At 70.4% G+C, this 57,671-nt stretch carries 49 protein-coding genes and 3 tRNA genes (1 of these 52 running past the window's edge); 41 read left to right on the top strand and 11 right to left on the bottom strand.

Annotation, left to right across the window (positions count from 1 at the left end; all coding sequences use genetic code 11):
- Positions 1-1,472, bottom strand: the 5' portion of a protein-coding gene (gene pepN / locus ACYVD5_RS15805; protein WP_461001802.1) for an aminopeptidase N. Its footprint begins 1,078 nt before the window's first position; the window shows 1,472 of its 2,550 coding nt (coding positions 1-1,472); its start codon is at positions 1,470-1,472; its stop codon lies off the left edge, out of view.
- A gap of 238 nt (positions 1,473-1,710) precedes the next feature.
- On the opposite strand from pepN, the gene ACYVD5_RS15800 reads away from it, so the two are divergent.
- The 5 genes from ACYVD5_RS15800 (at position 1,711) to ACYVD5_RS15780 (ending at position 4,967) form a co-directional block, all read left to right on the top strand.
- On the top strand, positions 1,711-2,340 hold the full coding sequence (locus tag ACYVD5_RS15800; protein ID WP_461001801.1) for a mycothiol-dependent nitroreductase Rv2466c family protein: 630 nt from the start codon (positions 1,711-1,713) through the stop codon (positions 2,338-2,340).
- Positions 2,341-2,457: 117 nt separating this feature from the next.
- Positions 2,458-2,616: a hypothetical protein gene (locus ACYVD5_RS15795; RefSeq protein ID WP_461001800.1), complete on the top strand. Its 159-nt coding sequence runs from the start codon at positions 2,458-2,460 to the stop codon at positions 2,614-2,616.
- Positions 2,617-2,682: 66 nt separating this feature from the next.
- Complete coding sequence (locus ACYVD5_RS15790; protein WP_461001799.1) at positions 2,683-4,104, top strand: aldehyde dehydrogenase family protein; 1,422 nt, start codon at positions 2,683-2,685, stop codon at positions 4,102-4,104.
- 122 nt (positions 4,105-4,226) lie between these two features.
- Complete coding sequence (locus ACYVD5_RS15785) at positions 4,227-4,388, top strand: hypothetical protein (RefSeq protein ID WP_461001798.1); 162 nt, start codon at positions 4,227-4,229, stop codon at positions 4,386-4,388.
- A gap of 102 nt (positions 4,389-4,490) precedes the next feature.
- Positions 4,491-4,967: a ribose-5-phosphate isomerase gene (locus ACYVD5_RS15780; protein WP_461001797.1), complete on the top strand. Its 477-nt coding sequence runs from the start codon at positions 4,491-4,493 to the stop codon at positions 4,965-4,967.
- A gap of 80 nt (positions 4,968-5,047) precedes the next feature.
- Here the strand turns inward: ACYVD5_RS15780 and ACYVD5_RS15775 are convergent, their stop codons facing one another.
- Positions 5,048-6,322 (bottom strand): GNAT family N-acetyltransferase, encoded by a 1,275-nt coding sequence (locus ACYVD5_RS15775; RefSeq protein ID WP_461001796.1) that lies wholly within the window; start codon positions 6,320-6,322, stop codon positions 5,048-5,050.
- Positions 6,323-6,701: 379 nt separating this feature from the next.
- On the opposite strand from ACYVD5_RS15775, the gene ACYVD5_RS15770 reads away from it, so the two are divergent.
- The 3 genes from ACYVD5_RS15770 to ACYVD5_RS15760 all read left to right on the top strand — a co-directional run bounded on the left by ACYVD5_RS15770 (position 6,702) and on the right by ACYVD5_RS15760 (position 9,740).
- Positions 6,702-7,805, top strand: coding sequence for a PP2C family protein-serine/threonine phosphatase (locus ACYVD5_RS15770; RefSeq protein WP_461001795.1), 1,104 nt, complete (start codon positions 6,702-6,704; stop codon positions 7,803-7,805).
- Between the two features lie 161 nt (positions 7,806-7,966).
- Complete coding sequence (gene mgtE / locus ACYVD5_RS15765) at positions 7,967-9,310, top strand: magnesium transporter (RefSeq protein ID WP_461001794.1); 1,344 nt, start codon at positions 7,967-7,969, stop codon at positions 9,308-9,310.
- Positions 9,311-9,476: 166 nt separating this feature from the next.
- Entirely contained in the window at positions 9,477-9,740 is a 264-nt protein-coding gene (locus ACYVD5_RS15760) for an antitoxin (RefSeq protein ID WP_461001793.1), read from the top strand.
- Positions 9,741-9,848: 108 nt separating this feature from the next.
- Here the strand turns inward: ACYVD5_RS15760 and ACYVD5_RS15755 are convergent, their stop codons facing one another.
- Positions 9,849-10,652, bottom strand: a complete 804-nt coding sequence (locus tag ACYVD5_RS15755) for an ABC transporter ATP-binding protein (protein ID WP_461001792.1) — start codon at positions 10,650-10,652, stop codon at positions 9,849-9,851.
- Between the two features lie 520 nt (positions 10,653-11,172).
- Between ACYVD5_RS15755 and ACYVD5_RS15750 the strand changes: the two genes are divergently transcribed.
- Positions 11,173-11,511, top strand: a complete 339-nt coding sequence (locus tag ACYVD5_RS15750) for a hypothetical protein (RefSeq protein WP_461001791.1) — start codon at positions 11,173-11,175, stop codon at positions 11,509-11,511.
- Between the two features lie 206 nt (positions 11,512-11,717).
- On the opposite strand, the gene ACYVD5_RS15745 is transcribed toward ACYVD5_RS15750, so the two are convergent.
- From ACYVD5_RS15745 to ACYVD5_RS15730, 4 genes are all read right to left on the bottom strand, one after another.
- Positions 11,718-13,358, bottom strand: a complete 1,641-nt coding sequence (locus ACYVD5_RS15745; RefSeq protein ID WP_461001790.1) for an MDR family MFS transporter — start codon at positions 13,356-13,358, stop codon at positions 11,718-11,720.
- A 169-nt stretch (positions 13,359-13,527) separates the two neighbouring features.
- A complete protein-coding gene (locus tag ACYVD5_RS15740; protein WP_461001789.1) occupies positions 13,528-14,247 on the bottom strand; it encodes a TetR/AcrR family transcriptional regulator in 720 nt (239 codons plus the stop codon).
- Positions 14,248-14,471: 224 nt separating this feature from the next.
- Positions 14,472-16,367 (bottom strand): ABC transporter ATP-binding protein, encoded by a 1,896-nt coding sequence (locus ACYVD5_RS15735; protein WP_461001838.1) that lies wholly within the window; start codon positions 16,365-16,367, stop codon positions 14,472-14,474.
- Positions 16,368-16,631: 264 nt separating this feature from the next.
- A complete protein-coding gene (locus ACYVD5_RS15730) occupies positions 16,632-17,135 on the bottom strand; it encodes an adenylyltransferase/cytidyltransferase family protein (RefSeq protein ID WP_461001788.1) in 504 nt (167 codons plus the stop codon).
- A 266-nt stretch (positions 17,136-17,401) separates the two neighbouring features.
- On the opposite strand from ACYVD5_RS15730, the gene ACYVD5_RS15725 reads away from it, so the two are divergent.
- The gene (locus ACYVD5_RS15725) at positions 17,402-17,860 is read left to right on the top strand and encodes a DNA-binding protein (protein ID WP_461001787.1); all 459 of its coding nucleotides are present in this window, start codon (positions 17,402-17,404) and stop codon (positions 17,858-17,860) included.
- A 226-nt stretch (positions 17,861-18,086) separates the two neighbouring features.
- Here the strand turns inward: ACYVD5_RS15725 and ACYVD5_RS15720 are convergent.
- Positions 18,087-18,157: transfer RNA gene (locus tag ACYVD5_RS15720), tRNA-Gly, on the bottom strand.
- A 119-nt stretch (positions 18,158-18,276) separates the two neighbouring features.
- Between ACYVD5_RS15720 and ACYVD5_RS15715 the strand changes: the two genes are divergently transcribed.
- The 5 genes from ACYVD5_RS15715 (at position 18,277) to clpX (ending at position 23,135) form a co-directional block, all read left to right on the top strand.
- Positions 18,277-18,351, top strand: a tRNA-Pro gene (locus ACYVD5_RS15715).
- A 225-nt stretch (positions 18,352-18,576) separates the two neighbouring features.
- Positions 18,577-20,061: a trigger factor gene (gene tig, locus ACYVD5_RS15710; RefSeq protein ID WP_461001786.1), complete on the top strand. Its 1,485-nt coding sequence runs from the start codon at positions 18,577-18,579 to the stop codon at positions 20,059-20,061.
- Positions 20,062-20,269: 208 nt separating this feature from the next.
- Positions 20,270-20,899 (top strand): ATP-dependent Clp protease proteolytic subunit, encoded by a 630-nt coding sequence (locus ACYVD5_RS15705; protein WP_461001785.1) that lies wholly within the window; start codon positions 20,270-20,272, stop codon positions 20,897-20,899.
- Positions 20,900-20,946: 47 nt separating this feature from the next.
- Positions 20,947-21,606, top strand: coding sequence for an ATP-dependent Clp protease proteolytic subunit (locus tag ACYVD5_RS15700; protein WP_461001837.1), 660 nt, complete (start codon positions 20,947-20,949; stop codon positions 21,604-21,606).
- A gap of 248 nt (positions 21,607-21,854) precedes the next feature.
- Positions 21,855-23,135, top strand: coding sequence for an ATP-dependent Clp protease ATP-binding subunit ClpX (clpX, locus tag ACYVD5_RS15695; RefSeq protein ID WP_461001784.1), 1,281 nt, complete (start codon positions 21,855-21,857; stop codon positions 23,133-23,135).
- 55 nt (positions 23,136-23,190) lie between these two features.
- Here clpX and ACYVD5_RS15690 read toward each other — a convergent pair whose 3' ends face one another.
- The gene (locus tag ACYVD5_RS15690; RefSeq protein WP_461001783.1) at positions 23,191-23,928 is read right to left on the bottom strand and encodes a DUF305 domain-containing protein; all 738 of its coding nucleotides are present in this window, start codon (positions 23,926-23,928) and stop codon (positions 23,191-23,193) included.
- A 326-nt stretch (positions 23,929-24,254) separates the two neighbouring features.
- Here ACYVD5_RS15690 and ACYVD5_RS15685 point away from each other — a divergent pair, with 326 nt between their 5' ends.
- From ACYVD5_RS15685 to ACYVD5_RS15595, 19 genes are all read left to right on the top strand, one after another.
- A complete protein-coding gene (locus ACYVD5_RS15685; RefSeq protein WP_461001782.1) occupies positions 24,255-25,697 on the top strand; it encodes an LVIVD repeat-containing protein in 1,443 nt (480 codons plus the stop codon).
- Positions 25,698-25,837: 140 nt separating this feature from the next.
- The gene (locus ACYVD5_RS15680) at positions 25,838-27,181 is read left to right on the top strand and encodes a bifunctional folylpolyglutamate synthase/dihydrofolate synthase (RefSeq protein WP_461001781.1); all 1,344 of its coding nucleotides are present in this window, start codon (positions 25,838-25,840) and stop codon (positions 27,179-27,181) included.
- Positions 27,182-27,183: 2 nt separating this feature from the next.
- Positions 27,184-27,522 (top strand): DUF4233 domain-containing protein, encoded by a 339-nt coding sequence (locus tag ACYVD5_RS15675; protein WP_461001836.1) that lies wholly within the window; start codon positions 27,184-27,186, stop codon positions 27,520-27,522.
- A gap of 306 nt (positions 27,523-27,828) precedes the next feature.
- On the top strand, positions 27,829-28,239 hold the full coding sequence (gene ndk / locus ACYVD5_RS15670) for a nucleoside-diphosphate kinase (RefSeq protein ID WP_461001780.1): 411 nt from the start codon (positions 27,829-27,831) through the stop codon (positions 28,237-28,239).
- Positions 28,240-28,439: 200 nt separating this feature from the next.
- Positions 28,440-29,474, top strand: a complete 1,035-nt coding sequence (locus ACYVD5_RS15665) for a rod shape-determining protein (RefSeq protein ID WP_461001779.1) — start codon at positions 28,440-28,442, stop codon at positions 29,472-29,474.
- Between the two features lies 1 nt (position 29,475).
- Complete coding sequence (mreC, locus tag ACYVD5_RS15660) at positions 29,476-30,477, top strand: rod shape-determining protein MreC (RefSeq protein WP_461001778.1); 1,002 nt, start codon at positions 29,476-29,478, stop codon at positions 30,475-30,477.
- On the top strand, positions 30,474-31,010 hold the full coding sequence (mreD, locus tag ACYVD5_RS15655; protein ID WP_461001777.1) for a rod shape-determining protein MreD: 537 nt from the start codon (positions 30,474-30,476) through the stop codon (positions 31,008-31,010). Before mreC ends, mreD begins: the two co-directional genes overlap by 4 nt.
- A gap of 107 nt (positions 31,011-31,117) precedes the next feature.
- A complete protein-coding gene (mrdA, locus tag ACYVD5_RS15650; protein ID WP_461001776.1) occupies positions 31,118-33,211 on the top strand; it encodes a penicillin-binding protein 2 in 2,094 nt (697 codons plus the stop codon).
- Positions 33,212-33,232: 21 nt separating this feature from the next.
- Positions 33,233-34,402, top strand: a complete 1,170-nt coding sequence (rodA, locus tag ACYVD5_RS15645) for a rod shape-determining protein RodA (protein ID WP_461001775.1) — start codon at positions 33,233-33,235, stop codon at positions 34,400-34,402.
- A 98-nt stretch (positions 34,403-34,500) separates the two neighbouring features.
- A complete protein-coding gene (locus tag ACYVD5_RS15640) occupies positions 34,501-36,435 on the top strand; it encodes a TIGR03960 family B12-binding radical SAM protein (RefSeq protein ID WP_461001774.1) in 1,935 nt (644 codons plus the stop codon).
- A gap of 595 nt (positions 36,436-37,030) precedes the next feature.
- Positions 37,031-37,768, top strand: coding sequence for a TIGR03936 family radical SAM-associated protein (locus ACYVD5_RS15635; RefSeq protein WP_461001773.1), 738 nt, complete (start codon positions 37,031-37,033; stop codon positions 37,766-37,768).
- 154 nt (positions 37,769-37,922) lie between these two features.
- Complete coding sequence (locus ACYVD5_RS15630) at positions 37,923-40,910, top strand: Rne/Rng family ribonuclease (protein ID WP_461001772.1); 2,988 nt, start codon at positions 37,923-37,925, stop codon at positions 40,908-40,910.
- Between the two features lie 300 nt (positions 40,911-41,210).
- Positions 41,211-41,531, top strand: a complete 321-nt coding sequence (gene rplU, locus ACYVD5_RS15625; RefSeq protein WP_461001771.1) for a 50S ribosomal protein L21 — start codon at positions 41,211-41,213, stop codon at positions 41,529-41,531.
- 14 nt (positions 41,532-41,545) lie between these two features.
- Complete coding sequence (gene rpmA, locus ACYVD5_RS15620; RefSeq protein ID WP_461001770.1) at positions 41,546-41,812, top strand: 50S ribosomal protein L27; 267 nt, start codon at positions 41,546-41,548, stop codon at positions 41,810-41,812.
- Between the two features lie 194 nt (positions 41,813-42,006).
- Positions 42,007-43,371, top strand: coding sequence for a GTPase ObgE (obgE, locus tag ACYVD5_RS15615; protein ID WP_461001769.1), 1,365 nt, complete (start codon positions 42,007-42,009; stop codon positions 43,369-43,371).
- A 103-nt stretch (positions 43,372-43,474) separates the two neighbouring features.
- Positions 43,475-44,677, top strand: a complete 1,203-nt coding sequence (gene proB / locus ACYVD5_RS15610; protein ID WP_461001768.1) for a glutamate 5-kinase — start codon at positions 43,475-43,477, stop codon at positions 44,675-44,677.
- 145 nt (positions 44,678-44,822) lie between these two features.
- Entirely contained in the window at positions 44,823-45,089 is a 267-nt protein-coding gene (locus ACYVD5_RS15605; RefSeq protein WP_461001767.1) for a hypothetical protein, read from the top strand.
- 445 nt (positions 45,090-45,534) lie between these two features.
- Positions 45,535-46,791, top strand: coding sequence for a glutamate-5-semialdehyde dehydrogenase (locus tag ACYVD5_RS15600; RefSeq protein ID WP_461001766.1), 1,257 nt, complete (start codon positions 45,535-45,537; stop codon positions 46,789-46,791).
- 178 nt (positions 46,792-46,969) lie between these two features.
- Positions 46,970-47,797, top strand: coding sequence for an SAM-dependent methyltransferase (locus tag ACYVD5_RS15595; protein WP_461001765.1), 828 nt, complete (start codon positions 46,970-46,972; stop codon positions 47,795-47,797).
- 93 nt (positions 47,798-47,890) lie between these two features.
- On the opposite strand, the gene ACYVD5_RS15590 is transcribed toward ACYVD5_RS15595, so the two are convergent.
- Positions 47,891-48,952, bottom strand: a complete 1,062-nt coding sequence (locus tag ACYVD5_RS15590; protein WP_461001764.1) for a M48 family metallopeptidase — start codon at positions 48,950-48,952, stop codon at positions 47,891-47,893.
- Positions 48,953-49,248: 296 nt separating this feature from the next.
- On the opposite strand from ACYVD5_RS15590, the gene nadD reads away from it, so the two are divergent.
- The 4 genes from nadD (at position 49,249) to ACYVD5_RS15570 (ending at position 51,176) form a co-directional block, all read left to right on the top strand.
- Positions 49,249-49,830, top strand: coding sequence for a nicotinate-nucleotide adenylyltransferase (gene nadD / locus ACYVD5_RS15585; RefSeq protein ID WP_461001835.1), 582 nt, complete (start codon positions 49,249-49,251; stop codon positions 49,828-49,830).
- Positions 49,831-49,856: 26 nt separating this feature from the next.
- Positions 49,857-50,264 (top strand): ribosome silencing factor, encoded by a 408-nt coding sequence (gene rsfS / locus ACYVD5_RS15580; RefSeq protein ID WP_461001763.1) that lies wholly within the window; start codon positions 49,857-49,859, stop codon positions 50,262-50,264.
- A gap of 63 nt (positions 50,265-50,327) precedes the next feature.
- Positions 50,328-50,954 carry a histidine phosphatase family protein gene (locus ACYVD5_RS15575; RefSeq protein WP_461001762.1) on the top strand — a complete coding sequence of 209 codons (627 nt, stop codon included), beginning with the start codon at positions 50,328-50,330 and terminating at the stop codon, positions 50,952-50,954.
- Positions 50,955-51,103: 149 nt separating this feature from the next.
- A tRNA-Ala gene (locus ACYVD5_RS15570) sits at positions 51,104-51,176 on the top strand.
- Between the two features lie 306 nt (positions 51,177-51,482).
- On the opposite strand, the gene ACYVD5_RS15565 is transcribed toward ACYVD5_RS15570, so the two are convergent.
- Complete coding sequence (locus ACYVD5_RS15565) at positions 51,483-52,505, bottom strand: NAD(P)H-dependent flavin oxidoreductase (protein WP_461001761.1); 1,023 nt, start codon at positions 52,503-52,505, stop codon at positions 51,483-51,485.
- Positions 52,506-52,944: 439 nt separating this feature from the next.
- On the opposite strand from ACYVD5_RS15565, the gene ACYVD5_RS15560 reads away from it, so the two are divergent.
- From ACYVD5_RS15560 to ACYVD5_RS15550, 3 genes are all read left to right on the top strand, one after another.
- Positions 52,945-53,802 (top strand): LysR family transcriptional regulator, encoded by an 858-nt coding sequence (locus ACYVD5_RS15560; protein WP_461001760.1) that lies wholly within the window; start codon positions 52,945-52,947, stop codon positions 53,800-53,802.
- A 406-nt stretch (positions 53,803-54,208) separates the two neighbouring features.
- Positions 54,209-55,786 (top strand): FAD-dependent monooxygenase, encoded by a 1,578-nt coding sequence (locus ACYVD5_RS15555; RefSeq protein WP_461001759.1) that lies wholly within the window; start codon positions 54,209-54,211, stop codon positions 55,784-55,786.
- Between the two features lie 194 nt (positions 55,787-55,980).
- Complete coding sequence (locus ACYVD5_RS15550) at positions 55,981-57,474, top strand: MFS transporter (RefSeq protein ID WP_461001758.1); 1,494 nt, start codon at positions 55,981-55,983, stop codon at positions 57,472-57,474.
- Positions 57,475-57,671 lie beyond the last annotated feature (197 nt).

Genomic DNA, 57,671 nt, shown 5'->3' with positions numbered 1-57,671 from the left:
TACAGGCCCACCGCCAGCCGGTGCGAGCGCAGCGTGGGGTGTTCGGCGGTCGCCTCCTGCAGCACCGAGAAGGAGGTGAAGGCGCCGTCGGCGCCGACCTCGAACTCCGGGCGCATGGTGTTGACCCCGGCGGTCTCCAGCCACTCCCGCGACCAGCTCGCCAGGTCGCGCCCAGAAGCGTGCTCCAGATGGCGCAGCAGGTCCGACAGCTTGGTGTTGCCCCAGGCGTGTTCGTCGAAGTAGGCGCGCACCCCCGCGAAGAAGGCGTCCTCACCCACGTAGGCGACGAGCTGCTTGAGGACCGAGGCGCCCTTGGCGTAGGTGATGCCGTCGAAGTTGACCTCGACCGCCTGCATGTCGGGGATGTCGGCGGCGATGGGGTGGGTGGAGGGCAGCTGGTCCTGGCGCAGCGCCCAGGCCTTCTCGACGTTGGCGAAGGTGGTCCAGGCCTCGCTCCACTTGGTGGCGTTGACCTGGCAGTAGACGCTGGCGAAGGTCGCGAAGGACTCGTTCAGCCACAGGTCGTCCCACCAGCGCATGGTCACCAGGTCGCCGAACCACATGTGCGCCATCTCGTGCAGGATGGTCTCGGCGCGGCGCTCGTAGCGGGCGTCGGTGACCCGGGAGCGGAAGACGTAGTCCTCCAGGAAGGTCACCGCGCCGGCGTTCTCCATGGCGCCGGCGTTGAACTCCGGGACGAACAACTGGTCGTACTTGCCGAACGGGTAGCGCCGCCCGAAAAGCCGGTGGTAGAAGTCGAACCCCTGTTTGGTGACGTCCAGGATCGCGTCGGCGTCGAGGTACTCCGCCAGCGACGCCCGGCAGTACACACCCAGCGGGATCCCGTCGTGCTCGTCGCGCACCACGTGGTACGGGCCGGCGATCAGCGCCGTGATGTAGGTCGAGACCGGGTCGGTGGCCGGGAAGTGCCACCGCGACTTGGGGCCCGCCGGGTCTTCCACCGCTTGGCCCGCGACGTCGGGGGCGCTGTTGGAGACCGCCTCGAAGTCGGCGGGTGCGAAGACGGTCAGCTCGAAGGACGCCTTGAGGTCGGGCTGGTCGAAGCAGGCGTACATCCGCTGCGCGTCGGAGGTCTCGAACTGGCTGTAGAGGTAGGTGCGGCCGTCGACCGGGTCGACGAAACGGTGCAGGCCCTCGCCGGTGCGCATGTAGGCCGCTTCGGCCAGCACCCGCAGCTCGTTCTCGGCCTGCAGCCCCCGCAGCGCGATCCGGCCGCCGTCGAACACCTGGGCCGGATCGAGCGCCTCGCCGTTGAGCACGACCGAGGTGACGCTCGGTGCGGTCAGGTCGATGAAGGTTTCGGCCCCCGGTTCGGCGCAGTCGAATCTGACCACCGTGTTGGACCGGAAGGTCTGGTCGCTCTCGGTGAGATCGAGTTCCACGGTGTAGGAGCCCACGCTGAGAATGCGAGCCCGCTCCCGTGCCTCGTCACGTGTCAGATTGCCCGCCACGTCCGCTCCCTCCAGGCCGCCGGTGTCCGCCGGCCTAAGTCGCTGTTTCCCCCGCTGCAGCCCTGCCGGAATCGAGGGGTGCAATGCATGCCGTGTCCGATCCTGCCACGGTCGGCGGAGGAATGCTGAACCCGTTGCCGAGGTTGCAGCGTGTGTGCCGAGCGAGTGCGGTGCGGCCTTCGGGGCGGCGGCGCACTGGAACGGTTCCGGAGCACGATGACGTTGCAAGGAGAATTCCATGGTTGCCGGTAATGACCAGGCCGAAACCGTCCCCGTCGATTTCTGGTTCGACCCGGTGTGCCCGTGGGCGTGGATGACGTCGCGGTGGTTGCTCGAGGTCGAGCAGGTGCGGCCGGTACGCGCGCGCTGGCACGTGATGAGCCTGAGCGTGCTCAACGAGGGCCGCGACGTGTCCGACGACTACCGGTCGATCCTCGAAACCGGCTGGGGGCCGGTGCGCGTGGCGATCGCCGCCGAACAGCGGTTCGGCAGCGAGGTACTGGGCCCGCTCTACACCGCGCTGGGTACCCGCCTGCACAACCGCAAGGAACCGCGCAGCGAGCAGACCTACCGCGCGGCGCTGGCAGAGGCCGGCCTGCCCGAGGACCTGGTTGCAGCCGCCCGCTCCACCGACTACGACGACGAACTCCGCCGATCCCACCACGACGGCATGGACCGTGTCGGCTACGAGGTCGGCACCCCGGTGATCTCCGTCGAGGGCGTGTCCTTCTTCGGCCCGGTGGTCAGCCCCGCACCCAAGGGCGGGGCCGCCGGAAAGCTGTGGGACGGGGTCCTGGCGGTCGCCGGAACCGACGGATTCTTCGAGCTCAAGCGCAGCCGCACCCGCAACCCCGTTTTCGACCAGTAAGGTGCCTACCCCGCCCCCTTCGCCGCGGTGGAGCGGGCGAGCCTGCGGCCGAAGGCGGAACCCCGGCGCGTCCGGCGCCGTTGACCCTGTGCAGCAACGGACAGAGAGGTCTGCACGATGAGCGCACCCGAGGACGACCGCCTGGTGGAGATGTTCGACGACGGGCTGGAGATCCTGCCCGACACCACCGGCGACGAACGCGGCCCCGGCTGGGGCGATTCCGACCGCGACGACGACACCGACCGGCTGCTGGAGGAACGCCCGCCGCACTGGTGAATCCGCCGATACCCGATCGGTGCCGGGCACGGCATAACCGAACACCGTTCTGGGAACGTGGGTTCCATGCGTTCCCTCTACCTCAACGGCGCCTGGGCACCCTCCGCCTCCGGCGCGGCCATCGACGTCATCAATCCGGCGACCGAGGAGGTCCTCGACACGGTTCCGGCGGGTGACCCCGCCGACGTCGACCGCGCCGTCGCCGCGGCCCGCGGCGCCTTGCCCGCGTGGTCGGCGCTGCACCACACCGAGCGGTGCGCGCACCTGGCCGCGGCCCTGGAACTGCTGCAGCAGCGGGCCGGCGACATCGCCGGCGCCATTGCCGCCGACATCGGCGCCCCGCTGAAGTTCGCGCAGAAGGTGCAGACTGGCTTTCCGCTGCTGATGTTCCAGACGTTCCTGCAGCTGATGGAGGCCCACGGCGAGCGGCTGTTCACCGGCGAAGAGGTGGGCGAGTCGCTCGTCGTGCGCGAACCCTGCGGCGTCGTGGGCGCCATCACGCCGTGGAACTACCCGCTGCACCAGATCGTGCTCAAGGCGGTGCCCGCCCTCGCTGCGGGCAACACGTTCGTGCTCAAACCCAGCGAGGTCGCACCGCAGGCCGCCTACGCACTCACCGCAGCCCTGCACGACTCCGGGCTGCCCGCCGGCGTGTTCAACCTCGTTTCGGGCACCGGCCCGGTGGTGGGTGCGGGCATCGCGGCCCACCCGGACGTCGACATGGTCTCGTTCACCGGTTCGGGGCGGGCCGGCAAGCAGGTCGGCGCGGCAGCCGCTGCCACCGTCAAGAAGGTCGCCCTGGAACTGGGCGGCAAGTCGGCCAGCGTCATACTGCGCGACGCCGACCTCGCCTCGGCCGTCAACAACGGGGTGGCCGACGTCATGCGCAACACCGGGCAGAGCTGCGACGCGCTCAGCCGGCTGCTCGTGCCGCGCGAGCACTACGGCGAAGCGGTGCGCACGGCCGCCGCGGCGGCCCTGAAGTACGCGCCGGGCGACCCCTTCGACGAGGGGGTGCGGATGGGGCCGGTGGTCTCCGCCGCCCAGCGCGAACGGGTGCGCGGCCACATCGGCGCCGGTATCGAGGAAGGCGCCCGCCTGGTCACCGGCGGTGCGGCGCCACCTGAGGACCGCGAGCGCGGCTACTTTGTGCGGCCCACCGTCTTCGCCGACGTGACAAGCGCCATGCGTATCGCCCAGGAGGAGATCTTCGGACCCGTCGTGGTGCTCATCGCCTACGACACCGAGGAGGAGGCCGTGCGCATCGCCAACGACACCGAATACGGGCTTTCGGGGGCGGTGTGGTCGGCCGACCGCGACCGCGCCCTGGCGGTGGCCCGGCGGCTGCGCACCGGCCAGGTCAAGATCAACGGCGCCGGAGTCGAGCCCCGGCTGCCCTTCGGCGGTTACAAGCAGTCGGGCGTGGGCCGCGAGTGGGGCCTGCACGGTATCGAGGAGTTCTGCGAGGTCAAAGGGATCCAGCGGTAGGCGCGGCCGGTGCGGTCCCGGTGCGGGCCGGTCGCGGCAATATGGCAGGATCGAAAGACCGCGCGGAGTGTGCGCTTGACACCTTCGTGCCCCCGTGTCCGGTCTCCATTACGAGGTGTGAGTTGAGCAAGCTGACGGAGTCGAAGGCCGGCCCGCTGGGCAAGGACATCAAAGCCATTGTCATGGCCAACGTCATCGCCGTGGCCTCGCTGGTCGTCTTCGGCGCCATGGGGTTGGCCATCGCCTCGGTCGCCACCGGCGAGTCGCTGTTCCAGGCGCTGTGACCCGCGCTGCGGCGCTGAGGCGCTGCAGCGCTTCCGGTATCCGTACGCCCGCAACCGGTGTCCGCCACCGGGGCGGGCGCTTCTCATGGGAAACTTGTGGACGTGCGTGTATACCTTGGCAGTGACCATGCCGGATTCGAACTGAAGGAGCACCTCGTCGCCTGGCTCAAGGAGCAGGGCCACGAGGTCGCCGACGCCGGGCCGGCCGGATACGACCCCGTTGACGACTACCCCCCGTTCGTACTGCGCGCCGCCGAGGGGGTGGCCCGCGATCCCGGATCCCTCGGTGTGGTCATCGGCGGTTCCGGAAACGGCGAGCAGATCGCGGCCAACAAGGTCGCCGGCGTGCGGGCGGCACTGGCCTGGAGCGAGGAGACCGCGCGCCTGGCCCGCCTGCACAACGACGCCAACGTGGTTGCGATCGGGGCCCGGATGCACACCGCCGAAGAGGCCGTGCACCTCGTGGACGTCTTCCTGGCCACGGCCTACAGCGGCGAGGACCGCCACACGCGGCGGATCGACATGCTCACCGCCTACGAGCGCTCAGCCGAACTGCCGCCGCTGCCCGGCAGCGGCTGACCAGCGGGCGGGCGCGCCGATGCGCCGGCGCGGCTCCGCCGAGCGCGCCGGCGCAGGCCGGGGCGGAAGTCGTTGGCCGACTAGAAGATGTTGCTGCAGTGCGGCTGATCGGATCGGTGCAGCGCAGCGTCGAGCCGCTGCACCGATCCGGGCGTGGTCTCGCTGATCAGCCCGGCCGCCAGGTAGCCGCCCAGCGCCGTGCCGCCGAGGTAGGCGGCGCCCAGGTGGGAGACGTCCAGGACCAGGTCGGGGGCATCGCCGGTGGACGTGCAGCGGGCCGCCGCGGTGTCGGCGCTGAGCCGCCAGCGGCCGGCGTTCCACGGGCAGTAGCGGTCGCTTACCTCCAGCACGAGGTCGACCGGTGCCGCAAAGCTGCGTTTCTCCATCGCAGAGGGCAGGTCGACCAGCCGCACCCACAGGTTGTCGATCAGCCGTCGGCGGGCGCGGTAGGGATCGGCCAGCAGGTGGAACAGCGGGTCGTCGGTCGGTGCCATGTCGTGGTGCACCGACGCCACCAGGTCGCGGGTGAGCAGGTGCTCCCACACCAGGGTGAACGCCGCGGGGGCGGTGGCGAAGACCTCCTTGACCTCCAGGCGGCCTTCGGCGGCGCCGTATTCGTCCCACTCCTGCTTGGTGCGGTACAGCGCATAGCCCAGCGGCCCCGCGTCGTCCTCGGCGACCACGCACTTGAGCGCGCTGAAGCCGCCGCGGTTCTCGGCCGGGTCGCGCAGCATCTTGTTCCACCAGCCGGAGCTGCGCTGGAACTCGCCGACGCGCTGCACCGCAGCGGCCTGGTGCACGACCGCGATCTCCTTGCGGGAGTCCTCGGCGCCGGAGACCAGGCGCAGGCGCAGCGCGGGATCGCGGGGCGCGTCGGCCCGCAGATCGGCCTCGCGGGTGCGCAGGGTGAACTCGGCCGCCTGCGCAGCAGGCCCGTAGCCGAAGCGGCTGTAAATGCCGCCCTCCGAAGCGAACAGCGCGGCGATGTCCTCTCCCCGCTCGCGGATGTCGGCGAGCTGGCGGCGCATGAGCGCGCTGAGCACGCCGCGGCGCCGGTGGGTCGGCCATACGCCGACACCCGAGACGCCGGCGACCGGGCGCGGCCCGCCGGGCAGGGCCATGGTGAACGAGTGGATGTTGGCGGTGCCGACCGGCTGGGCACCGTCGAACACCGCCAGGGTGCGGTCGAGTTCGATGACCTTGCGCAGCCGCTCAAGGCTGGAGGCCGGCATCAGCAGCGCTTCCTCCACCGTCCGCGCGATCGCTGGAAGCTCGGACTCCTCGGGTACCCGCGCGTGCCAATCAGCGCCGGGTCCCGGTTCCGCCGTGGCGGCGGCATCACGGGAGAAGGACATGCTCCCGTCCCTATCACCGCACCGGCACAGGGCGCGAACGGTTTTCCGGCGCGGATACGCCCGCGGAAACGCCCATACAGCCCGGTCCGCGGGCACCCTGCTCCGGGCCAGGGCACCGGCCAACGCCGGCCCGCACCGGCGCCACCGGTCGGGCCGCCGCGCCCGCTTGCGTCCGCGGATCAGGGGGCGAATCCACAGCCGCCCGGCTCGGGACTGACGCGCGGGCCTTTCTCCGGCCATACTGAACCATGGGGATTTGTATACAGGATTCGGCGCCTACGCTGGGGGGATATCGGTTGGTCCCATACCGCCGGCCGCGGCGCGGGGGCCGCCGGGGCGGAGTGCCGGTGATCGTCGTGCGCGCTACAGTGCGGGCACAATGAAGGCCAAGCCGATCGCCCGTCTCTTCCGCTATGCGCGTTCCCTCTGGCAGCGTGCGGCGGCGCTGCTCCGGCGCAAGGTGCTCTTCCGCTATCGGCTGGTGCTGATCACACTCGTACTGCTCGCAGTGGGCATCGGTGTGGGCGCCGTATGGGGCCCGCCCGGATGGTTCCCGCCCAGCGCCGTGATCGTCACGGTCGTGGCGGGTGGTCTGCTGCTCAAACGCAAGAGCCTGGCGTTCCTGCTGGCCGTCGACGCCGCCGTGCTGCTGTTCACCGCCTTCACCCTGGAATTCGCCCAGGTCGGGCCGGGACTGCTGGTCACCATCGGCGCCACCGCCGTGGTCGCCTACCTGCTGTCGGGCGTGCGCGAGCGCCTGGGCATGCAAGGGCTCAGCGGCGAGCGCATGCTGCTGGAACTGCGCGACCGCCTGCGCTCGCAGGGCGAACTCCCCGAACTTCCGCAAGGCTGGGGCGGCACTGCAGTGCTGCGCCAGGCGGGCGGCTCCTCCTTCGGCGGCGACTTCGTCGTGTCCATGCGCCAGGGCGACCACCTGGAGGTCGCGGTGGTCGACGTGTCCGGCAAGGGCGTCGACGCCGGCACTCGCGCGCTGCTGTTGTCGGGCGCGTTCAGCGGGCTGATCACCGCCGTGCCCAGCGGCGAGTTCCTGGCCCACTGCAACGACCACCTGATCCGCACGGCGCTGGGCGAGGGCTTCGTTACGGCGGTGCACCTGAGCCTGGACCTGAGCAGCGGCGACTACCTCCTGGCGTCGGCGGGCCACCCGCCGGCGGCGCAGTACGAATACGGCGCCGGAAAGTGGTACACCACCGACGCCAAGGGCATCGTGCTGGGCGTGATGCCCCGCATCCAGTACACGCCGGTCAAGGGGCGGCTGCGCCGCGGCGACGCCATCATGCTCTACACCGACGGCCTGATCGAAACCCCCGGCGAAGACCTCGACACCGGTGTCGACCGCCTCCTCGACGCGGCCGATACCGCCGCGCTGCAGGGGTTCGGCGCGGGCGCCGAGTCCATCGTCGACTCGCTCAGCAAGGGCAAGAACGACGACACCGCGCTCGTGGTCATCTGGCGCGACTGACCCGGCCCCGCTCGGCGTCAGCGGGGCCGCGCCTGTGGCGGTAGGGTCGTCATGTTCCCCGGGCAGCCGAGTGGCGCCTCGTTGCCTCCCTAGCTAGGTCCCTGGCCAGAGGCCCCCGCGCCCCATGCGGAATTCTCGCGATCGACGAGGGGGTGCTCAGCATGGCCGAAGACGAGCCCGGCGAAGAGCTGACCGAGCTGGTCGAAACCAACGACCTCACCGGTATCCGGCTCTGGTTGGCCGAACACCAGCCCTTCGAGATCGCCGACGAGCTCGAACGCATGGCCAGCCACGTCGCCCTGGTTCCCTTCCGGCTGCTGGACAAGGACCGCGAGCTGGAGGTCTTCGAGGAACTCGACCCGGTGCACCAACAGGAGATCCTGCTGGGCCTGCGCGACGCGGCCTTCCACGAGCTGCTGGAGTCGATGGACCCCGACGACCGGGTGCGGCTCATCGGCGAGGCCCCGGCCAAGGTCGCCACCCGCGCACTGGCCGGGCTCAGCCCCGCCCAGCGCAAGATGACCGCGGCGCTGCTGGGCTACCCCGAAGGCTCGGTCGGGCGGTTCATGACCCCCGAGACCGTCATCCTGCACCGCGACCTCACTGTCGGCCGCGCGTTGGAGGTGGTGCGGGCCAAGGGCGCCGACGCCGAAACCGTCTACACGCTGCCGGTTGTCGACGACGGGCGGCGGCTGGCCGGCACGGTGCAGCTCAGCGACCTGGTCATCAACGACGACGAAAGCCTGGTCAAGGACATCGTCGACGTGCTTGTGCCGCGGGTGTCCGCCACCGAGCCCGCCGAGGAGGCGGCGCGGCTGATGCAGCAGGCCAATCTGGTCGCGCTGCCGGCGGTGGACTCCGAGGAGCGGTTCGTGGGTCTGCTGACCTTCGACGATGCGCTGGAACTGATCGAAGCCGCCGACTCCGAGGACATCGCCCGCCAGTCCGGTGCGAGCCCGGTGGCCGGCCACTATGTCGCCGCGGGTGTGGTGCGCCTGGCGCGGGCACGTTCGGTATGGCTGCTGCTGCTCATCGTGGCGGCCACGCTGACCGTCAACGTGATGCAGGGTTTCCAGGCCACCCTGGAGCAGGTGACCGCGCTCGCGCTGTTCGTGCCCATGCTCACCGGTACCGGCGGCAACGTCGGCTCCCAGTCGGCCACCGCGATCGTGCGTGCCCTGGCGGTCGGCGAGGTCCGGCTGCGCGACCTGCCCAAGGTGGCCTGGAAGGAGTCGCGGGTCGGCCTGCTGCTGGGGCTGATGCTGGCGTGTATCGCCATGCTCATCGGCACGGCGCTGGTGGGCGTGCAGGTCGCCTCGGTGGTCGCGGCATCGGTGATCGCCATCTGCACCTGGGCCGCGGTGATCGGCAGCACCATGCCGCTGCTGGCGCGGCGGGTGGGGGTCGATCCGGCGGTGGTCTCGGCTCCGCTGGTGTCGACCCTTGTCGACGCGACCGGGCTGTTGATCTATTTCACCATCGCGCGGCTGGTCCTGGGCGTGTGAGGCACTGCGCTGCTGCATCGGGCACGTGCGGCCGGGCCCAAGCGCGCCGGCGGCCGTCGCAGCCTGCAGGGCCGCGCCTACGGAAGGTATAACCCCGCGCCGAGCGGGTATCGCCGTCGATGACAGCGGAACCGCCGCAACTCGTCCCGAACAGGGGGTGGACGACATGTCGGGGGGCAGTGCCTTCGACAAGATCAAGCAGGCGGCCAGTCAGAACAGCGAGAAAGTCAGCCAGAGCGTTGACAGGCTCAAGAACATGGCCAAGGAGAAGACCGGCGGCAAGTACGACGAGAAGATCGACAAAGCCGGCGACTCCGCCACCGACTACCTGACCGGCCAGGGCGGCGAAAACCAGGACCAGGGCGGTCAGCGCGGCCAGAGCGACCAAGGCGGCGAGAGCGGCCGGTCCGGGGGATCCCGGCAGCAGTAGTTCCGGCCCGGCCGCAGTAAGGCGGCTCGGCAACGGCGGTCGCGGACCGGTGGCACGGTCGGCGACCGCCGCGTTGCGTTCGCCCGGCCGGCGCCGTAGCGGCGCGGTTCAGCCGGGCTGCGAGTCGGCGCGTGCGCTCCAGCGGCCGCCGCGGCGCTCGATGGCAATGGGGTGGTCGAAGCAGGTGGTGACCAGCTTGGTCGTCAGGACCGAATCGGCCTCGCCCGCCGCCACGACCTGTCCGGAGCGCAGCAGCAGCGCGTCGGTGGTCGAGGCCGGCAGCTCCTCCAGATGGTGGGTCACCAGCATGGTGGCCAGTTCCGGATGCGCGCGGCGCAGGTCGTCGATGGCGGCGAGCAGCTGCTCGCGGGCCGCGACATCGAGCCCGCTGGTGGGTTCGTCGAGCAGCAGCAGCGGGGGAGTGGGCATCAGCGCGCGGGCGATCAGGAAGCGGCCCCGCTCGCCCTGGGACAGCGTGGGCCATTCGGCGTCGCGCAACGCGCCGACCCCCATCATGTCGATGAGCCGGTCGGCGCGGGCCTCCTCGGCGGCCGAGGGCCGCCAGCGCGGCGGAAGCTCGATGGTGCCGGTGGCGCCGGTGAGCACGATCGCGCGCCCGGGCAGCGCCGAACGCAGGTCGTGGCGCGGATTGACGTGCCCGATGTGCCGACGCAGCTCGCGCAGGTCGGTGCGGCCGATCGTGCGGCCCAGCACCTCGACCGTGCCGCTCGTGGGGTGCTGCTCGGCGCTGAGCAGGCTGAGCAGCGTGCTTTTGCCCGCACCGTTGGGGCCGAGCAGGGCCCAGTGCCGACCGGGGCGCACATCGATGCTGACCTGGTCGAGGAGTCGCTTGCCGGAGCGGACGACGGAGACGCCGTCGGCGTGTACTACGGGGGTGGTCTGCGAGGTCACCGGTCCAGGGTAGCTGCGCGCGGTACGGCGCCCGCGGGGGTGGCCCCCGGAGATGCCCGTCCTAATTGCCGGTTTGCTGGCTGAATATCCTGGTCTGGTGGCGTGGCCGTGCCTCGGAAGACCGAAGGGCGGCCGGCCCCGCCCGGCCCCGCCCGGCTCCGCCCGTGCGCCGACCGTGCGCCGACCGTTGTCCGCCCTGTCTGCGCTGTCTGCCCCGAGGAGGCGCGAAACCGGTGACACCCACAGGCCGCCCCTGCCAACTGGTGGTGTGCCGCGGCTGCTGCTGCGGTACCGCCAAAAAGCGGCCGGGTGTCGACCATGACGACCAGTTGGCGCGGCTGCGCCAACTGCGCGACGGCGAAGGGCGCGAGGTCCCCGTCCGCACCAGCACCTGCCTGGGGCCCTGTTTTCAAGCCAATGTCGTCGTGGTCCAGCCGTCGGCCGCAGGCCGCCATGCCGGCGGCCGGCCGGTCTGGCTCGGCGACTTTACCGAGGAGCGGCTGATCGGCGACCTCGACGGGTGGCTCCGCGCCGGCGGCCCCGGTGCGCGCCGCTGCCCGGACCGCTCGCCGACCTGGTCACGTCCAAGGACGCCAAGAAGCCGAAGAAGGGCAAGAAGGGCAAAAAGCTCAAGAAGTCCGAGCGGAAGAAGAAGGGCGCGGGCGGCGGACCGGCGGAGAGTGCGGACCCCGATCGGCAAGAGCACGGGCAGGACCAAGAGCAGCGGGACGGCGCGCGAGTCGAGGAGAGTCCCGGGGAGCTCGGTGCGCAGGCACACAATGGCGCGAAGCACCATAAGAAGGACAAGAAGAACAAGAAGGATAAAAAACGCAAGAAGGACAAGAAGGGGCGGGGGTAAGGCCGCGGGCGAGAAACCGGCGCGACACGGGAACGGACGCGCGGCGCCGGCCGCGCACTCGGCGCGGCCTCGGCCACACGTCCGTTCCTGCTCGCTGCTTCGGTACCCGGTCCGTTCCGGATCCGGCGGGCACGCACCGGGCCGCCCCCTCGGCGGGCGGCCCGGCGGCCCGCAACCGGCCGCTACCGGGTCCGCGGCACCGAGTCCTACTCGCCGACCGCTGCCGGGGCCTGCGCCGCCTGGGCTTCTGCCGCTTCCTCGTCCGAGCTCTTGCCCACCGAGGTCGCCAGCGGCTTCTCGCGGATGAAGAACGCCAGCACGAAACCGACCAGCACGATCGGCACGCCATAGACGAAGATCGGCGGAAGCGCGTCGGCAAAGGCCTGTACGATGAACTGCTGGACCTGCGGGGGAAGCTGCTGCAGCATCTCCGGGGTGAGCGAGCTGATGCCCGCCTCACCGCCTTCGAACTGCAGTTGGCCGGCGCCGCCGCCCGGCATCTGCGCCACCTCGTCGTTCAGTCGGCTCACGAACAGCGAACCGAACACCGCGATGCCGAACGAGGCGCCGATCTGGCGGAAGTAGTTGGTCGCCGAGGTGGCCGTGCCCAGGTGGCGGCGCGGCGCCGAGTTCTGCACGATCAGCACCAGGTTCTGCATCACCATGCCCACGCCCAGGCCCAGGACCAGCATTGCCGTCGCGTTGTACAGATAGGAGCTGTCGGCGCCCATCTGGGAAAGCAGTACCAACCCGGCCATGATGGTCGCGGTGCCCGCGATCGGCCAGATCTTGTAGCGGCCGGTGCGGCTGATGAGGCGGCCGGTGGTGATGGTGGCGGTGAGCATGCCGGCGACCATCGGAATCATGCGCAGGCCCGACTCGGTGGCACTGGCGCCGTTTACCATCTGCAGGAACGTCGGCAGGTAGGACACCGTGGAGAACATCGCGATGCCCACCGTGATGCCCACCAGCGAGGTCAGCACGAACTCGCGGTCGCGGAAGAGCTGCAGCGGGATGATCGGCTCGCTGGCGCGGCGTTCGGCCAGGACGAACAGTGCCGCCGCGACGACCGTGCCGATGCCCAGGCCGATGATGACCGGGCTGGTCCAGTCGTATTCGGTGCCGCCCCAGCTCGTGAGCAGCACCATGCACACGCTCGCGGCGGCGAGCAGCAGGGTGCCCAGGTAGTCCAACTTGGGACGGGGGCCCGAGGGTTTGGGAAGCTGCAGCACCAGCGTGCTGATGAGCAGGGCGACGGCGCCCAGCGGCAGGTTGATGTAGAAGATCCACCGCCAGGTCAGGTGGTCGGTGAACACCCCGCCCAGCAGCGGGCCGGCGACCGAGGCCAGGCCGAACACACCGCCGATCAGGCCCATGTAGCGGCCGCGCTCACGCGCCGGGACGACGTCGGCGATGATGGCCTGCGCGCTGATCATCAGCCCGCCGCCGCCGATGCCCTGCAGGGCGCGGAAGAGGATCAACTGGGTCATGTCCTGGGCAATGCCGCAGAGCACCGACCCGAGCAGGAAGGTGAGGATGGCGAACTGGAAAACGATCTTGCGGCCGAAGATGTCGCCGGCCTTGCCGTAGATGGGCATGCCGACCGTGGCGGCGAGCATGTAGGCGGTGACCACCCACGAGAGCTGTTCCAGGCCGTTGAGCTCGCCCACGATGGTCGGCAGCGCGGTGGAGACAATGGTCTGGTCGAGAGCGCCCAGCAGCATTGTCACCATGACCGCGGCGAAGACCCACAGCACTTTGCGCCGGGGCAGTGCGCCCGTGTCCGAGGTCTGCGGTGCCTGTTCCGGATCGGGCGGTAAAGGCGATTGGGCCTGGGTCGATGTCATCTTTCGGATACTCGCTTCCCCTGGAATTCGGGCGCGGGCGGGTACGCGCCCCTGACTATCGGGAGCCGGCTGGGCCGGTTGAGCTGGGTCGGGCCGGTTGGCCCGGTTCGGGGTGGCTATGCCGGTTCTGGGCCGGATCGGGCTAACGGGGCTAATGGAGCGAACGGAGCTATTCGGCCGCGCGGAATGTGAGCCGGAGTTCGGCGAACGCCTGGTTGACGAGCGAGCGGAGCTCGGCGATCTCCTCGTCGGCGCTCGCGGAGTCGGGCTCGGCACCGGGTGCTGTATCCGCGGGGGCGTGCTGCCCCGAACCGGTGGCACAGTGGGCGCGGTGGTGCATGCGCCGCATCGCGAACCGCATCGATGTGGAGCCGAGGCCGCCGACGACCTGCGGACGGATGTCGTCGGGGGAGTCGCCCAGACGTTCGGCGACGCTCCCCGCGATGAACCACTCCATTTCGGCGAACGACGCCATGACCCGCGGGACCAGATGCGGCTCGCGCTGGGTGAGCCGCTTGCGCTCGCGCAGATCGGCGAGTTGCGCCCGGAGTTCCTCGGCCTCGGCGCTGTCGAAGGACGAAAGGAGGAAGACCCGCAGGTCCTCCAACAGATCCCCCGTGGGCCCGTTGCCGACGAAGACCGCGCGGGCCTCGTCGTCCGGGCGCGGCGGACCGTCGCCGACGATCGCCTCCTCCTTGGAGGAGAAGTAGTTGAAGAACGTCCGCTTGGAGACATTGGCCGCAGCGGCGATGTCATCGACGGTCACCTGCTCGGAGCCGAACTCGGCCGCCAGCCGGATGGCTTCGTGCAGGAGCGTGCGCCGAGTGGCCAGCTTCTTGCGTTCGCGTAGGCCCATCGGCTCGTCGCTTTGCGTCCCTCGTATCCCCACAGCTCAATAATTGCACTTGATGCAAAGATGCGCAAAGTGAATTAATGCGTGACGTGTATCTCGTCCGGCTTGCCGGTGGACCCGCGCGCCGCGGCCTGCGCGCCCGTCCGCCGGCGCGCAGCGGGGTGCGGCCTACGGCGGCACGGCGGTTCGGAGGCACGGCAGCACGGCGTAACAGCGCGGCGGCGCGGTCGGCGCCGCCGCGCGGTGGTATGCGGGTGCCGCTACACCCGCGAGGCGTCGGCGTTCTGGGTGGAGTTCTCCTGGGCGGCGAACTGCGTGCGGTACAGCGCGGTGTAGAGCCCGCCCTCGTGCAGCAGTTCGTCGTGGGTGCCGCGCTCCAGGATGCGGCCGTCCTCCAGTACCAGGATCTGGTCGGCTTCGCGCACGGTCGCCAGGCGGTGTGCGATGACCAGCGAGGTGCGTCCGGCGAGCGCCGTGCGCAGCGCCTCCTGCACCGCCGCCTCCGACTCGGAGTCGAGATGGGCTGTGGCCTCGTCCAGAACCACGACCGAGGGAGCCTTCAGCAGCAGGCGCGCGATGGCCAGCCGCTGCTTCTCGCCGCCGGAGAGGCGGTAGCCGCGGTCGCCGACCATCGTGTCGAGCCCGTCGGGCAGGCTTGCCAGCAGCGGCTCCAGTTGCGCAGCGCGCATCGCCTCGACCAGTTCGTCATCGGTGGCGTCGGGGCGGGCGTAGCGCAGGTTGGCCCCGACCGTCTCGTGGAAGAGCTGCGGGTCCTGGGTCACCACGCCCACCGTGTCGCGCAGCGACCGGGTCTTGGCGTCGCGCAGGTCCAGGCCGCCGATGCGCACTGCGCCGTCCAGCGGGTCGTACAGCCGCGAGACGAGGTGGGTCAGTGTCGTCTTGCCCGCGCCCGAGGGGCCCACCAGTGCGACCAGTTGCCCCGGCTCGGCGGTGAAGGACACGTCGCTGAGGACCTGGGTGTCCGAAACGCTCTCGGCCTGCGGGGTGAGCTCCAGCGACGACAGCGAGGACTCATCGGCGGTGGGGTAGCGGAACGAGACCCCGTCGAACTCCACCGAGAGCCCGCCGTCGGGGATATCGCGGGCGTCGGCGTGCTCGTCGATCATCGGCTTGAGGTCCAGCACCTCGAACACGCGGTCGAAGCTGACCAGAGCCGTCATGATCTCCACGTGCACGTTGGATAGCGCCGTGATGGGGGCGTAGAGCCGGGCGAGCAGGGTGGTCAGGGCGACCAGCGTGCCGAGTTCGAATGCGCCGCCGATCACCAGGTTGCCGCCCACGCCGTAGACCACCGCGGTGGCCAGCGAGGTGATCAGCCCGATCAGGGTGAACAGCAGGCCGCCGTAGACCGCCTGGGAGACACCGATGTCGCGCACCCGGGCGGCGCGCCGCGAAAACGAGTCGGCCTCCTCCTCAGGGCGGCCGTAGAGCTTGACCAGCATCGCGCCGCCGACGTTGAACCGCTCGGTCATCAGCGAGCTCATCCCGGCGTTGAGGTCCATGCCGTCGCGGGAGATGTCGGCGACCTTGCGGCCGATGAGTTTCGCCGGCAGCACGAACAGCGGCACCAGCAGCAGCGCGATCAGGGTGATCTGCCAGGACAGCAGCGCCATGGTCGTGATCACCGCGATGGCGCTGATGAGGTTGGAGACGACCGATTGCAGTACCGAGGTGATCGCGCGCTGGGCCCCGACGACGTCGGTGTTGAGCCGGCTGATCAGCGATCCGGTCTGGGTGCGGGTGAAGAACGCCAGCGGCATGCGCTGCACGTGGCGGAAGACCTGGGTGCGCAGCAGGTAGATCACGCCCTCGCCGATACGCGAGGACAGCCACCGGCTGGTCAGGCCCAGTGCCGCCTCGAACACGGCCAGCAGCGCGACCCCGACCGCCAGCAGGGTCACCAGTGAGGTGTCCTGCTGGGAGACGCCGCGGTCGATGATGGTCTTGAGCAGCAGCGGGTTGGCGACGACGATGCCGGAACTGATCGAGGTCGTCAGCAGGAAGAACAGGATGGAGCGCCAGTGCGGGCGCGCATAGCCGACGATGCGCCCTACCGTGCCCGGCGGCAGGCTGGTGCGCTTGGCGCTGCCGTCGTTGACCAGCGACCGGTAAATGGGTGGCCCACCGCCCGTCATCATTGCGCTTTCCCCGTTCCATTCCGCGTCAGCAGGACTCTGCCGCCGTCACGCAGTCGAATGTGCGTTCGGCTGCCTCAACACCGCCAATACACAACTCCTTCCCCGCAGGCGCAGGTGCGCATGGGCCCGCACGGATGCGCCCGGGTCGCTCAGGACGGTACCGGTCGGCCGGTACGCCGCGTATGCCGGTATGGCCCTGGCCCGGGCGGCTGCGGGGGTGTCCTGTTGAACCGTGGCCGGAACCGGTCGCGGCGGGGGCGGTTACAGGGAGCCGGTGAGCCGGTTCAGTGCGGCAGAGGTCGAACGGCCCTCGGTCATGGGCAACTCCCAGGCTTCGGCGCCGAGTGCGTCGCTGCCGCGCCGCTTGGCCTCGGTGAAGGGGTCGCCGCTGGTGAAGGCCAGGGCCGCGATCCCCAGCGGGCGCAACAGGTCGGCGTAGGCGTCCCAGCCGGCAACGTCGGCGGGGCCGGAGATGACGAATACGCCGTCGACACAGCGCAGGGCGGCCAGCAGTTCGGCGCGCTCGTCCTCGGGGTTGACCGGGCGGGTCGGGCCCTTCCACCCGCGCACGCGCTCGTCGTCCTCGACACCGACAATGACGGGCAGGTCGGGGCGGCGCCGCTGTACTGCGGCGAGGAAACGCACGTGCCCCACATGCAGCACATCAAAGGCGCCCGTGACGACGACCGGGGCGGCAGGGGAGTCGGCCCGGGCGAACCAGCGCGACGTCAGGGCGGGGACGTGTAGCGGATCGGGATTCGTCATCGCTCACCTTCACGGCCGGCACACCTTCGTCGGTCGGCTACCCATCCGGTTCCGCCCGCATCGACAACATATCCCCGCAGTGCGGTATTCCGTTGCAAACAGGTTGTTCAACAGATAATGTTGAAAACATTCCGTTCAAAACCTTGGCCGTCCGGCCATGCGGCCGGTCGTCCGGCTGTCCGGTCATTGGCATTGGCCATCCGGCCAGCAGTGCGGCGTGCGGTGCCCGACGGCCGCGTACCCGCCCTCACGAAACGAGGATCCCCATGAGCGATGAGAAGACCGGCTCCGCCGCCGACGCGTTCACCCGGCCCGCCGCCGATGCCGCCCGCAAGCGGCGCGAGTACACCGCCCTGTTCCACCTCACCGAGCGCCACGCAGCAGGCGAGGCCCGGCGCCGCTGGCAGGAGCGCTCCATGGTGATGGAACCCTTCGACGCCGTCCGCCGCGTCCACGACCTCGCCGCCGGCTCCGCCGATGCCGAGCCCGGCGAACCCCCGCTGGACACCGACGACCTCAACGCCGCCCTCACGCTGGCCCCGCGCATGCGCGCCGAACTCGACGCTCTGGAAGCCGGCCTGCTCGCCATGGCCCGCGGCCGCGGCATGACCTGGCAGGAGATCGCCTACGGCCTCGGCCTGGCAACCCCGCAAGCCGCCCGCCAACGCCACGACCGCCTCAGCGGCCGTTCCGAAGCCGCGGAACAGCAGTCGGCCGATACGTAGTGCTCTGACTGGAAACGTTGGCCGGGTCGCATCAGGCCGCTGGTGGACGACCCGGGTGGGTCGGGTGCTCGGCGGCGGCCATGCAGAACTGACCATCAGCTTTGATATCCAGGCATATCTGCAGGGTCGGTGCGTCGCCCACGGCACGGCGACTGCGCACGCACCGTCTACGATCAAGGGCCAGGCCGACCGGGTGTCCCGGTAGACCTGGCCCTTCGCTCTGCGGAGCGGGCGACGGGAATCGAACCCGCATGGCCAGCTTGGAAGGCTGGAGTTCTACCATTGAACTACGCCCGCATGATGGCGCCAGTACCCCGGAGTTTCCTCTAGACTCGTGGGGCCGACGGGGACCAGACTACAGTCTCCGCAGCGCGGGTTGTGCCATTTTTTTTGGGTGGGCATCGGTGCGAGGATCACGGGGAGTAGCGCAGCTTGGTTAGCGCGCATGCTTTGGGAGCATGAGGCCGCGGGTTCGAATCCCGCCTCCCCGACGAGAAGACCCGTGGCGCCGGGCGTGGTCCGCGGGCGCCGTGAGGGCCCCTCTGACTGCCCTAGACTTGGCACGATCAGCAGGAAAACGTGAAATCCAGTCTCAGGCCCCGCAGCTCGGTGCCACAGCGCGCCGGCCCGCCGGTACGTCAGTCCGGTGGTCGCAAGTTGCGCCCTGCGTGCCGGGACGTCCCGGAAAACCGCCGGAAACCTAGGAGTACCGCCCCGTGAAGACCGATGTCGAGGAGCTCAGCCCGACCCGGGTCAAGCTGACCATCGAGGTTCCCTTCGAGGAACTTGAGCATGCCTTCGACGTGACCTACAAGTCGCTCGCCAAGCAGGTCCGCATCAAGGGCTTCCGCCCGGGCAAGGCGCCAGCTCGGTTGATCGACCGGCACGTCGGGCGCGGAGCGGTGATCAGCGAGGCGGTGAACCACGCCGTCCCCGAGCTCTACAACGAGGCCATCGAGAAGGAGGAGATCTTCGCTCTCGGCCAGCCCGATGTGGAGGTCACCAAGCTGGAGGACAACGACGAGCTCGCCTTCACGGCCGAGGTCGACATCCGCCCCAAGTTCGAGGTGCCCGACTACGAGGGCCTGCAGGTCACCGTCGACGATGCCGAGGCGGGTGAGGACCAGGTCGAGGAGCAGGTGAACAACCTGCGCGAGCGGTTCTCCACGCTCGTCGGAGCCGACCGCCCGGTCGAGCAGGGCGACCACGTCTCCATCGACCTCGCCGCCGCCATCGATGGCGAGCCCCTTGAGGATGTGCAGACCAGCGGCCTGTCCTACGAGGTGGGCACCAACACCATCCTCGAAGGGCTCGACGACACGCTTACGGGCATGTCCGAGGGCGAGTCCGCCACCTTCTCCACGACGCTCGTCGGCGGCGACTACGAGGGCCAAGAGGCCGACGTCACCGTCACGGTGCACAGCGTCAAGGTCAAGGAGCTGCCCGAGCTCGACGACGAGTTCGCGCAGATGGCCAGCGAGTTCGACACGATGGAGGAGCTGCGCGCCGACGTCCGTTCGCGTATGGACGAGGTCCGCCGCCTGCAGCAGCTCAACCAGGGCCGCGACCGCGCCCTGGAGAAGCTGGTCGAGTCCGTCGATGTCCCGCTGCCCGACTCCGTGATCGAGGACGAGCTCAAGCGCCGCCGCGACAGCCTTGAGCAGCAGCTCGGCCAGAGCGGGCTGTCCAAGGAGGCTTACCTGGAGTCCCAGGAGCAGTCCGAGGAGGAGTTCGAGGAGGAGCTGAAGACCGGCGCCACCTCGGCCGTCAAGGCCGGCTTCATCCTGGACCAGCTTGCGCTGCAGGAGGAGCTCGCCGCCGACAACAACGAGCTGAGCCAGTACGTCATGGAGCAGGCCCAGCGCATGGGCATCTCCCCTGACCAGCTGGCCCAGCACCTCGTTGAGTCCAACCAGATCCAGGTCGCCTACACCGAGGTCGTGCGCGCCAAGGCGCTGGACCTGGTGATGGCGAAGGCCACCATCACCGACGAGTCCGGCAACGTGATCGAGCAGGACACCGGCGAGGAAGCCGGTGCCGCCGAGGCCGAGTCCGCCGCCGACACCGAGGTGGCCGTGGCCGAGGGCGCCGAGGAGCTCGACTCCGAGCCGCAGAGCCCCGAAGCCCGCGACACCGACGGTTCCGGCAGCGAAACCGAAACCGGCACCGGTGCCGGCGACGACGCGGCGGAGCGCAAGTAGCGCCGCCGCGGTATCCCCGTACAGCGAGCCCCGCGCCGTGGCCCACCGGGTCGGCGTCGGGGCTCGCTGGCGCAATGGCAACTACCAGGCAGGCGCCGCGGCACCTGCGCTCAAAGCGAACAGGCGCGCGATACGTGCGAGCCGGGCTGCTGCGGGCGTTAGTGTCGCAGGCGTCGCAACCGTTTCGAGTCCGGAGCAGGTGACGAGAGTGCCGCAGACCTCCAACGAGTCCCAGCGAATCGAAGCCCGTACGCCCGAGTCGCCTAGCCCCACGCAGTACGAGCAGACGTCCCAGCGCCTGCTGCGCCAGCGCATCGTCTTCCTCGGCCAACAGGTCGACGACGAGATCGCCAACCGCATCGTGGGTGAGCTGCTGCTGCTGTCGGCCGAAGACCGCCAGCGCGACATCACGCTCTACGTCAACTCACCGGGTGGTTCGGTGACCGCCGGCATGGCCATCTACGACGTCATGCAGTACATCCCCAACGACGTCCGCACGGTCGGCATGGGGATGGCCGCGTCGATGGGCCAGCTGCTGCTGTGCTCGGGTGCGCCCGGCAAGCGCTACGCGCTGCCGCACACCCGGGTGATGATGCACCAGCCCTCCGGCGGAATCGGGGGCACGGCCTCCGACGTCCGCATTCTGGCCGACCAGTTGCTGTACGTGAAGCGCATGTTCTTCGAGCGCGTCTCGCTGCACACGGGCCAGTCCCAGGAGGAAATCGAGAAGGACGCCGATCGCGACCGCTGGTTCACCGCCCAGGAGTCCAAGGATTACGGATTCATCGACGAGGTGCTTGAGGGCACCCTCGACGTGACCGGCGAGCAGGCGAGCTGACCGGCGACCCCATCCGTGTGGACAGGTTCACTGTGGAAGGCCAGAACATGACCGAGTACAACCCCAGCCCCTACGGCGGCGGCATGGCGCCGGCGGGCCCGCAGAGCCGCTACATCCTTCCCTCCTACGTCGAGCGCACGTCGTACGGGGTCAAGGAGATGAACCCCTACAACAAGCTCTTCGAAGAGCGGATCATCTTCGTGGGGGTGCAGATCGACGACACCTCCGCGAACGACATCATGGCGCAGCTCATCACGCTTGAGCAGATCGACGCCGACCGGGACATCCAGATGTACATCAACTCTCCCGGCGGCTCGTTCACCGCGCTGATGGCGATCTACGACACGATGCAGTTCGTGCGCCCGGACATCCAGACGGTGTGCATCGGCCAGGCCGCCTCGGCTGCGGCCGTGCTGCTGGCGGGCGGCACGGCGGGCAAGCGCGGCTGCCTGCCCAACGCCCGCATCCTGATCCACCAGCCCGAGTACCAGGGTGCTCACGGTCAGGCCAGCGACATCGAGATCCAGGCCAACGAGATCATGCGGATCCGCGAGCAGATGGAGACCACGCTCGCCAGGCACACCGGCCAGCCCCAGGAGCAGGTCTCCAAGGACATCGAGCGGGACAAGATCCTCACCGCCGAAGGCGCCAAGGACTACGGGATGATCGACTACGTTCTCCCGTATCGCAAGACGTCCCTGAAGTAGGGCGGACCGGGCCGCCAGCGTCGGAGGCGGGCCGGTGGCCACACGCCGTTGGCCGAGGCGTGGGCAAGCCGGTCCGCAACTTCGCTTAGTCTCGGAGGAGCGACGCACAGATCGCCCCGCCCATCGTCCGCCCGGAGGGCATATCCTGCAGAAGCGGTAGCTTGCTCGCACAGAGGGCACGTCATCCGCTTTCGCGGCACCGCCGGGTGGCCGATGACGGGGTGGCCTACGTTTTAAGGAGTGGCTGGGTGGCACGCATCGGCGACGGTGGAGACCTGCTGAAGTGCTCGTTCTGCGGCAAGAGCCAGAAGCAGGTGAAGAAGCTCATTGCCGGCCCGGGTGTCTACATCTGCGATGAGTGCATCGACCTGTGCAACGAGATCATCGAAGAGGAACTCGCCGACTCCACCGAGATGAAGTGGGACAGCCTTCCCAAGCCGCGTGAGATCTACGAGTTCCTCGACTCTTACGTGATCGGCCAGGAGCAGGCGAAGAAGGCCCTGTCGGTCGCCGTCTACAACCACTACAAGCGTGTCCAGTCCGAGGGGGACCGCCCGCGCGAAGAGGATGTTGAGATCGCGAAGTCCAACATCCTGCTGCTGGGCCCCACCGGTTCCGGTAAGACGCTGCTCGCCCAGACTCTGGCCAAGATCCTCAACGTCCCCTTCGCCATCGCCGACGCCACCGCGCTGACCGAGGCCGGCTACGTGGGCGAGGACGTCGAGAACATCCTGCTGAAGCTGATCCAGGCCGCCGACTACGACGTCAAAAAGGCCGAGACCGGCATCATCTACATCGACGAGGTCGACAAGGTCGCCCGCAAGAGCGAGAACCCGTCGATCACCCGCGACGTGTCGGGCGAGGGTGTGCAGCAGGCGCTGCTGAAAATACTTGAGGGCACCACCGCCAGCGTGCCGCCGCAGGGCGGGCGCAAGCACCCCCATCAGGAGTTCATCCAGATCGACACCACCAACGTGCTGTTCATCTGCGGTGGCGCCTTCGCCGGGCTGGAGAAACTCATCGAGTCCCGGGTGGGCAAGCAGGGCATGGGCTTCAACGCGGTGCTGCGCCCCTCGGCCACCAGCGGCGAGGACGACACCGACCAGTTGGCCGAGGTCATGCCCGAGGACCTGCTGAAGTTCGGGATGATCCCGGAGTTCGTGGGCCGCCTCCCGGTCATCACCAGCGTGCACAACCTGGACCGCCAGGCGCTGATCCAGATCCTCACCGAACCCCGCAACGCGCTGGTCAAGCAGTACCAGCGGCTCTTCGAGCTGGACAACGTCGAGCTGCAGTTCAGCGACGACGCGCTCGACGCCATCGCCGAGCAGGGCATCATCCGCGGCACCGGCGCGCGCGGTCTGCGCGCCATCATCGAGGAAGTGCTGCTGTCGGTGATGTACGAGGTCCCCAGCCGCGAGGACGTCGGCCAGGTCATCATCACCCGCGAGGCGGTGTTGGAGCACGTGAACCCCACCATCGTGCCGCGCACCAAGCGCGGGCCCGAACGCGAAGAGAAGAGCGCCTGAGCAACCCCCGCGCCGCGGGGCGTGCGCAATCGGCGGCTGAGGCCGATACGGTGCTTCAGCCGCCGATGATCTCGTCCATGCGGTTGATGTCGGCGGTCTGCTCGGCGATGACATCGCCGGCCATGCGCAGTACCTCCGGGTGCTTGCCCTCGCTGGAGGCCTCTTCGGCCATCGTGATCGCGCCCTCGTGGTGGGCGGTCATCAGTTCCACGAACTTCCGGTCGAACTCCGGGCCTTCGGCGGCCCGCAGCTCGTCGAGCTGCTGCTGATCGGCCATGCCGGGCATGTCGTCGTGGTCGAGGTTCACCGGGCAGCCGGACCCCTTCGAACCCTTGCCCGAGCCCTGTGGCGGGCCCGATGCATGGCCCCCGTGCCCGCCGTCGGGGCCGTGGGCGCAGAACCCGGACGCATCCGGATTGTCCTCGGCGGGGCCGTAGACGTTCTGCTCCATCCACGCCTCCATCGCCTCGATCTCGGGTTCCTGAGCCGCCGCGATCCGGTCGGCGATCTTGGCCAGGTCGCCGCTGTGGACACGGTCGGGGACCATATCGGTCATGACCAGTGCCTGGTGGTGGTGCTCGATCATCATCAGCACGTAGGTGACATCGGCCTTGTTGTGCTCCAGGCCCGCCGCGGCGGCGTCGAGCTGGTCCTGCGAGGCGGCCGAGGCCGACTCCCCGGGCGAACCCGGTGCGAGCACCGGCGGGCTGCCGACGGCCGATGAGCCGCCGGTGCAGGCTGTCAGGCCGGTGAGAACGATGGCGGCGGTGGCCGCCGCGACCCGGTGCCGCACGTGGGCTCCTTTTCGCAAGGGGGCGGAGCGGCCCCGCGGACCGCCTTGCAGGATTGTTTACTCACCGCGCCCGCCGTTTGTCCAGTGCGGCCCGCGGGGCGGATGCGGTCGGCTGCGCAGGTTCCGGCGCGGCGCGAAGCTCCTGCTGAGCAGTATCCGGCCAGGTGAAAGGCAATGTTTTCGGATAAACCGGCGTGTTGCGCAATGGCGGTCGCTGACGATAGCCGATTGTCGAATCCCGGTTCCGTCGAGATGCTCCCCTGTACAACACAACCCCAGGCTGGGTATTTTCTCATCACTCGGGATGCATCGGATAAGGAGTCCACATGTCGACATCCCCCTGGCCGTTCCGTTCGCGGCGCAACCGTCGGCGCGGTTTCAGCGCTGCTACAGGCGCTGCCGGCGCTGCAGGCGCCGCCGCGCTGGTCGCCGCGACCGCTTTCGCACCGGCCGCGGGCGCCGATTCAGCCTCCGACGACGTCAGTACCAGCGAAAATGTCGTTCACCTGGCGAATCTGCCCAAAGAGGGACCTTTCGCCGACGAGGCCGCTTTCAATTCTGATCTTGCTTTCACCGGCGACTACGCCATCGACGGCAACTACAACGGCTTCACGATCTACGACATCTCCAATCCGGAATCACCGCAGGTCGCAAGCCAGGTGCTGTGCGAAGGCGGCCAGGGCGACGTGTCGGTCAGCGGCGACCTGCTCTACTTCTCGGTCGACTACCCGCGCGCCGGCGAGGACTGCGGCGCACCGTCGAGCACACCGGCCGACGCCGACGCGTTCGAGGGCATCCGGATCTTCGATATCTCCGACAAGTCGGCCCCCGAGTACGTGTCGGCCGTGCCGACCGACTGCGGTTCGCACACCAACACACTGGTGCCCGGCGACCGCGGTACCGACTACATCTACGTGTCCTCCTACTCGCCCGCCGAGGACTACCCGAACTGCCGGCCGCCGCACGACAAGATCTCGGTGATCGAGGTCGACAAGGACGACCCGGCATCGGCCGAGGTGGTCAACAAGCCGGTGATGTTCCCCGACGGCGGCAACGAGGACCAGGAAGGCCTGCTGCTGCCCACCACCGGCTGCCACGACATCACCGTGCTGCCCGGCAAGGACATGGCCGCGGGCGCCTGCATGGGCGACGGCGTGCTGATGGACATCAGCGACCCGGTCGAACCCCGGGTCACCGAGCGGGTGACCGACGACAACTTCGCCTTCTACCACTCGGCCACCTTCAGCAACACCGCCAAGACCGTCATCTTCACCGACGAGCTCGGCGGCGGCGGTGCCGCCACCTGCAACGAGGAGGTCGGCCCCAACCGCGGCGCCGACGCCGTCTACAGCCTCAAGGGCGGCAAGAAGAACCCCAGGCTGGAGTTCGAGAGCTACTTCAAGATCGACCGCCACCAGGCCGACACCGAGAACTGCGTGGCCCACAACGGCTCGCTGATCCCGGTTCCGGGCAAGGACTACTTCGTGCAGTCCTGGTACCAGGGCGGAGTCTCGGTCATCGACTTCAACGACCCTGAGAACCCGCGCGAGATCGGCTACTTCGACCGCGGGTCCTACAGCGACAAGTTGCAGGTCGCCGGTTCCTGGTCGGCCTACTACTACAACGGGCACGTCTACTCCTCCGACATCCAGCAGGGCTTCGACGTGCTGAAGCTCGACGACCGCCGGCTGAAGCAGGCCGAGAACGTCCATTACGACGAGTTCAACCCGCAGAGCCAGCCGCGCTACCGCCCGGGACGCGGGCACTAGCCGAGCGAACCGCCGCACGCACCGGAACGCACCCGCCGCACCCGATCTGGGGCGGCGGGTGCGGTGCGTGCCGGGCACCGGCACGGTCGGCGGGGTGAGTACGCTGGGTATGTGTGCACCCCAGAACAGCCGGCCGCGCTGTGAGCGAGGCCGATATCCACGAGCAGTACAACCGGGCCGTCGCTGAGATCACCGCCCGCAGGGTCGAAACCGACATCGACCCCTCGACCGAGCGGATCCGCGCCCTGATGGACGTGCTGGGCGATCCCCAGCGCAGCTACCGGACCATCCACATCACCGGTACCAACGGCAAGTCCTCAACAGCCCGGATCATCGACGCGCTGCTGCGCGAACGCCATCTGCGCGTGGGCCGCTACACCAGCCCGCACCTGCGTACGATGCGCGAACGCGTCGTCATCGACGGCGAACCGGTCAGCGAGGAACGCTTCGTCGAGGCCTACAACGACATCCGGCCCTACCTGGACCTGGTCGACTCCTCCCACGAGGTCCCGCTGTCCTTCTTCGAGGTGCTGACGGGTATGGCCTATGCCCTGTTCGCCGACACCCCGGTCGACGTGGCGGTGGTCGAGGTCGGCATGGGCGGCGCGTGGGACGCCACCAACGTCATCGATGCCGATGTCGCCGTGGTCACCCCCATCGCCATCGACCACACCGAGTTCCTGCCCGACACGGTCGAGGGCATCGCCGAGGAGAAAGCGGGCATCATCAAGCCCGACTCCATCGCCGTGCTCGCCCAGCAGCCGCTGGCCGCCGCGGAGGTGCTGATGCGCTACGTGTCCGAGATCGGGGCGCAGGTCGCACGCGAAGGCCTGGAGTTCGGCGTTGCCGAGCGCGGGATCGCAGTTGGCGGCCAGCAGGTCTCGTTGAAGGGATTGCGCGGCGGCTACGAGGGCCTGTTCCTGCCCCTGTTCGGCGCGCACCAGGCGGGCAACGCCGCCGTCGCGGTGGCCGCCGTCGAGGCGTTCGCACCCGGCGAGACCGACGACCGGCTCGACCCTGAGCTGGTCGGCGAGGCGCTGGCCGGTGTCGAGTCGCCGGGCCGCATGGAGATCCTGCGCACCACGCCCACCGTGCTCGTCGACGCGGCCCACAACCCGGCGGGGATGACCGCGGCGGTTGCGGCCGTGCAGGAGGAGTTCGACTTCGTACGGCTCATCGGAGTCGTGGCGGTCATGGCCGATAAGGACGTCGAGGGGATCCTGGAGCCGCTTGAGCCCGTGCTCAGCGAGATCGTGCTCACCCGCAACTCCTCGGGGCGCAGCCTTGCGATGGACGACCTCGGCCGGGTGGCCGAGTCCGTCTTCGGTGCCGACCGCGTGCACCGCGCCGAGCGGCTGGACGACGCCATCGACGCCGCCATCGCCCTGGCCGAGGCCGAAGGCGAACCCAGCGGCACCGGCGTGCTCATCACGGGATCCGTCGTCACCGCCGGCGACGCCCGCCACCTGATCAAGGGGGAGTGACCATGCGCAGGCTGTGTGCGGTGGTGCTGGCCATCGAGGCCGTGGTCATCGGGCTCGCCGTACCCGTGGCGATCCAGGTCGCCGGTATCCCGGCGGCGGTCGCCGGCGGCGTGTGGGGCGGCTTGGCGGTCGTCGCGCTGGTGCTGAGCGCGCTGCAGCGCTTCGGCTGGGCATACTACGCGGCCTGGGTGCTGCAGGTGGCGTTCGTGGTCAGCAGCTTTGTGGTGCCGGGGCTGGCGATCCTCGGCGTAATCTTCCTGGCGCTGTGGGTGGCCGGGGTGCTGCTGGGGCGGCGCACCGACGCCCAGGCCGCGGCGCGCGAGCGGGTTCAGCAGGGGTAGCGTTCAGCGCTGCACGCCCGCCCGGCCGCGGGTGCGGTTCTGCGGCGGCTCGGGGCGAGCGGCCGAAGCGGTAAGGTGACCACGGCCGGGGTGTGTTCGACGGGTTGGTCCGCAGCGAGCGCGAGCGGCGCACCCGTGTGCCCGTTGCGCCGAGCGCGCAGCGGGCCGCTGCCCCGCCGGCGCCGCCGGACCGCGGTCCATTCGTTCCCGCCCATGGAGCGGTCGGCCGCGCGTCGGGTGCAGCCCGGTGCCGATCCCGGCCTTTTGCCCGATCCTGCACACCGACTGCCGAGGAGTAACAGCACCGTGGAGCGCACCCTTGTCCTGATCAAGCCCGACGGCGTAGAGCGCAGCATCATCGGCGAGGTGATCTCGCGGATCGAGCGCCGCGGCCTCAAGATCGCCGCGATGGACCTGCGCACGCTGGACGCCGACACCGCCAAGACCCACTACGAAGAGCACGCCGAGCGGCCGTTCTTCGGCTCGCTGGTGGAGTTCATCACCGGCGGCCCGCTGGTGGCCATGGTGGTCGAGGGCGAGCGCGCCGTCGAGGCCTTCCGCGCGTTGGCCGGAGCCACCGACCCCATCGCCGCGGGCCCCGGAACCATCCGCGGCGACTTTGCTCTGGAGGTGCAGCAGAACATCGTGCACGGCTCGGACTCCACCTACTCCGCCGAGCGCGAGATCAAGCTGTTCTTCCCTGATCTGCGGGGCTGATCCGACCGTTTTCCCCTGTGCGCCGGGCCGTGCCCGGCGCTTTTTTGGTTTCTGAGCACACGATCCATCCGGAGTGTTTGCGTAGTCGATCGACTCCGCAGCGTTACGATACGGGTACTGGATCCACATCCGTACTGGAACGAGTCCGTATTGACCGCCCTGTGAGGGCCTCACCCGTTTCGTGCCGCTGAGGACGCTTCATGACCAATAACCTCGCCTTTCTGGGCCGCGATATGGCGGTCGACCTCGGGACAGCCAACACACTCGTCTACGTCCGCGGCCGCGGGATCGTGCTCAACGAGCCCTCCGTCGTCGCACTGAACGCCGCCACGGGCAAGATCGTCGCGGTGGGTATCGAGGCCAAGCAGATGATCGGCCGCACACCCAGCAGCATCACCGCCGTCCGTCCGCTCAAGGACGGGGTCATCGCCGACTTCGAGATCACCGAGCGCATGCTGCGGTACTTCATCCAGAAGATCCACCGCCGCCGCCACTTCGCCAAACCGCGCATCATCGTGGCGGTGCCCAGCGGCATCACCTCCGTGGAGCACCGGGCGGTCAAGGAGGCCGGCTACCAGGCCGGCGCGCGGCGGGTCTACATCATCGAGGAACCCATGGCCGCGGCCATCGGCGCCGGACTGCCCGTCCACGAGCCCACCGGCAACATGGTCGTCGACATCGGCGGCGGCACCACCGAGGTCGCGGTCATCTCGATGGGCGGCATCGTCACCTCGCAATCCATCCGGGTGGGCGGCGACGAACTCGACCAGTCCGTGATGACCTACGTGAAGAAGGAGTACTCGCTGCTGATCGGCGAGCGCACCGCCGAGGAGATCAAGGTCGCCATCGGCTCCGCCTACCCGAACGGGGGCGAGGAACTGCACGCCGAGGTGCGCGGCCGCGACCTGATCAGCGGGCTGCCCAAGACCGTGGTGATGTCGGCGGCCGACATCCGCCAGGCGATCGATGAGCCGGTCACCGCCATCATCGATGCGGTACGCACCACCCTGGACAAGTGCCCGCCGGAGCTCTCCGGCGACGTCATGGACCGGGGCGTGGCCGTCACCGGCGGCGGCGCGCTGCTGGCCGGGCTCGACGGCCGGCTCCGCCACGAGACCGGCATGCCCATCCACGTCGCCGAGAACGCACTGGACTCGGTGGCGGTGGGCTCGGGCACCTGCGTCGAGAACTACGAGCGGCTCAGCCAGGTCCTCGTTCCCGAGCGGCGGCGCTGACATGGGGCGCGACGGTTCGCGCGCACGGCTGGTCGTCGGGGTCCTCGCCGCCCTGTCACTGGTCCTGGTCGTGCTGGACTCGCGCGAGGGCGCCAACCCCGTCACCAGCGCGGCGCGCACAGTCGGCGAGGTCGCCTTCCACCCGGTGTCGAAGGGGGTCTCCGCGGTGGCCGATCCGGTATCGGGCACCGTCGAAACCCTGGCCGCGGCACCGGACGCCGGCGCGCGCATCGAGAAGCTCCAGGAACGCAACAAGGAGCTGCGGTCGCGGCTGCGGGGCCAAGAGACCGACGCCGACCGCGCGCAGGAGCTGCGCGACATGCTCAAGCTCGCAGGGAAGGGCGGCTACGAGGTCGTGCCCGCCCAGGCGGTCACCCGGGTGACCGCGCGCGGGTTCTCCGACACGGTCACCCTCGACGTGGGGCGCCACGACGGTGTCCGGCCGAGCATGACCGTCGTCAACGGCGACGGCCTGGTGGGCCGGGTGATCCAGGCGGGCGGAGCCACGGCCACGGTGATGCTGGTGACCGGACAGGACTCGGCGGTGGGCGCCCGGCTGGAGGACTCCCGCGAGATCGGCGTGGCCAAGGGCGACTCCAGCGGTATCGGCGACGGCAAACCGCTGCAGGTCCAGCTGATGAGCACCGAGGCGCGGATGAAGAGCGGCCAGCGCCTGGTCACGCTGGGATCGCACGAGGGCGCGCCGTTCGTGCCCGGCGTGCCCATTGGAACGATCACCGAGGTCGAGGACACTCCGGCGAAACTGACCCGCACCGGGCGCGCCGATCCTGCAGTCGACTTCGGATCACTAGATGTCGTGGGGGTCATCGTGGCCGGACCCGAGGGTGACCCCCGCGACTCCCTCCTGCCGGGGCCCAAGCGAGACGCCCCGGGGGCAGAGGGCAGCGAGAAGGCCTCGGACGGCGGAGACTCCGGCTCCGGTTCCGGCGATGGCAACGGCGGCGACGGCGGTAATGGCAACGGCGGAGAGGGCGGACGATGAAGGCGACGGTCTCGGCCCTGCTGGTGCTGGCCGCGGTGCTTCTGCAGACGGCGGTCGTCAACCGGGCGCCGCTGCCCTGGGTGCCGCCACCCGATCTGGTGCTGCTCGTGGTCACCGGCATCGCGCTGTGGTCCACACCGGCCGCTGCGGCGGCGTTCGGCTTCGCCGGCGGACTGGCGGTGGACGTACTGCCGCCGGCCGACCACGAGATCGGCCGCACCGCGCTGCTGCTGTGCCTGGCCGGCTACCTGATCGCCTCCATCCGCGACTTCAGCGTGCGCTCGGGGCTGGGCCCCTACCTGGTGGCCGCCTGCACCGCGCTGGGGGTGTCGGCGGGCTTCGCGCTCATCGGATTGGTGCTGGGCGACTCCCGTTCGGCGCTGCCGGATGCGCTGTGGGTGGTGCTCGCCGGCGCGGCGACCACCCTGCTGGCCTCTCCGGTGGTGCTGCTCCCGCTGATGCCGGTGATGCGCCGGCTGTCCGGCGAAGTCCGCGACGACCTGCCCGTGCCCTGGACCACCGCGAAGGGATAGGGGAGATGAGACCACTTGGCAGGCGAAGACTGCTGAGCGGGCGGCACCATCAGAGCCCCTGGGCGCCGGCCGCCTCGACCCGGCCGCGTACGGCGCGCCGGGGCAGCATGCTCGCCGTGCAGCTGCTGGTACTGGCCCTGTTCGCCGCGCTGACGGCCCGCATGTGGCACATGCAGGTGCCCATGGCCGACCACTACCAGGAGTTGGCGCTGGCCAGCCACACCCAGAAGCTGATCCAGCCCGCGGTGCGCGGCCGCATCCTGGACTCCTCGGGCCGCCCGCTGGTGCGCAACCGCACCGTGCTGACCGTTACCGCCGATTACCACGCCCTGCTCAACCAGGATGACGACGGCGAGGCCGTGCTGCGCAAGGTCGCCGACCTGCTCGGCGAACCCTACAAACGGCTGCGCGGCCGGGTGCGGCTGTGCGGGCCCGAGACCGGCCGCCCGTGCTGGCAGGGCTCGCCGTACCAGCCCATCCCGCTGGCCGAGGACATCGAGCCGCGAGCCGCCCTGGAGATCATGGAGCGCAAGACCGAGTTCCCCGGAATCTCCGCCCAGCAGATGGCCGTGCGCGAGTACCCCAACGACAAGCTCGCGGCGCAGATGCTGGGCTACCTGCAGCCCATCACCCAGGAGGAGTTCGAGGCCCGCGAGGACCTGCGCGCCGAGTTCAGCGGTGTGGACCGGGTGGGCCGCGACGGCCTTGAGGCGGTCTACGACAAACGGCTGCGCGGCGACTCCGGCGAACGCATCCTGTCCGTGTCGAGCCAGGGCGACGTGCGCGGCACAACCTCGCACACGCCGCCCGAACCCGGCATGCACCTGGTCACCACCATCGACACCCGCGTGCAGCGGCTCACCGAAGACGCACTGGCGCGCGCCGTGCAGAAGGCGCAGAACCAGGGCAAACCGACCGACGCCGGCGCGGCCGTGGTCCTGGACGTGCGCACCGGACGGGTGGTCGCCATGGCCAGCGAGCCCACCTACAACCCCGAGGTGTGGAACGGCGGAATCGATGCAAAAACCTACAACCGGCTGCTCAGCGACGAAGCGGGCGAACCGCTGATCTCGCGCGCGCTGCAGGGCCAGTTCCCGCCCGGCTCGACGTTCAAGCCCACCTCGCTGGCCGCCGCGGTCGAAAACGGCGCGTCGCTCAACGGTTCCTACAGCTGCCCGGGCTCGATCGGCCTGGCCAACCGGTCCTGGCAGAACTTCGAGGGCGGCGGGTACGGCACGATCAGCCTGCGCAAGGCCATCACCGTCTCCTGCAACACCGTCTTCTACCAGCTCGGCTACGACATGTGGGCAGAGGACGGCGGTACCTCGCCCAAGAAGAAACCCGAAGACGGCATGGCCGAAATGGCCCGCGGATTCGGATTCGACGCGCCCACCGGTGTCGACCTGCCGCACGAGTCCGCCGGACGCATCCCCGACCGCGAGTGGAAGCGCAAATACTGGAAGGAAACCCGCGACCACAGCTGCAAGATGGCCAAAAAGGGCTATCCCGACGTGGCCAAGGAGGACCCCGCACGGGCTTCCTACCTGAAACGCGCCGCCCACGAGCACTGCGTCGACGGCGACCGCTGGCGTGCCGGCGACGCCATCAACTTCGCCATCGGCCAGGGCGACGTGCTGGTCACCCCGCTGCAACTGGCGCGCGCCTACGCCGCCATCGCCAACGGCGGCACGGTGTACGAGCCGCGGGTGGGCCGCGCGTTCCTCTCGCCCGACGGCGAGCGGGTCGAGGAGATCGAACCCGTCAAGGCCGGCGAGCTGCCGGTCAAAGACCGGACCCTGGAGTACATCCAGGACGCGCTGACCCAGGTACCCAAGGACGGCACCGCAGCAGGCGCCTTCGACGGGTTCCCGCAGGGCCGGGTCTCGATCGCGGGCAAGACCGGTACGGCAACCATGCTGGGCCGCGAGGACTCCGCCTGGTTCGCGTCCTACGCACCCGCCGACGACCCGCAGTTCGCGGTGGTGGTGATGCTCCCGCAGGCGGGGACCGGCGGTACCGCGGCGGCTCCGGTGGCCCGCGAGATCTACGAGGGCATCTACGGCCTCTCGGCCAAAGCCGGCTCCAAGGACACAGGCGGCGGCTCCGCCGCTGCCGGTCCCGCGCTCAAGGGGGGCGAACCGCCCGAGGAACTGCCGAGTGTCCGCGAGGACGGCTCGATCGCGCCGCCCGACGACAACTGACGAGACCGCTGGCGGTAACCGATGACCATTCCCAGCCCGTACCCGCCGAGCCTGGCCGACCGCGCCGGGCGGCTGATCGCCACGTCGGCGCCGCGCCGGCTCGACTGGCCGATGCTGGTCGCCGTCGCAGGACTGTCCGCGATCGGCATCCTGCTGGTGTGGTCGGCCACCTACGACCCCACCGACCCGGCGGCCGCTGTCGGCCACGTCGAACGCCAGGCGATACACCTGGCCGTCGGCGCGGTCGCACTGCTGGCCGTGGCGGCGGTGGACTTCCGGGTTTCCCGCGCGTATGCGCCCTTCATCTACGGCGTTGCCGCGCTGGGTCTGCTCCTGGTGCTGACACCACTGGGCGAGACCATCAACGGGTCGCGTTCCTGGCTGGTCGTGGGGCCCCTGCAGATGCAGCCCGGCGAAATCGCCAAGGTGGGGCTGGTGCTGGCCGTGGCGATGCTGCTGGGCGAGCCCCGCGACGGCGAGTACGCGCCCACCAGCCGCGATGTCCTGTTCAGCCTCGCCGTACTGGCGGTGCCGCTGGGGCTCATCCTGGGCCAGCCCGACCTGGGCACCGCAATGGTGCTCACGGGCACCTACCTGGGCATGCTCGCGCTGTCGGGGGCGCCCGTGCGGTGGGTGGGCGGCCTCATCGGCTGCGGGCTCCTCGCGGCTTTCAGCGTGTGGTGGTTCGGCCTGCTCAAGGATTACCAGCTGGAACGCTTCACCACGTTCATCGACCCCGGCGCCGATCCGCGCGGCGCCGGCTACAACGCCAACCAGTCGATGATCGCGGTGGGCTCCGGCGGTCTCAACGGCACCGGTCTGTTCCAGGGCGAGCACACCCGCGGCCGGTTCGTGCCCGAGCAGCACACCGACTTCATCTTCACGGTCGCCGGCGAGGAGCTGGGCTTCGTGGGCGGGGCGGCCATCATCGGCCTGACCGTCTTCGTGCTGTGGCGGATCCTGCGGGTCGCAGCCGGCTGCGAGGAGCCCTACGCCCGCATGGTGTGCATCGGCGCGGCGGCCTGGCTGGGGTTCCAGAGCTTCATCAACATCGGCATGACCCTGGGGGTCAGCCCGATCACCGGTGTCCCGCTGCCGTTCGTGTCCTACGGCGGCACGGCCACCGTCGCCAACATGGTGGTGCTGGGCCTGGTGCTCAACGTGCACGCGCGCGACCGCCGGGTCCACTGACCGCTCGCGGCGGAGTAGCGGTCCGGCGCGTGCGGCCGCTCGCTAAGCTGTGGAGGTTCGACAGGACTTTCCGCGACAGCCGACGCAGGGGAACCACCATGCCCATCGAAAGCGTGTTTTCGCAGTTGGAAGCGCTGCTTCCGAGCGTGCAGAAACCGGTGCAGTACGTCGGGGGCGAACTCAACTCCGTCGTGGCCGACTGGGACACCGCCGAGGTCCGCTGGGCACTGATGTACCCCGACGCCTACGAGGTGGGTGCTCCCAACCAAGGTGTGCAGATCCTCTACGAGGTCCTCAACGAGCGCGAGGGCGTGCTCGCCGAACGCAGCTTCGCCGTGTGGTCGGACCTGGAGGGCCTGATGCGCGAGCACGGCGTTCCCCAGTTCACCGTCGACGCCCACCGGCCCGTTGCGGCGTTCGACGTGTTCGGGATCAGCTTCGCCAGCGAGATGGGCTACACCAACATGCTCACCGCGCTGGACCTCGGCGGTATCCCGCTGCGCGCGGCCGACCGCACCGATGACCACCCGATCGTGCTGGCGGGCGGGCACTCCGCCTTCAACCCCGAGCCGGTCGCCGACTTCCTGGACGCGGTCGTGCTCGGTGACGGCGAGGAGATCGCGCTGGCCATCACCGAGGTCATCCGCGAATGGAAGCGCGAGGGCCGCCCCGGTGGGCGCGACGGGCTGCTGCTGCGGCTGGCCGGCGGCGGCGGGGTCTACGTGCCGCGCTTCTACGACGTGGGCTACCACCCCGACGGGAGGATCGAGTCCTATACGCCCAACCGCGCGGGCGTGCCGTGGAGCGTGCAGAAGCACACCGTGATGGACCTCGACAAGTGGCCCTATCCGAAGAACCCGGTCGTGCCGCTGGCGGAGTCGGTGCACGAGCGCTACAGCGTCGAGATCTTCCGCGGCTGCACCCGCGGCTGCCGGTTCTGCCAGGCCGGGATGATCACCCGCCCGGTGCGCGAGCGCAGCAAGGAGACCATCACGGAGATGGTCGAGCAGGGGGTGCGCTCGTCGGGGTTCCAGGAGGTCGGGCTGCTTTCGCTCTCCAGCGCCGACCACACCGAGATCGGCGGTATCGCCAAGGACCTGGCCGACCGCTACGAGGGCACCAACACCGGGCTGTCGCTGCCCTCGACCCGCGTGGACGCGTTCAACATCGACCTCGCCAACGAGCTGACCCGCAACGGCCGCCGCTCCGGGTTGACGTTCGCGCCCGAGGGCGGCAGCGAGCGCATGCGCCGGGTCATCAACAAGATGGTCACCGAGCAGGACCTGATCCGCACGGTCACGGCGGCCTACGCGGCGGGCTGGCGCCAGGTCAAGCTGTACTTCATGTGCGGTCTGCCCACCGAGCAGGATGAGGACGTGCTGGCAATCGCCGAGCTGGCCAAGGAGGTCATCCGCGCCGGGCGCGAGGCCACTGGGCGCTCCGACATCCGGTGCACGGTCTCCATCGGCGGGTTCGTGCCCAAGCCGCAGACCCCGTTCCAGTGGGCAGGGCAGACACCCTTCGAGGAGGTCGATTCGCGGCTGCACAAGCTCAAGGCCGCGCTGCGTTCCGACCGCCGCTACGGCAAGTCGATCGGGCTGCGCTACCACGACGGCAAGCCCTCGATCATCGAAGGGCTGCTTTCGCGCGGGGACCGGCGAGTGGGCCGGGTCATCGAGGCGGCGTGGCGCGCCGGGGGCCGTTTCGACGGCTGGAGCGAGCACTTCTCCTACGAGCGCTGGAGCGCGGCCGCCGCCGAGGCGCTGGCAGGCGAACCCGTTGACCTGGACTGGTTCACCGTGCGGGAGCGCGACCAGGACGAGGTGCTGCCTTGGGACCACCTCGATGCCGGGCTCGACCGCGGCTGGCTGTGGCAGGACTGGGAGGACGCGCTGCACGGCGATGAGTCGGTGGAGGTCGACGACTGCCGGTGGAACCCGTGCTACGACTGCGGGGTCTGCCCCACGATGGGCACCGAGATCCAGATCGGGCCGAGCGAGCCGGGCCGGTCGCTGCCGCTGACGGTGGTCTGAAGCGGCGCCGGGCGGTGCCTGGGTCGCTTGGCGCCCGGTGCCGCCCGGAGTCCGGTACAACCCGGAACCGGGATGAGGAGCAAGGTATGGCCCGGCGCCCCGCTCGCGCCGGGCCATACGTCATGTAAGACGGGCCGGTGGTGCCAGGGGTTGGCATGGCTGCGCGATTTCCTTAAAGAATTTTTTCCCGGACCCGGAGTCGCAGGTCACCAAGCAGGGTGGCCTGATACGGCCAGAGCGGGACGATGTGATCCGGACCCGTGTACCGCTTTTCAACCTGTCGGCGGGCGGGAACAGCACATACGTGGGTGATCCAGTACGGAGCGGTGCGTCATCGGGTCATCCGCCCACTGGCCCGATCGGGGTGTCCGATCGTTCACCTCCGCGGCCGATGGCGCATGCTCCTTGGAGCGCACCGTACGCTGAAGTAAGACGTGAATCTCCCAGGTGGGTGCGGCAGGGAGGAATCAGCCCGCCCACTGGGGAGTTACCGAGGAAAGGAGAAAAGCTGCCCCCCGCACCTGAGGGCACCACCCCGCCCTCCACCGGACACGCCGGCCCGCGGCTGCGGGTCCGCTACACCAAGCGCGGCAGGATGCGCTTCGCGAGCCATCGCGACATCGCCCGCGCATTGGAGCGGGCGTTGCGCCGAGCCGGTGTCCCCGTCGCGTTCTCAGCGGGGTTCTCGCCGCACCCGAAGCTCTCCTACGTCAACGCCGCCCCCACCGGGGTGGCCAGTGAGGCTGAGTACTTCGAGATCACGCTGGCCGAACCCGTTGCCCACGACGAGGTCCGTGTCCGGCTCGACGACGCCATGCCCGACGGGCTCGACGTCGCCGAGGTCGTGGCGGCGATGCCGGGCGGTCTTGCCGACCGCCTCCAGGCATCGGAGTGGCTTGTGGAACTGCCCGGCGTCGACCCCGACGACGCAGCGGAGGCGGTGGCCGCGTTCGACGCGGCCGAAACCGTCGAGGTGGAGCGGCTCACCAAGAAGGGCCGCCGCCGCTTCGACACCCGTGCGGCCGTCCTCCATCTTTGGGTGGACGGGCGCGCCACAACGGAACGAGATGCGACATATGCCACACTTCGTATGGTTGTTCGGCACACGACACCTGCTGTTCGACCGGACGACGTGGTGAACGGCCTTCGCCAGGTGGCCGACCTCGCGCCGCTGTCATCGCCAGTGATGACCCGGCTGGCGCAGGGGCCGCTCGACGATGCGTCCGAAGCGATCGCCGATCCGCTCACCGCGGATGCCCTGGCGGATCCGGCCGGACGCGCGGCGGACCAGCCGCGACCGTTCTCGCCCGCGCGGAGCGCGCCGTATGCGTGAACTCCATTGGGGACGCGGGCGACCCGAAACGACTTTGCCCCGGCCAGCCCGAAACCGGCTGCCGGCGCCGACATAGCGACAACAGTCCCCGCGCGCAGCGGCCGGAGCGCCAGCGCCCACGCCGCGCCCGGGGACTTGACGGGAGACCGCCCGGATGCTCGACAACGAGCCCGACAACGGTGCTGAAGGCACCGAGGGCACAACTGAAGCGACACAGACACCCGATGTGCAGGCGACCTTCGCGCCGCCGCAGGAGAGCGAGGTCAGGGTCAGCGGACCCGAGCGGCGCAGCGGAGCGCTGCGCTCGGCCGGTCCGCCGCCCGAGCCCGAACCGGTGGCACCGGCCGAGGGGCCGTTGACCACGGTTGCGGGCCAGGCGTCCCTTGAGGACACCGACCCCGGCGACACCGCTCCCGACCAGACCGCCGATGCCGAACCCGCCGAGCCTGCCGCGACCAAGCGCCGCACCCGCACCAAGGGCACCCGCGCCCAAGGGCGCTCGCGCGGTGCCGCCCCCGACGAAGCCGCGGAAACCGGCCACGATGCCGAACCCGGCTCGTCCGCCGCCGGCGGCGGCATCGCCCCCGAGGCTTCGGGCACAGGCGCCTACCAGGCGCCGATGGTGCTCTTCCAGCCGCCGGTCGCCCCGGCCGAGCCGGCGGGGCGGGCCCAGCGCAACGGCTCCGCGCCGTCCCCGGAGGACACCGGCGCAGCCGACGCCGCCGCTACCACCGACACTTACGGCTCCGCCGGCGGCGACACCGGTTCCGCCGCCGACGACACCGACGACCGCGCGGCCGAACCCGGCGCCGACGATGACGAAACCGACGACGAGCGCCCCTCGCGCCGCCGCCGGCGCCGCGGTGGACGCGGGCGCGGGCGCGCCCGTTTCGGCGAGGACGAAGGCGACGACGAAGCCGAGCCCGCCGCCGACACCCGCGGTGCCGCCGGCACCGAGGCCGGCGAATCCGCCGCCGACACCGCTTCCGCCGCCGGAGCCGGTACCGGCGGACGCTCCCGCAGGGCGGCTGCCGACGAGCAGGAGTCCGACGACGAATCGGCCGGAAGCCGCCGCAGGCGCCGCCGCCGGCGCCGCACCGGCGGCGAGGGCGAGGACGGTGCCGCCGACCAGGGCGACCCGCCCAACACCGTCGTCAAGGTGCGCGAACCGCGCAGCGGCAAGGCCACCGAGAACAAGACGGCCGAGAACGAGGTCCAGGCGGTCAAGGGCTCCACGCGCTTGGAGGCCAAGAAGCAGCGCCGCCGCGAGGGCCGCGAGCAGGGGCGCCGGCGCGCACCCGTCATCACCGAATCCGAGTTCCTGGCCCGCCGCGAGTCGGTCAAACGCGACCTGGTGGTGCGGCGCACCGGCGACCGCACCCAGATCGCGGTGCTGGAGGACGACGTCCTCGTCGAGCACTACGTCGACCGCGCCGCCCACAAGTCCTACGTCGGCAACGTTTACCTGGGCCGGGTGCAGAACGTGCTGCCGTCGATGGAGGCGGCGTTCGTCGACATCGGCAAGGGGCGCAACGCCGTGCTCTACGCCGGCGAGGTCAACTGGGACGCCACGGGCTTCGAGGGCCAGCCCAAGCGGATCGAGTCGGTGCTCAAGTCCGGCCAGTCGGTGCTGGTGCAGGTCACCAAGGACCCGCTGGGCCACAAGGGCGCCCGCCTGACCAGCCAGATCAGCCTGCCCGGCCGCTACCTGGTCTATGTCCCCGACGGCTCGATGACCGGTATCAGCCGCAAGCTGCCCGACAAGGAGCGCGCGCGGCTCAAGCAGATCCTGAAGAAGGTCATGCCGGAGAACGCCGGCGTGATCGTGCGCACCGCCGCTGAGGGCGCCAGCGAGGAAGAGCTGGAGCGCGATATCACCCGGCTGGCCAAGCAGTGGGACTCCATCAAGCGCAAGTCGCGCTCGGCCAGTGCGCCGTCGCTGCTCAACAGCGAGCCCGACCTGACCGTGCGGGTGGTGCGCGACGTCTTCAACGAGGACTTCTCCAGCCTGGTGGTCTCGGGCGGCGAAGCCTGGGACACCGTGCACGACTACGTCGACTATGTGGCGCCGCACCTGTCCGAGCGGCTCTCGCACTGGACCGAGGACGGCGACGTCTTCGAGGCCTACCGCATCGACGAGCAGATCCAGAAGGCGCTGGAGCGCAAGGTGTGGCTGCCCAGCGGCGGCTCGCTGGTCATCGACCGCACCGAGGCCATGACCGTGGTCGACGTCAACACCGGCAAGTTCACCGGTCAGGGCGGCAACCTTGAGGAGACGGTCACCAAGAACAATCTGGAGGCCGCCGAGGAGATCGTGCGCCAACTGCGGTTGCGCGACATCGGCGGCATCATCGTGATCGACTTCATCGACATGGTGCTTGAGAGCAACCGCGACCTGGTGCTGCGGCGCATGCTGGAGTGCCTCTCGCGCGATCGCACCAAGCACCAGGTGGCCGAGGTCACCTCGCTCGGGCTGGTGCAGATGACCCGCAAGCGGGTCGGCCAGGGGCTGCTTGAGGCGTTCTCGCACAGTTGCGAGCACTGCGCCGGGCGCGGCGTGGTGGTCTCCACCGAACCGGTCGGCCCCAAGGCCAACGGGGGCGGCACCGGCGCCGGCGGTGGCAGCGGCCGCAAGAAGAAGGGCAAGGGCGACAAGGACCAGGCCGACCGGCCCGAGTCCGCGGTGCCCGACCCCGAGGCCGCAGCCGACGACGCCGAGCTCGAGCCCGCGGCCGGAGCGGTGGCGGCGGCCGAGGCCGAGGACGCCATCGAGGAGCCGGCGCCTGCCAAGGGCAAGCGCGCGGGCGCCAAGACCGCGGCCAAGTCCGCCGCCACCAAGTCCGCCGGCCGCAAGACCGGCCGCCGCACCAAGAAGGGCGATGCTGCGGCGGCCGAGGACGAGACCGAACCCACCGCACCGGAGGGCTCCGAGGACTCCGGCGCCGGCGCTGCCGGCGCAGGGGCTGCCGAAGGAGCCGCACCCGAGTCCGGGTCCGGTGCAGCGGGCGATGCCGACTCCGCCGCCGACGGCGGCGAGCCGGCCGATTCCGAGAATTCCGCCGAGCAGCGCCCGCGCAGGCGCCGCACCCGGCGGACCAAGGCCGCGACCTCCGCCGAGTCGGCGGTGGCCGAGGCGACCTGAGCGGTTCCGCCCCCGGGGGCGCACCGCTCCCGGCGGCGGACCGCTGTGCGCGGGCCGGACCTTCGCGGGTCCGGCCCGCACACCCCGCGCGCGGGCCCTTACGGGCGTGCTGCGCTCCGCCCCACCGGTGGTAACCTAGAAGGCGGTGCGTCGGCGCGCCCCCATCGTTCGCGCGCCCGAGACCTACTTCTCGACTTCGCGCCGCCGCGGGCGAGCGCGCGGGTCGAAGGTCGATTTTGAGCGCATATCCTCCCCCGTTCAGGCGGGGCTGGTCCACACGAGCAGGAAGAGAGTTCCCCGGTGTACGCGATCGTGCGAGCGGGCGGCCGACAGGAGAAGGTGGCTGTCGACGACGTCTTGGCCATCGACAGGGTCTCCGACGAGACGGGCGCCACGTTGAAGTGGGAGCCGCTGCTTGTCGTCGACGACGGCAAGGTCATCAGCGAAGCCGCCGAGTTGAGTGGCTACTCCGTCACCGCCGAGGTTCTCGGTGAGTCCACGGGCCCCAAGATCAACATCATCAAGTACAAGAACAAGACCGGCTACAAGAAGCGCATGGGCCACCGGCAGAAGTACACCCAGGTCCGTGTCACCGGTATCGCGTCGAACAACAACAAGTAGGAGAGGGGCGCGAGATGGCACATAAGAAGGGCGCATCGTCCAGCCGGAACGGCCGCGACTCCAATGCTCAGCGGCTCGGCGTCAAGCGCTTCGGCGGCCAGTCCGTCAAGGCGGGCGAGATCCTCATCCGCCAGCGGGGCACCCGCTTCCACCCCGGCGACAACGTCGGCCGCGGTGGCGACGACACCCTGTTCGCGCTGGTCGAGGGCAAGGTGGAGTTCGGTTCGCGGCGCGGCCGCAAGGCCGTGAACATCGTCCCCGCTCCGGCCCCCGCTCAGTAGGGCCGCCGCGGAAGACGCTTCGCGTAGGGCGGGCCAGCACGTTCTGGCCCGCCCTACGCGTGTCGGTACCACCTCACCACCTCAACCACCTCCGAACCGGCACTGCACCGGTAAACACCTTCGGCCGCCTTCGGCACCGCGCGCCTGAGCGGCGCATAGGCTGGTCAGCGGACACCCCGCACGGGAGAGGACACATGCCTGACTTCGTCGACGAAGCGGTCTTGCACATCAAGGCCGGTGACGGCGGGCACGGTTGCGCCTCCGTGCACCGCGAGAAGTTCAAACCGCTGGGCGGCCCCGACGGCGGCAACGGCGGCAACGGCGGCGACGTGGTGCTTGAGGTCGACCGCAACACCGCCACGCTGCTGGACTACCAGCGCCGTCCGCACCGCAAGGCCCAGAACGGCACGCCCGGCCAGGGCGGGCACCGCTCCGGCGGCAACGGCGACGACACCGTGCTCGCGGTACCCGACGGCACCGTGGTCCTCGACTCCGCCGGCGAACTGATCGCCGATCTGGTGGGTGAGGGCACCCGGATGGTCATCGCCGCCGGCGGCAACGGCGGGCTGGGCAACGCGGCACTGGCCTCACCGCGGCGCAAGGCGCCCGGGTTCGCGCTCAAGGGCGAGGCCGGCGAGGAACTCGACATCCGCCTCGAGCTCAAGACCATCGCCGACGCGGGACTGGTCGGATTCCCCAGCGCGGGCAAGTCCTCGCTGATCGCCGCCATGTCGGCCGCCCGCCCCAAAATCGCCGATTACCCCTTCACCACCCTCATCCCCAACCTCGGCGTCGTCGAGGCCGGCAGCAGCCAGTTCGTGGTGGCCGACGTACCCGGGCTGATCCCGGGCGCAAGCGAGGGCCGCGGGCTCGGGCTGGCGTTCCTGCGGCACGTCGAGCGCTGCGCCACGCTGGTGCACGTGCTCGACTGCGCGACCTTTGAACCCGACCGCGACCCCATCAGCGACCTCGACGCCATCGAGGCCGAGCTGGCCGCTTACGGCGAGGCCACCGGCATCGACCTTTCCGACCGGCCGCGCATCGCCGCGCTCAACAAGCTCGACGTGCCCGATGGGCGCGAACTGGCCGACATGGTCGCCCCGATGCTGCGCGAGCGCGGACTGCAGGTGATCGAGGTGTCGGCCGCCACCCGCGACGGTCTGCGCGAACTCTCGTTCGCAATGGCCGAGCAGGTCGAGGCGGCCCGCGCCGCGCGCCCCGCGCCCGAGCCGAGCCGGATCGTGCTGCGCCCCCGCCGCCTCGGCGAGGCCCCCTTCGAGATCGTCGCGCTCGGCGACAACACGTTCCGCGTGCGCGGCAGCAAGCCCGCGCGCTGGGTGCGCCAGACCGATTTCGGCAACGACGAGGCCGTCGGCTACCTCGCCGACCGGCTGAACCGGATCGGCATCGAGGAGGCGCTCGCCGATGCGGGCGCCACCGAGGGCGCCGAAGTCTACATCGGCGACGAAGACAACTCCGTGGTGTTCGACTGGGACCCGTCGATCGATTCCGGCGGCATACCGATCGGCCCGCGCGGCACCGACTCCAGGCTGGGTTGAGGCGGGCGGGAGCGCCGTATGCGCGCTCCCGCCCGCCCGTGTCGCGCGGGGTAGCGGTGGCCCGGCCGCCGATACGACCGATACCCATGGAAAGAAGTGCGACGTGCGCAACGCACAGTCAGAGTCGGAATCGTCCGAAGGGAACGACGCGCAGGACGCGCGCACCGCGGTGACCCGGGCCCGCCGGGTCGTCGTCAAGATCGGGTCTTCATCGCTGACGGCACCCGACGGCAGCATCGACCGGGCGCGGATCGCCGAACTTGCCGGCGTGCTCGCCGAGCGCCGCACCGCCGGAACCGAGGTGGTGCTGGTCTCTTCGGGCGCTATGGCCGCCGGAGCCGCCCCGATGGGTCTGACCCGGCGCCCGCGCGACCTTGCCACGCAGCAGGCGGCGGCAAGCGTCGGCCAAGGGCTGCTCATCGCCCACTACACCGCCGCCTTCGCCGAACACGGCCTCACCGCCGCGCAGGTGCTGCTGACCGTCGAGGACATGATCCGCCGCGTGCAGCACCGCAACGCCCAGCGCACGCTGCGCCGGCTGCTGGACATCGGCGCGATGCCCATCGTCAACGAGAACGACACGGTGGCCACCCACGAGATCCGCTTCGGCGACAACGACCGCCTGGCCGCCCTGGTGGCCCACCTGCTGCGTGCCGACGCACTGGTGCTGCTCTCCGACGTCGACGCCCTCTACGACGGCGACCCCGACCGCCCCGGTACCCGGGCCATCCCCTACATCGCCGACCCCGCCGACCTGGACGGTGCCGACATCGGCAGTACGGGAAAGCGCGGGGTGGGCACGGGCGGCATGGTGACCAAGGTGTCCTCGGCCCGCATCGCCACCGAAGCGGGAGTGCCCACCGTGCTGACCTCGGCCGCCAACGCCCGCGCGGCACTGGCGGGCCGGAGCGTGGGCACACTGTTCGCCGCCAGCACGCGGCGGCGGCCGTCCACCCGGCAACTGTGGCTGGCTCATGCCACCGCCGCGCGCGGCAGTGTGGTGCTGGACCCCGGAGCGGTGCACGCGGTCGCGGGCGGGCGGGCGTCGCTGCTGCCGGCCGGGGTGGTCAAGGTCGAGGGCGACTTTGCCGCCGGCGATCCGGTGGACCTGCGCGGCGAGGACGGCGCCGCGATCGCCCGCGGGCTGGTCAACTACGACGCGGGCGAGATCCCCGACCTGATGGGCCGCTCCACCCGCTGGTTGGCGCGCGAGCTGGGGCCGGGTTACGAACGCGAGATCGTGCACCGCGACGACCTGGTCCTGCTGGAGCACGCCGGCGCCGGCGCCCGGGGCGGCCCCGGATAGGAGCCGGGTAGGAGCGGTCCCGGACCGCGCAGTGGGCGGCCGGGGATACGGACACAGGGTCGGGGCGTTTTCGGGGGACCGATTAAGGCGATCGGTTACCGCGTGCCACCCTCGGCCCGAACCCGCCTGCCAGTAGGGTTGCGGGATGAGGTCCACCACGCACGAGTTCGACACCGAGCTGCGCTACAACGGCCGAGTCGTCACGCTGGGAGCGGTGACCTACCAGGGCCGGACCGTGCTGCACCCCGGACCGGACCGATTCGCACCGTTGCGCCGGTGGGCCCAGGACCTCGCAGACCAGTTGGGCGGCCCCGTCACTTGGCGGGCCAGCTCCGAGGGCGAGGTGGTGGAGGAGGAGACGGTGCACCCCGCTAAGCGCGCGGCCGAGAGGGATCCTGGCCAGGCGTGCTGAGCGGGGCCACCTGCGCTCGCGGCGGCGCATTCGCCCGCGCCGCCGTACTGCGCTCGCTGTTCGCTATGCCGTCGACCGGCGCGTCAGAGTCTGCGAGCGCTCTCGGCTCCGCACTTGGAGCAGTGGAACTTCCTATCGCCTCCTAACACCCAATCGTGTTCTCCTCCGTTGGGACATGCCGACATCGACACCACCTGAGCTCTCGACCGAGCAACCTGGCGCCGTTACCGTATCGGCTGGGCAGCGCGGCTGTCCGCGAAACGGCCAAGCCCGTCGTTGCCGGAGGCGGCCGCAACCGGATGGATACGCTGGAGGCGGCATCCGGGCGCCCAACGCGCCGGGGCCGCCGGGCCATCCAGGCCATCCGGAACATCCGGACCACCTGGATCATCCGGATCACCGCACCTTCCGAGTCCGCTGAACCACCTGGAAAGCGACCAGCACCATGAGCGATACCGAGCGCGATGTCCGTGCCGCGGCCGAACGCGCCCAAGACGCCGCGGCCGCCCTCGCGCCGCTGAGCCGGGCCGTCAAGGACCAGGCGCTGCTGGCTATGGCCGATGCTCTGGCAGCCGATGCGGAGTCCATCGTGGCCGCCAACGGCGAAGACGTCGAGCGCGCCCGCGCCGCCGGCGAGAGCCCGGCCATGCTGGACCGGCTCGCGCTGTCCGCCGAGCGTGTCGGCGACATCGCCGACGCCGTCCGCGATGTCGCCGACCTGCCCGACCCGGTCGGCGGGGTGGTGCGCGGCTCCAGCCTGCCCAACGGGTTGGAACTGCGCCAGGTGCGGGTACCGCTCGGTGTCATCGGCATCATCTACGAGGGCCGGCCCAATGTCACGGCCGACGCCGCCGCCCTGTGCCTCAAGAGCGGCAACGCCGCCCTGCTGCGCGGTTCCTCCTCAGCCCACTCCTCCAATACGCGCATCGTCGAGGTGTTGCGCGGCGCGCTGCACAAGGCCGGGCTGCCGGTGGACGCTGTGCAGCTGGTGCCCGGCGCGGGCCGCGAATCCGCCCAGGCGCTCATGCGGGCCCGCGGGCTGGTGGACGTGCTGATCCCGCGCGGCGGCGGCTCGCTGATCCGGACCGTTGTCAGCGAGTCCACCGTCCCGGTGATCGAGACCGGCGAGGGCAACTGCCACGTCTATGTCGACGACTCCGCCGACACCGACATGGCGCTGGCGGTGGCGGTCAACTCCAAGACCCAGCGGCTGTCGACCTGCAACACCGCTGAGACCCTGCTGGTGCACGCGGCCGCGGCCGACCGCTTCCTGCCGCGGGTGCTGGGTGCGTTGCGCGAGCTGGGTGTCACCGTGCACGGCGACGACCGGGTGTGCGGCTACGACGACTCGGCCGTGCCGGCCACCGAATCCGACTGGGCCGCCGAGTACCTGTCGGCCGACCTGGCGGTGAAGGTGGTCGACTCCCTGGACGACGCGGTCGCCCACATCCGCCGCTACTCGACCAAGCACACCGAGGCCATCATCACCGACTCGCAGACGGCGGCGCGGAGGTTCGTGGCGCAGGTGGACGCGGCGGCGGTCATGGTCAACGCCTCCACCCGCTTCACCGACGGCGGCGAGTTCGGGTTCGGCGCCGAGATCGGCATCTCCACCCAGAAGCTGCACGCCCGCGGCCCCATGGGGCTGGCCGAGATGACCTCGACAAAGTACGTGGTCACCGGCGAGGGCCACGTGCGCTGAGGGCCCGCGCGGCACCGGCCCGGTCGGCCCTGCCCGGGCCGACCGCTCGGCCGCAGACGGGCTCGGCGGTTCGGCGCGGCGGAAGCCCGCTGCGTTCGGGCCGGAGCCCGTGCCGGCGCGTACAGGGCGGGCGCTAGGATGCCGGGATACTCGGCGACCCCCCGTGCTAGGAGCAGCCATGGCCGATGATCCGAGCCGGTCCTTCAACGCCAACGGTTCAGCCGGTTTCGATACGGGTGTGCCTACTGCGGCCCGTGTCTATGACGTGATGCTGGAGGGCAAGGACAACTACGCGGCCGACCGCCAGGTCGCGCGCGCCAGCCTGGACGTGATGCCCGAGCTCAAAGAGATCGCGATCCACAACCGCGAAATGCTGCACCGCGTGGTGCGCCACCTGGCCACCGAAGAGGGCATCACGCAGTTCGTGGACCTGGGTTCGGGGCTGCCCACCGCACGCAACACCCACGAGGTCGCCCAGGAGGCCAACTCCGCGGCCAAGGTCGTCTACGTCGACATCGACCCGCTGGTGGCGGTGCACGGGCGGGCGATCCTCGGCGGCGACAGCAACACCGAGGTGGTCACGGCCGATCTGCGCGAGCCCGCCCGGGTGCTGGCCGATCCCGCGGTGCGCGCCCTGATCGACTTCGACCGCCCGGTGTGCGTGATGCTCTGCGGGATCCTGCACCACATCCTCGACGAGGAGGACCCCCAGGGGATCGTGTCGGCGCTGGTCGACGCGGTGGTGCCCGGCTCGTTCTTCTTCATCACCAACTTCACCCGGCTGGGCGATGCGCCCGAGAGCGCCGAGCTGGAGCGGGTGCTGCTCAGCCAGCTCGGTACGGGGCGGGTGCGCACCACCGAGGAGCTGGATGCGTTCTTCGGCGGCCTTAAGCTGCTGCCGCCGGGGGTGGTGCCGCTGCCGCTGTGGCGGCCCGATGGCATCGTCCGCGACAGCACATCGGTGGCGGCCCGGTTCATGACGGGCGGGGTCGCCCGCAAACCCTGACCCGGCCGCCGCGGGTGCCGGCAAGCGGTATCCGCGGCGGCCGGGCCGGGGAGCGGCCGGCAGGCCGCCCGAGGGCGCGGCGGGCAGCGCGGGTCAGGAAGCCGAGCCGCCGTTGCCGTCGTTGCGGCGCTGCCCCGCGTTCTTCCAGCGCTCGGCGACGGAGTCGAAGATCCGCCCACTGGTGTTGGCCGCGCTGCCGGCGACGTCGCGCAGCGTGCCCACCAGCGGGTCCTCCGAGCGTCCCCACGCTTCCTTGTAGTGGTTGGCGGCGCTGCGGGCCTCGTCGCCGACGGAGGCGTCCTTGTCGGCATCGCGGCGCGGGTAGTCGCCGTCGAGGATGCGCTGGTAGGCGCCGTCTTCGAGCCAGCGGTTCAGCTCGGCCATGCGGATGACCGCGAACGGGTGGGTCTGGCCCATGGTGCTGAGCAGCTTGATCAGGCTGTCGCGGGCGTCGCCGCCGCTCTCGTACTCGCGGGCCTGCTCCATGAAGGAGTCGGGGTTCATCTCGGCGAGCCGCGAGCCGCCGGCCAGCTTCATCAGTGCCCGCTTGGCGGCCTCGGGGTCCTGGCCCGCGAGCACGCCCGCGCGGTCGCAGGAGAGTTCGGATTTGCGGTACCACTCCTCCAGCGCGATGACGATCGCGCTGATGCCGATGAAGCCCAGCGGGATCCAGGCCACGCGCAGGGCGAGGCGGACCAGCGCGAGCAGCATGGTGCGGTAGACGGCGTGTCCGGAGAGGATGTGGCCGACCTCGTGACCGACGACGAACCGCTGCTCCTCGGGGTCGAGGAGGTCGAACAGCCCGGTGGTCATCACGATGAACGGCTTGCTGCTGCCGATCGCCATGGCGTTCGGCTTGGGGTTCATCTGGATGTAGAGCTCGGGGACCTCATCGAGGTCCAGGATGTAGGCGGCGTCGCGGACGTAGTTGTGAACCTCGGGGAACTGCTGTTCGTTCACCCGGACGGCGCTGGAGAGGAACATCAGGCGCAGGGCGCGTTCGTTGAACATGCCGGACAGGCGCTTGAAGACCTCGTCGAAGCCCCGCAGCGAGCGCAGGGCGACCAGCGCGCCGCGGTCGGCCGGATGCTCGTACGCCCGCGAGCTGATGTTCTCGAAACGGACCCGTGCACGGTCTGGAGCGTTGGTGGTCATGTCGGCATGCTATGCGGCGCCGGTGCCCGATGCCACGGTTTCGGCGGTTCGAGATATGACGCGATTTTGCGCCGGGTCCGGGTAGCTGCTGACGGGGAGAGGACAGCGGTCGGCTAACCTCGGGATAGTCCGCGGTATCCCCATCATCGGTAGTAAAACGGTGCAAACCGCAGGTGCGGTGGCGGTGCCGGCGGACCGATCAGTACACGCAGGAAACGGAGCGGCACGTGCGCAACGAACCGGGGGTGCTCTCCACTGCAGAGCAGCGGCGCCGGAACCCCCACCGCGTGGGCGTCATGGGCGGTACGTTCGATCCCATCCACCACGGGCACCTGGTGGCGGCCAGCGAGGTCGCCCACCTGTTCCACCTGGACGAGGTGGTCTTCGTGCCCACCGGGCAGCCTTACCAAAAGGACCTCACGCAGGTGACCTCGGCCGAAGACCGCTACCTGATGACTGTCATCGCCACCGCCGAGAACCCGCAGTTCAGCGTGAGCCGGATGGAGATCGACCGCGGCGGCCCGACCTACACCATCGACACCCTGCGTGAAATGCGCCAGCTCTATGGAACCGACGTCGAGATGTTCTTCATCACCGGCGCCGACGCATTGGGCGCTATCCTGAGCTGGCAGAACGTGGATGAACTCTTTGAACTGGCGCATTTCGTAGGCTGTAACCGCCCCGGCCACCGGCTGACCGATCCAGGTCTGCCCGACGGCAAGGTCAGCCTCGTAGAGGTTCCGGCCCTGTCGATCTCATCCACCGAGTGCCGGGAACGCGTCCGCAAGGGCGAGCCCATCTGGTACCTGGTACCCGACGGCATCGTCCGCTACATCAACAAGACCGGGCTCTACCTCGACGACGCGACAGCGGGGTAGCACCCGAGGGAGGCTGCTGCTACATCGTGTCCGCCACCGACCGGGCCGTCGGGCTCGTCAACATCGCCGCTGAAGCGGCCGCCGACAAGCTCGCCCAGGAGATCATCGCCTACGACGTCAGCGAACAGCTGGTGATCACCGACGCGTTCGTGCTGTGCTCGGCCCCCAACGACCGCCAAGTGCGCTCCATCGTCGAGGAGGTCGAGGAACGCCTGCGCGAGCAGGGCGGGGTCAAGCCGGTCCGCCGCGAAGGCGAACGCGACGGGCGCTGGGTGCTGCTGGACTACGCCGACGTCGTCGTCCACATCCAGCATGAAGAGGAACGCGGCCACTACGGCCTGGAGCGGTTGTGGAAGGACTGCCCGCAGATCACCCTGCCCGAAACCGCCCGCGGGCGCTGGCGCGCCGACCCCGACGACACCGAAGGCGCATGAGCGGGCCCCGCGGCGGCGCGTCCGGCGGTGCCGGCGCAGGTGCCATCAGCAGGGAGGCCGCCCGTGCCTGAGACCCGCCGAGTCGTCTGCTGGCGCCACGGCCAGACCGCATGGAACGCCGAGAAACGGTTCCAGGGCCAGACCGATATCGCGCTCAACGAGCACGGGATCGCCCAAGCGCAGCGCGCCGCTGCGCTGCTGGCGCGGCTGAGGCCCGATGCCGTGGTCTCCTCGGACCTGAACCGCGCCGCTGCGACCGCCCGGGTCCTCGGCGAGGCCACCGGGCTCGAAATCATCTCCGACAAGGGGCTGCGGGAGCGCTACGGCGGTGAGTGGGAAGGGCTGACCACCGCCGAGATCCGCCGGAACTGGCCCGAAGAGGACGCCCGCATGGAACCGCCCGGCGGCGAGGACATCGGCGCCGTGGGGGAGCGGGTGATGGACGCCATCGAGCGCGGGCTCGCGCTCGTGCCCGAGGACGGGCTGCTGGTGGCCGTGGGCCACGGGGCGGCCCTGCGCGCCGGCATCAACCGCATGCTCGGCCTGCCGCCCGACCGGCGCCAGGCACTGGGGCCGCTGGGCAACTGCTCCTGGTCCCTGCTGGGTCCCCTGCCGGCCGGCGGCTGGCGGCTGCTGGAGCACAACGCCGCAAGCCTGCCGGAACCCCGCACCCTCAGCGACGACCGCTGAACCTGGCCGGGATTCGGGCGGGGGCGGCGGCAGGACCGGGCCGCGCGGCTGCGGGGGAGCGGCCGGGCACGGGCGTCCGTTTCGACGGCGGCGCCGGAGTCCGATAGAGTCGGTCCCGGCGCCGCGCAGTCTCATGCGGTGCCCACGCAGGGGCTATGGCGCAGTCGGTAGCGCGCCTCCATGGCATGGAGGAGGTCTGGGGTTCGAATCCCCATAGCTCCACTCGGCTCGACTCTGGGACGACCCTGCTCACGGCTTCGCCGTATCGCCGGGTCGTCTCGTTGTTTCTTTCGGGGGGCAACCCCCGAACCCCCGATGGGACCCACTCTGGGACGGCCCTGCTCACGGCTTCGCCGTATCGCCGGGTCGTCTCGTTGTTTCTTTCGGGGGGCGACCCCCGAACCCCCGATGGGACCCACTCTGGGACGACCCTGCTTATTGGGGCGGTGTGCGGAAACGAGCGTGCGGTTGTGCCGTGGTCCGGCGCCGGACCACGGCACAACCGCACGCTCAGGGGCGCGGCATGGGTCAGGCTCCTGCTGCGAGGCGGCGGATGACGTCGGCGGCCGGGCCGGTGGTGGCGCTGCGCCAGCCGGTGCCGGCCCAGAGGTGGAGGCGGTCGGTGTCGCCGGCTCGCCCAGCGGCCTGGCGGAGGGCGCGGGTGAGGTGGTGGACGGCCGGGTAGGCGTTCAGGCCCGCTCCGTGGTGGCGGTCGACGAACCCGTTGCGCAGTGCGCGGGCGGGCCGGCCGGTGAATGCGCGGGTCAGGACGGTCTCGGTAAACCTGGGGTCGCCGAGGGCCCGCTTGTGGGCGGGGGAGGTGCCGGCCTCGTCGGTGCGCAGCAGCAGCGTCCCGACCGCGGCGGCCTGGGCCCCGGCCTCAAGGATCCGGCGTACGGCCGCGGGGCCGTCGACGCCGCCGGCGGCGATGACGGGCAGGTCCACCGCCTCCAGCACGCGGCGAACAAGGGCCGCGGTGTCGACATGGCCGGGGGTGCCGGCGGGGTCGAAGGTTGCACTGTGCCCGCCCGCGTCGGGCCCTTGGACGACGAGCCCGTCGACACCGGCCTCCCGGGCGAGACGGGCCTCGTCCGGCGAGGTCACGCTGGCGAGCACCCGGCTGCCCGCGCTCTGCATCGCGCGGATGTCGGCCGGGTCGGGCAGCCCGAAGGTCAGCGACACCACCGGGACCGGGTGCTCGACCAACAGGGCGAGCCTCTCGCGCCACCGGTCGTCGTCGGCGGCGGGAACGGGATCGAGCTGCAGGCCGTACTCATCGGCCTCCGCCTGCAGCTCTGCGGCGTAGGCGGCGAACGCGGCCTGGTCCACGGCATCCGCGGCGGGCACGAACAGGTTCACACCGAACCCGGCACCGAGCGTGCGGGCCTCGTCGATCTCGGCGGCCAAGGCTTCAGGGGCCTTGTACCCGCCGGCGAGGAACGGGAAGCCGCCGGCGGACGCCACGGCGCGCGCCAAGGCGACCGTCGAGGGGCCGCCCGCCATGGGCGCGGCCACGATCGGCGCTCGGGAGTCCAGGAGAGGAGCGGGCATGCGTGCTTCCTTTCAGCGGTTGAGGGGCGGCTCCGAGCCCCCGCAGCACGGTCCGCTCCTGCGGGAGCGCCACCGCGCCGGCCCGGACACGCGGCGCGCTGCGGCCGAGCGCGGGCACGGGCATCGCGGCGAACGCGCCCACGGGACATCAAGCGCGGTTCGCGGGGGCGAGCGTGGCCGGCAGCTGCGCCGGCACCCGTGCCTGCGCCTGCATCGACGGCAGGATGAGAGGGAACACGAACCGGTCGGCACTGGCCCCGGCGGAGAGCGTGGCCGCCGCCTGCACCGCGACCGCCCGCTTCGCCCCTGACCCCTGCCGCGCTCGCCACCGCCCGTCTCCCGCCCTCCACGGCCTGCCGCCCTTGCATACCACTCCGACGCTACGCATCCTGGCGGCCGAAGGGAATTGCCCGCTGCGCATCATCTATGCTCGCGAGACATGGATGTGGAGCTGCGGCACCTGCGGGCGTTCGCCGCGGTCGCCGAGAACCTGTCCTTCACGGCGGCCGGCCGGCAACTGCTCGTCACTCAGCCGGCCCTGACCCGCACGATCCAGCAGCTTGAGCAGGTCCTGGAGGTCACGCTCCTGGAACGCTCGTCCCGCTCGGTGCGGCTGACCGAGGCAGGGCACGCGTTCCTCGCACGGGCCCGGTCGGTGCTGCGCGACCTCGACGTCGCCGTGGCGCAGGCGCGCGGAGAGCGCGAGCTGAGAGTCGGGTTCGCCTGGGGGCTGCCCGATCCGTGGGCCGGCGACCTCGTCTCGGCCTTCGAGGAGACGACCGGGGCCACAGCGCGCCTCATGCGCCGCGACGACCTCGAGTCCGCGCTCCAGCGGGGCGACGTCGACATCGCGATCGCGCGGCACCGCCTCGCGAGCGAAACGGCGACCACTCTCACCCTGTTCGAGGAGCAGCGCGTCGCGGCTGTGAGCCGCCGCTCGCCCCTCGCGGGCCGGGACCGCTTCACCTGGAACGAGCTGGCCGAGCACCCCGTCGTCATCAACGCCGGCAGCGGCAGCACCCAGCCCGGTCTGTGGGACGCCGAGCACCGCCCGGCGCGCGTGGTCGAGTGCGGCAACTACGATGAGTGGGTCGCCCTCGTTGCCGCCGACCGCGGCGTCGGGGCGACCGCGCTGTCGGCCGCGTATGCGAACGCCCCCGCCGGCATCGAGTTCGTCCCCCTTGAGGACGCGCCGCCCGCGGCGCTGCGCCTGGCCTGGGTCCCCAGCCGGGCCGGAGCGCTACTCAGGCGGTTCGTCGAGGCGGCCATCGCCCAGGGGCGGCCCCGGCCACGTTGACGCTTCGCGGTGGCCGCTAAGCGCCAGCACGCCGCGCCCGCCGCTGTGTTCGCGCGTGCGGGCGTTCCCGCGAGCGGGCGGGGACGGGCGGTTGCAGCTCGTTTCACTCGGCCCGGGTGCGAGTCCGCCGGTGAACGGGTCCAGCGGTCCCCCGGCGCGCGCTCCGGATCCGTCCGGCCCGGTGGTGGCGGCGAGGGCGGAGGCCGCGGCGGTCACGTCCACGGCGCCCAGGTCTGTACGCGCTCGCGCAGGGTACCGCTGCGCCCGCTCCGGCCACCGCGACCGGTACCCGCATCGACCGGGGAGCGCAGGCGCTGTCATCCTCTGCAGCCGTGTCCGGCGCGGGTTGCCAACGGCGATCCAGTAACTACACTGCACGGTGCAGTGTAATAACGAAAGGATCGCCATGACCGACGTATCCACCACCGACGTCCTCATCATCGGAGCCGGCCCCACCGGCCTGACCCTGGCGTGCGACCTCGCCCGCCGCGGCGTCGCCTGCCGCATCGTCGAGCAGGCCCCGGAACCCAACCGCGCATCCAAGGGCAAGAAGATCAACTCCCGCTCCATCGAGGTGTTCGACGACCTCGGCGCCGTCGAACACGTGCTGCGCACCGGCACCGCCGAGCTACCCATCCGCTTCCACGAACGCTCCGGCACGGTCACCGAACGGCCTCCGATCGGCACCCGCGCCGACGAATCGAGCTGCACGCCCTACCCCGACGGGCTGTGGCTCGGCCAGTTCGACACCGAGTACGCGCTGCGGCGACGGCTCGCAGAACTCGGCGGGGCAGTAGAGTTCGGCGCCGAAGCGGTCGACCTCGACCAGGACGAATCCGGCGCCACCACCCTCCTGCGTACCCCCGAAGGCGACCGGAGCGTCCGCGCCCGCTACGTGGTGGCGGCCGACGGCGGCAAAAGCACCACCCGCAAGCTGGCCGGGCTGCCCATGGTCGGCGAGACCATCGAGCAGCAGCGCTGGTACCTGGGCGACGTCACCGTGCCGGCCCTGGACCGCAGCCGCATGCACATCTGGCCGTCCGAACACGGCATGCTCGGCCTCACCCCGCTGCCCGGCAGCGACCTGTGGCAGTTCCAAAGCCCGATCCCGGCGGGCGTCGAACCCGGTACCCCGTCCCTGGAGTGGTATCAGCAGCTGTTCGACGAACGCGCGGGCGAAGGCGCCGTCGTGCTGGATAGCGCGACGTGGCTGTCGGTGTACCAGGTCAACGTCCGCATGGTGGAGGACTACCGCAGCGGCCGCGTCCTGCTCGCCGGGGACGCCGCCCACGTCCACCCGCCCGCGGGCGGCCAGGGCATGAACACCGGCATCCAGGATGCCTACAACCTCGGCTGGAAACTCGCCAGTGTGCTCGGCGGCGGCGCCCTGCCGGACCTGCTGGACACCTACAGCGCCGAGCGCATGCCGGTGGCCCGCACCGTGCTCGCGGTGAGCACCCGGAAGATGTCCGAGACCATGGACAAGGCGGATCGCAGCACCGAAGACGGACTGGGCTCGGCAATCGCCGACATCTCCGACGAATGGACGACCGGGCTGGGCATCCACTACCGCACCGGCCCGCTCGCCTACAGCGGCGGAGCGCAAACCCCGGCCGGCCCGGCGGCCGGCGACCGGGCACCCAACGTCAGCGGGCTGGAGGGCGAACAGGGCACCCGCGAACTGTTCGACCTCATGCGCGGACCGCACTGGACGGTGCTCCTCCACGAGCACACCGAACCGGTCGTCTTCGACCAAGCCGACCCGGCCCTCCTGCAGGTGCACCGCATCGGGTCGGCCCCGGCCGGCGCCATCGCCGACGGCAAGGGCGAGTTCCAACGCATCTACCGGCCCGTCCCGGGCGAGCTGATCTTCATCCGGCCGGACGGCTACATCGCGGCCCGTACCCCGGCCGACCAGGTGTCCGGCGTCGTGGAACACCTGGCCGCGTTCCGGTCGCACGGCAGCCGCGTCCACTACGCATAGCACCGGTGCACCCGGCCCCGGCCTCTGCCGCGCCAGGTGCGCAGCAGGCGCGACCGGACGCGGCCGGACGCGGCCGGGGTGCGGCCGCGCAGCGCAGCCGCCCGGAGCGAGCGGGCGGTGCGGCGGTGCGGCCATCCGCTCGGCTCGGCACCTCGCACGCCCAGACGAGTCCAGAAAGGCGTCACGACCGCTTCATGCACACAAACGGTATTGATAACAGCCCGCCCGAAAAAGCCCCGGAAGGTCCGCCTGCAGACCCGCCCGAATCGCCGGACGCCGGCAAGCACACGCGCTGGAGCGCCCTGCTGTTCAGCCAGTTGGTCGCGCTGATCGTGGTCAACGCCCTGGCCGACACGGTCGTCCTGGCGCCGACCCAGGTCCTTCCCCAGATGCTCGAACACTTCGGCACCGACCAAGCGGCGTGGCTAAGCTCCAGCGCGACGCTGGCGGGAGCGATGTGGGCGCCGCTGATCGGAAAGAGCGCCGACATCTACGGCAAACGCAGAATGCTCGTAATCACGCTGCTCACCGCCGGAATCGGCTCCCTCATCTGCCTCGCGGCGCCCAACATCTGGGTGTTCGTCTTCGGTCGGCTGGTGCAGGGAGCCGCCGTGGCCGCGATGTTCCTCTCGATGGCGATCGTCCGCGACCTCTGCGCACCCCGCATCGCGATGCCCATCGTCGGCATCGTGGGTACCGGCGCCGGGGTCCTCGGCATCGGGACCCCGTTCATCTACGAGGTGCTCTCCGCGGAGTTCGGCTACCGGGTCGTGTTCGTGGCCGCGGCGCTGATCGCGGTCATCGCGGTGCTCGGTGTACGCGCCCTCATCCCCAGGTCCACGAACAGGACACCGGGCACCGTCGACGTCGCCGGCGCGGTGATGCTGGGCGGAGGTCTGGCAGCGGTCCTCAGCTACATCAGCCTCGGTCCGGAGTTCGGCTGGCTCGCTTTGGGGCCGCTTATCGTCCTCGGCGGCGGTATTGCGGCGCTCGCCAGGTGGTACTTGGTGTCGAGCCGGAAACCCGAACCGGTGATCGACATCCGCAGCCTGAACCGGCCGCTGGTGCTCACGTTCCTCGTGCTCGTCCTCGGAGCCGGTACCGTCCGGGCGATCGACCCGATCGTCAGCATCCTCGCGCACGTCTCGCCGGATGAGCAGCTCGGCTACGGGCTCGCCGGCCCTCCCGGCATAGTCGGCCTGCTGTTCGGCCTGCCGGGCATCGGCATCATGATCGGCGGCCCGCTGGCCGGCTGGGTCGCCACCCGCATCGGGCCGCCCGCGACACTGGCCGCGGGCGTGGCCATCGGCACGGTGGGCACCATCGGGATGTTCGCGGGGGCCACCAACCTCTACGCCGCGCTGTTCTTCTCCATGCTGATGGCTTTCGCGGCGGGAACGCTCATGACATCCGGGTTCAACATGATGGCGATCCACGCGCGCGCCGAACAGCAGGCGGTCATGTCCAGCCTCGTCATCGTCATGCTGGCGACCAGTTCCGTGGTCATGAGCTTTCTGGTCTCGGCGCTGCTCTCGGCCACCGACGCGACCGTCGCCGGAGAGAACGTGCAGACGGCGACTGGGGTGTACGGCAGCATCGGCATCCTCACCGGTTTCTACGTGCTCGCCGCCGTGGCCGCAGCGGTCCTGGTGCGGAGGCTGGGCACCACGTCGGCCTACCGCAACTAGACACGGGCTCCGCGCACCCGCACGCAGAAGCCGCGGGCGGGTGCGCGGCTGCCCTGCGGTGCTGAACCACCTGCGCCGTTGGGCCGCAGCGGCGGCCGGAACCGCATCCGGGAGATGATATAAAGGTGAACACACGGGGCTATGGCGCAGTCGGTAGCGCGCCTCCATGGCATGGAGGAGGTCTGGGGTTCGAATCC

Source organism: Streptomonospora sediminis, assembly GCF_054778995.1.
This window is presented reverse-complemented; position numbering and strand designations above follow the sequence as displayed.

Bases quoted from the DNA above. Each gene is read 5' to 3' on its own strand.
- ACYVD5_RS15630 (WP_461001772.1), top strand. From the start codon at position 37,923: ATGCTCGACAACGAGCCCGACAACGGTGCTGAAGGCACCGAGGGCACA.
- ACYVD5_RS15775 (WP_461001796.1), bottom strand. From the start codon at position 6,322: ATGTCCTTCTCCCGTGATGCCGCCGCCACGGCGGAACCGGGACCCGGC.
- ACYVD5_RS15555 (WP_461001759.1), top strand. From the start codon at position 54,209: ATGACCGACGTATCCACCACCGACGTCCTCATCATCGGAGCCGGCCCC.
- rpmA (WP_461001770.1), top strand. From the start codon at position 41,546: ATGGCACATAAGAAGGGCGCATCGTCCAGCCGGAACGGCCGCGACTCC.
- mgtE (WP_461001794.1), top strand. From the start codon at position 7,967: ATGGCCGAAGACGAGCCCGGCGAAGAGCTGACCGAGCTGGTCGAAACC.
- ACYVD5_RS15565 (WP_461001761.1), bottom strand. From the start codon at position 52,505: ATGCCCGCTCCTCTCCTGGACTCCCGAGCGCCGATCGTGGCCGCGCCC.
- ACYVD5_RS15790 (WP_461001799.1), top strand. From the start codon at position 2,683: ATGCGTTCCCTCTACCTCAACGGCGCCTGGGCACCCTCCGCCTCCGGC.
- ACYVD5_RS15595 (WP_461001765.1), top strand. From the start codon at position 46,970: ATGGCCGATGATCCGAGCCGGTCCTTCAACGCCAACGGTTCAGCCGGT.
- ACYVD5_RS15640 (WP_461001774.1), top strand. From the start codon at position 34,501: ATGCCCATCGAAAGCGTGTTTTCGCAGTTGGAAGCGCTGCTTCCGAGC.
- ACYVD5_RS15735 (WP_461001838.1), bottom strand. From the start codon at position 16,367: ATGACGGGCGGTGGGCCACCCATTTACCGGTCGCTGGTCAACGACGGC.
- obgE (WP_461001769.1), top strand. From the start codon at position 42,007: ATGCCTGACTTCGTCGACGAAGCGGTCTTGCACATCAAGGCCGGTGAC.
- mreC (WP_461001778.1), top strand. From the start codon at position 29,476: ATGGGGCGCGACGGTTCGCGCGCACGGCTGGTCGTCGGGGTCCTCGCC.
- ACYVD5_RS15760 (WP_461001793.1), top strand. From the start codon at position 9,477: ATGTCGGGGGGCAGTGCCTTCGACAAGATCAAGCAGGCGGCCAGTCAG.
- ACYVD5_RS15550 (WP_461001758.1), top strand. From the start codon at position 55,981: ATGCACACAAACGGTATTGATAACAGCCCGCCCGAAAAAGCCCCGGAA.
- ACYVD5_RS15725 (WP_461001787.1), top strand. From the start codon at position 17,402: ATGAGCGATGAGAAGACCGGCTCCGCCGCCGACGCGTTCACCCGGCCC.
- rodA (WP_461001775.1), top strand. From the start codon at position 33,233: ATGACCATTCCCAGCCCGTACCCGCCGAGCCTGGCCGACCGCGCCGGG.
- ACYVD5_RS15685 (WP_461001782.1), top strand. From the start codon at position 24,255: ATGTCGACATCCCCCTGGCCGTTCCGTTCGCGGCGCAACCGTCGGCGC.
- ACYVD5_RS15600 (WP_461001766.1), top strand. From the start codon at position 45,535: ATGAGCGATACCGAGCGCGATGTCCGTGCCGCGGCCGAACGCGCCCAA.
- nadD (WP_461001835.1), top strand. From the start codon at position 49,249: ATGGGCGGTACGTTCGATCCCATCCACCACGGGCACCTGGTGGCGGCC.
- mrdA (WP_461001776.1), top strand. From the start codon at position 31,118: ATGCTCGCCGTGCAGCTGCTGGTACTGGCCCTGTTCGCCGCGCTGACG.
- ACYVD5_RS15675 (WP_461001836.1), top strand. From the start codon at position 27,184: ATGCGCAGGCTGTGTGCGGTGGTGCTGGCCATCGAGGCCGTGGTCATC.
- ACYVD5_RS15605 (WP_461001767.1), top strand. From the start codon at position 44,823: ATGAGGTCCACCACGCACGAGTTCGACACCGAGCTGCGCTACAACGGC.
- ACYVD5_RS15700 (WP_461001837.1), top strand. From the start codon at position 20,947: ATGACCGAGTACAACCCCAGCCCCTACGGCGGCGGCATGGCGCCGGCG.
- mreD (WP_461001777.1), top strand. From the start codon at position 30,474: ATGAAGGCGACGGTCTCGGCCCTGCTGGTGCTGGCCGCGGTGCTTCTG.
- ACYVD5_RS15635 (WP_461001773.1), top strand. From the start codon at position 37,031: ATGCGCTTCGCGAGCCATCGCGACATCGCCCGCGCATTGGAGCGGGCG.
- ACYVD5_RS15730 (WP_461001788.1), bottom strand. From the start codon at position 17,135: ATGACGAATCCCGATCCGCTACACGTCCCCGCCCTGACGTCGCGCTGG.
- ACYVD5_RS15590 (WP_461001764.1), bottom strand. From the start codon at position 48,952: ATGACCACCAACGCTCCAGACCGTGCACGGGTCCGTTTCGAGAACATC.
- ACYVD5_RS15770 (WP_461001795.1), top strand. From the start codon at position 6,702: ATGAAGGCCAAGCCGATCGCCCGTCTCTTCCGCTATGCGCGTTCCCTC.
- ACYVD5_RS15665 (WP_461001779.1), top strand. From the start codon at position 28,440: ATGACCAATAACCTCGCCTTTCTGGGCCGCGATATGGCGGTCGACCTC.
- ACYVD5_RS15560 (WP_461001760.1), top strand. From the start codon at position 52,945: ATGGATGTGGAGCTGCGGCACCTGCGGGCGTTCGCCGCGGTCGCCGAG.
- ACYVD5_RS15795 (WP_461001800.1), top strand. From the start codon at position 2,458: ATGAGCGCACCCGAGGACGACCGCCTGGTGGAGATGTTCGACGACGGG.
- ACYVD5_RS15745 (WP_461001790.1), bottom strand. From the start codon at position 13,358: ATGACATCGACCCAGGCCCAATCGCCTTTACCGCCCGATCCGGAACAG.
- ACYVD5_RS15800 (WP_461001801.1), top strand. From the start codon at position 1,711: ATGGTTGCCGGTAATGACCAGGCCGAAACCGTCCCCGTCGATTTCTGG.